Source organism: Pseudarthrobacter sp. NPDC092424, from assembly GCF_044754925.1.
Taxonomy (GTDB): domain Bacteria; phylum Actinomycetota; class Actinomycetes; order Actinomycetales; family Micrococcaceae; genus Arthrobacter.
Genome location: NZ_JBIVQC010000001.1, coordinates 280,741 through 338,411, shown reverse-complemented (window position 1 = coordinate 338,411; position 57,671 = coordinate 280,741). Strand labels below are relative to the sequence as shown.

At 64.7% G+C, this 57,671-nt stretch carries 45 protein-coding genes (2 of these 45 only partly in view); 12 read left to right on the top strand and 33 right to left on the bottom strand.

Features of this window, described 5'->3' with window-relative positions; all coding sequences use genetic code 11:
- Nucleotides 1-2,536, top strand: partial view of a GH25 family lysozyme gene (locus tag ACIQCN_RS01590; RefSeq protein ID WP_400609070.1) — the 3' portion only. 806 nt of this gene lie to the left of the window's left edge; the window shows 2,536 of its 3,342 coding nt (coding positions 807-3,342); its start codon lies off the left edge, out of view; its stop codon occupies nucleotides 2,534-2,536.
- Here ACIQCN_RS01590 and ACIQCN_RS01585 read toward each other — a convergent pair.
- The gene (locus ACIQCN_RS01585; RefSeq protein WP_400609068.1) at nucleotides 2,533-3,354 is read right to left on the bottom strand and encodes a glycosyltransferase; all 822 of its coding nucleotides are present in this window, start codon (nucleotides 3,352-3,354) and stop codon (nucleotides 2,533-2,535) included. The genes ACIQCN_RS01590 and ACIQCN_RS01585 overlap by 4 nt on opposite strands.
- A 263-nt stretch (nucleotides 3,355-3,617) precedes the next feature.
- Here ACIQCN_RS01585 and ACIQCN_RS01580 point away from each other — a divergent pair, with 263 nt between their 5' ends.
- Entirely contained in the window at nucleotides 3,618-5,399 is a 1,782-nt protein-coding gene (locus tag ACIQCN_RS01580) for an ABC transporter ATP-binding protein (protein WP_400609065.1), read from the top strand.
- Here ACIQCN_RS01580 and ACIQCN_RS01575 read toward each other — a convergent pair.
- Complete coding sequence (locus ACIQCN_RS01575) at nucleotides 5,396-6,391, bottom strand: glycosyltransferase (RefSeq protein WP_400609063.1); 996 nt, start codon at nucleotides 6,389-6,391, stop codon at nucleotides 5,396-5,398. The genes ACIQCN_RS01580 and ACIQCN_RS01575 overlap by 4 nt on opposite strands.
- 255 nt (nucleotides 6,392-6,646) lie before the next feature.
- Between ACIQCN_RS01575 and ACIQCN_RS01570 the strand changes: the two genes are divergently transcribed.
- Both ACIQCN_RS01570 and ACIQCN_RS01565 read left to right on the top strand, forming a co-directional pair.
- The gene (locus ACIQCN_RS01570) at nucleotides 6,647-7,867 is read left to right on the top strand and encodes a glycosyl transferase (protein WP_400609061.1); all 1,221 of its coding nucleotides are present in this window, start codon (nucleotides 6,647-6,649) and stop codon (nucleotides 7,865-7,867) included.
- Entirely contained in the window at nucleotides 7,860-8,387 is a 528-nt protein-coding gene (locus ACIQCN_RS01565) for a hypothetical protein (protein WP_400609060.1), read from the top strand. Before ACIQCN_RS01570 ends, ACIQCN_RS01565 begins: the two co-directional genes overlap by 8 nt.
- An 8-nt stretch (nucleotides 8,388-8,395) precedes the next feature.
- Here ACIQCN_RS01565 and ACIQCN_RS01560 read toward each other — a convergent pair whose 3' ends face one another.
- The 3 genes from ACIQCN_RS01560 to ACIQCN_RS01550 are packed head-to-tail and all read right to left on the bottom strand — an operon-like array spanning nucleotide 8,396 to nucleotide 10,490.
- Nucleotides 8,396-9,409 (bottom strand): hypothetical protein, encoded by a 1,014-nt coding sequence (locus tag ACIQCN_RS01560; RefSeq protein ID WP_400609058.1) that lies wholly within the window; start codon nucleotides 9,407-9,409, stop codon nucleotides 8,396-8,398.
- Nucleotides 9,406-9,819, bottom strand: coding sequence for a DUF2304 domain-containing protein (locus ACIQCN_RS01555; RefSeq protein ID WP_400609056.1), 414 nt, complete (start codon nucleotides 9,817-9,819; stop codon nucleotides 9,406-9,408). Before ACIQCN_RS01555 ends, ACIQCN_RS01560 begins: the two co-directional genes overlap by 4 nt.
- Nucleotides 9,820-9,824: 5 nt before the next feature.
- Nucleotides 9,825-10,490 carry a glycosyltransferase family 2 protein gene (locus ACIQCN_RS01550; RefSeq protein ID WP_400609054.1) on the bottom strand — a complete coding sequence of 222 codons (666 nt, stop codon included), beginning with the start codon at nucleotides 10,488-10,490 and terminating at the stop codon, nucleotides 9,825-9,827.
- A 126-nt stretch (nucleotides 10,491-10,616) separates the two neighbouring features.
- On the opposite strand from ACIQCN_RS01550, the gene ACIQCN_RS01545 reads away from it, so the two are divergent.
- Nucleotides 10,617-11,759: a hypothetical protein gene (locus ACIQCN_RS01545; protein ID WP_400609051.1), complete on the top strand. Its 1,143-nt coding sequence runs from the start codon at nucleotides 10,617-10,619 to the stop codon at nucleotides 11,757-11,759.
- A gap of 49 nt (nucleotides 11,760-11,808) precedes the next feature.
- Complete coding sequence (wecB, locus tag ACIQCN_RS01540) at nucleotides 11,809-12,870, top strand: non-hydrolyzing UDP-N-acetylglucosamine 2-epimerase (RefSeq protein ID WP_400609050.1); 1,062 nt, start codon at nucleotides 11,809-11,811, stop codon at nucleotides 12,868-12,870.
- 85 nt (nucleotides 12,871-12,955) lie between these two features.
- Here wecB and ACIQCN_RS01535 read toward each other — a convergent pair whose 3' ends face one another.
- From ACIQCN_RS01535 to ACIQCN_RS01490, 10 genes are all read right to left on the bottom strand, one after another.
- Entirely contained in the window at nucleotides 12,956-14,947 is a 1,992-nt protein-coding gene (locus ACIQCN_RS01535) for a DUF6541 family protein (protein WP_400609047.1), read from the bottom strand.
- Nucleotides 14,948-15,048: 101 nt separating this feature from the next.
- Nucleotides 15,049-15,777 carry an ABC transporter ATP-binding protein gene (locus ACIQCN_RS01530; protein WP_400609046.1) on the bottom strand — a complete coding sequence of 243 codons (729 nt, stop codon included), beginning with the start codon at nucleotides 15,775-15,777 and terminating at the stop codon, nucleotides 15,049-15,051.
- Between the two features lie 3 nt (nucleotides 15,778-15,780).
- The gene (locus ACIQCN_RS01525; RefSeq protein ID WP_400609044.1) at nucleotides 15,781-16,683 is read right to left on the bottom strand and encodes an ABC transporter permease; all 903 of its coding nucleotides are present in this window, start codon (nucleotides 16,681-16,683) and stop codon (nucleotides 15,781-15,783) included.
- A complete protein-coding gene (locus tag ACIQCN_RS01520) occupies nucleotides 16,680-18,710 on the bottom strand; it encodes a glycosyltransferase (protein WP_400609041.1) in 2,031 nt (676 codons plus the stop codon). The genes ACIQCN_RS01525 and ACIQCN_RS01520 overlap by 4 nt, the downstream gene beginning before the upstream one ends.
- A complete protein-coding gene (gene glf / locus ACIQCN_RS01515; RefSeq protein WP_400609038.1) occupies nucleotides 18,707-19,891 on the bottom strand; it encodes a UDP-galactopyranose mutase in 1,185 nt (394 codons plus the stop codon). The genes ACIQCN_RS01520 and glf overlap by 4 nt, the downstream gene beginning before the upstream one ends.
- 92 nt (nucleotides 19,892-19,983) lie before the next feature.
- Nucleotides 19,984-21,153 (bottom strand): glycosyltransferase family 4 protein, encoded by a 1,170-nt coding sequence (locus ACIQCN_RS01510; RefSeq protein ID WP_400609036.1) that lies wholly within the window; start codon nucleotides 21,151-21,153, stop codon nucleotides 19,984-19,986.
- Nucleotides 21,150-22,145, bottom strand: a complete 996-nt coding sequence (locus tag ACIQCN_RS01505; protein WP_400609033.1) for a Gfo/Idh/MocA family oxidoreductase — start codon at nucleotides 22,143-22,145, stop codon at nucleotides 21,150-21,152. The genes ACIQCN_RS01510 and ACIQCN_RS01505 overlap by 4 nt, the downstream gene beginning before the upstream one ends.
- Complete coding sequence (locus tag ACIQCN_RS01500; RefSeq protein ID WP_400609032.1) at nucleotides 22,145-23,236, bottom strand: DegT/DnrJ/EryC1/StrS family aminotransferase; 1,092 nt, start codon at nucleotides 23,234-23,236, stop codon at nucleotides 22,145-22,147. The genes ACIQCN_RS01505 and ACIQCN_RS01500 overlap by 1 nt, the downstream gene beginning before the upstream one ends.
- On the bottom strand, nucleotides 23,233-23,832 hold the full coding sequence (locus tag ACIQCN_RS01495) for an acyltransferase (protein ID WP_400609030.1): 600 nt from the start codon (nucleotides 23,830-23,832) through the stop codon (nucleotides 23,233-23,235). Before ACIQCN_RS01495 ends, ACIQCN_RS01500 begins: the two co-directional genes overlap by 4 nt.
- Before the next feature lie 52 nt (nucleotides 23,833-23,884).
- On the bottom strand, nucleotides 23,885-25,174 hold the full coding sequence (locus ACIQCN_RS01490; protein ID WP_400609028.1) for a nucleotide sugar dehydrogenase: 1,290 nt from the start codon (nucleotides 25,172-25,174) through the stop codon (nucleotides 23,885-23,887).
- A 235-nt stretch (nucleotides 25,175-25,409) separates the two neighbouring features.
- Between ACIQCN_RS01490 and ACIQCN_RS01485 the strand changes: the two genes are divergently transcribed.
- Nucleotides 25,410-29,462: an FtsK/SpoIIIE domain-containing protein gene (locus ACIQCN_RS01485; protein ID WP_400609026.1), complete on the top strand. Its 4,053-nt coding sequence runs from the start codon at nucleotides 25,410-25,412 to the stop codon at nucleotides 29,460-29,462.
- Here the strand turns inward: ACIQCN_RS01485 and ACIQCN_RS01480 are convergent.
- Nucleotides 29,423-29,902 (bottom strand): hypothetical protein, encoded by a 480-nt coding sequence (locus ACIQCN_RS01480; protein WP_400609024.1) that lies wholly within the window; start codon nucleotides 29,900-29,902, stop codon nucleotides 29,423-29,425. The two genes, ACIQCN_RS01485 and ACIQCN_RS01480, sit on opposite strands and share 40 nt — an antisense overlap.
- 231 nt (nucleotides 29,903-30,133) lie before the next feature.
- On the opposite strand from ACIQCN_RS01480, the gene ACIQCN_RS01475 reads away from it, so the two are divergent.
- On the top strand, nucleotides 30,134-30,382 hold the full coding sequence (locus ACIQCN_RS01475) for a WhiB family transcriptional regulator (RefSeq protein ID WP_003804966.1): 249 nt from the start codon (nucleotides 30,134-30,136) through the stop codon (nucleotides 30,380-30,382).
- A 114-nt stretch (nucleotides 30,383-30,496) separates the two neighbouring features.
- Here ACIQCN_RS01475 and ACIQCN_RS01470 read toward each other — a convergent pair whose 3' ends face one another.
- From ACIQCN_RS01470 to ACIQCN_RS01455, 4 genes are read right to left on the bottom strand one after another with little or no spacing between them, the layout of a single operon-like run.
- Complete coding sequence (locus tag ACIQCN_RS01470) at nucleotides 30,497-31,963, bottom strand: sensor histidine kinase (protein ID WP_400603225.1); 1,467 nt, start codon at nucleotides 31,961-31,963, stop codon at nucleotides 30,497-30,499.
- A 28-nt stretch (nucleotides 31,964-31,991) separates the two neighbouring features.
- Nucleotides 31,992-36,845, bottom strand: coding sequence for an NAD-glutamate dehydrogenase (locus tag ACIQCN_RS01465; protein ID WP_400609022.1), 4,854 nt, complete (start codon nucleotides 36,843-36,845; stop codon nucleotides 31,992-31,994).
- Nucleotides 36,846-36,901: 56 nt separating this feature from the next.
- On the bottom strand, nucleotides 36,902-38,200 hold the full coding sequence (locus tag ACIQCN_RS01460; protein WP_400609020.1) for a CpaE family protein: 1,299 nt from the start codon (nucleotides 38,198-38,200) through the stop codon (nucleotides 36,902-36,904).
- Nucleotides 38,197-38,841 carry a hypothetical protein gene (locus ACIQCN_RS01455; RefSeq protein ID WP_400604249.1) on the bottom strand — a complete coding sequence of 215 codons (645 nt, stop codon included), beginning with the start codon at nucleotides 38,839-38,841 and terminating at the stop codon, nucleotides 38,197-38,199. Before ACIQCN_RS01455 ends, ACIQCN_RS01460 begins: the two co-directional genes overlap by 4 nt.
- Nucleotides 38,842-38,994: 153 nt before the next feature.
- Between ACIQCN_RS01455 and ACIQCN_RS01450 the strand changes: the two genes are divergently transcribed.
- Nucleotides 38,995-39,210, top strand: a complete 216-nt coding sequence (locus ACIQCN_RS01450; protein ID WP_400603222.1) for a helix-turn-helix domain-containing protein — start codon at nucleotides 38,995-38,997, stop codon at nucleotides 39,208-39,210.
- 25 nt (nucleotides 39,211-39,235) lie between these two features.
- Here the strand turns inward: ACIQCN_RS01450 and ACIQCN_RS01445 are convergent, their stop codons facing one another.
- Nucleotides 39,236-39,766 carry a hypothetical protein gene (locus ACIQCN_RS01445; protein ID WP_400609018.1) on the bottom strand — a complete coding sequence of 177 codons (531 nt, stop codon included), beginning with the start codon at nucleotides 39,764-39,766 and terminating at the stop codon, nucleotides 39,236-39,238.
- Nucleotides 39,767-39,944: 178 nt separating this feature from the next.
- Here ACIQCN_RS01445 and ACIQCN_RS01440 point away from each other — a divergent pair, with 178 nt between their 5' ends.
- Together ACIQCN_RS01440 and ACIQCN_RS01435 are read left to right on the top strand one after the other, a co-directional pair.
- Nucleotides 39,945-40,718, top strand: a complete 774-nt coding sequence (locus ACIQCN_RS01440) for a LysM peptidoglycan-binding domain-containing protein (protein WP_400609016.1) — start codon at nucleotides 39,945-39,947, stop codon at nucleotides 40,716-40,718.
- Nucleotides 40,719-40,789: 71 nt separating this feature from the next.
- A complete protein-coding gene (locus ACIQCN_RS01435; protein ID WP_400603219.1) occupies nucleotides 40,790-41,242 on the top strand; it encodes an Rv3235 family protein in 453 nt (150 codons plus the stop codon).
- A 5-nt stretch (nucleotides 41,243-41,247) separates the two neighbouring features.
- Here ACIQCN_RS01435 and secA read toward each other — a convergent pair whose 3' ends face one another.
- The 7 genes from secA to mtrA form a co-directional block, all read right to left on the bottom strand.
- A complete protein-coding gene (gene secA / locus ACIQCN_RS01430) occupies nucleotides 41,248-43,989 on the bottom strand; it encodes a preprotein translocase subunit SecA (RefSeq protein ID WP_400609014.1) in 2,742 nt (913 codons plus the stop codon).
- Nucleotides 43,990-44,103: 114 nt separating this feature from the next.
- Nucleotides 44,104-45,327, bottom strand: a complete 1,224-nt coding sequence (locus tag ACIQCN_RS01425; RefSeq protein ID WP_400609012.1) for a winged helix-turn-helix domain-containing protein — start codon at nucleotides 45,325-45,327, stop codon at nucleotides 44,104-44,106.
- Nucleotides 45,328-45,358: 31 nt separating this feature from the next.
- Nucleotides 45,359-46,084, bottom strand: a complete 726-nt coding sequence (gene hpf / locus ACIQCN_RS01420; RefSeq protein ID WP_400603215.1) for a ribosome hibernation-promoting factor, HPF/YfiA family — start codon at nucleotides 46,082-46,084, stop codon at nucleotides 45,359-45,361.
- A gap of 200 nt (nucleotides 46,085-46,284) precedes the next feature.
- Nucleotides 46,285-47,061, bottom strand: a complete 777-nt coding sequence (locus ACIQCN_RS01415; RefSeq protein WP_400609010.1) for a ComF family protein — start codon at nucleotides 47,059-47,061, stop codon at nucleotides 46,285-46,287.
- 183 nt (nucleotides 47,062-47,244) lie between these two features.
- Nucleotides 47,245-48,963 (bottom strand): LpqB family beta-propeller domain-containing protein, encoded by a 1,719-nt coding sequence (locus tag ACIQCN_RS01410; protein ID WP_400609008.1) that lies wholly within the window; start codon nucleotides 48,961-48,963, stop codon nucleotides 47,245-47,247.
- Nucleotides 48,960-50,633: an MtrAB system histidine kinase MtrB gene (mtrB, locus tag ACIQCN_RS01405; protein ID WP_400609333.1), complete on the bottom strand. Its 1,674-nt coding sequence runs from the start codon at nucleotides 50,631-50,633 to the stop codon at nucleotides 48,960-48,962. Before mtrB ends, ACIQCN_RS01410 begins: the two co-directional genes overlap by 4 nt.
- 124 nt (nucleotides 50,634-50,757) lie before the next feature.
- Nucleotides 50,758-51,432, bottom strand: a complete 675-nt coding sequence (mtrA, locus tag ACIQCN_RS01400) for an MtrAB system response regulator MtrA (RefSeq protein WP_400603211.1) — start codon at nucleotides 51,430-51,432, stop codon at nucleotides 50,758-50,760.
- A gap of 193 nt (nucleotides 51,433-51,625) precedes the next feature.
- Between mtrA and ACIQCN_RS01395 the strand changes: the two genes are divergently transcribed.
- The gene (locus ACIQCN_RS01395; RefSeq protein ID WP_400609006.1) at nucleotides 51,626-52,348 is read left to right on the top strand and encodes a DUF4166 domain-containing protein; all 723 of its coding nucleotides are present in this window, start codon (nucleotides 51,626-51,628) and stop codon (nucleotides 52,346-52,348) included.
- Nucleotides 52,349-52,420: 72 nt separating this feature from the next.
- Here ACIQCN_RS01395 and ACIQCN_RS01390 read toward each other — a convergent pair whose 3' ends face one another.
- The 5 genes from ACIQCN_RS01390 to ACIQCN_RS01370 form a co-directional block, all read right to left on the bottom strand.
- Nucleotides 52,421-53,476, bottom strand: a complete 1,056-nt coding sequence (locus tag ACIQCN_RS01390) for a hypothetical protein (protein WP_400604247.1) — start codon at nucleotides 53,474-53,476, stop codon at nucleotides 52,421-52,423.
- A 2-nt stretch (nucleotides 53,477-53,478) separates the two neighbouring features.
- Nucleotides 53,479-53,886: a chorismate mutase gene (locus ACIQCN_RS01385; RefSeq protein WP_400603209.1), complete on the bottom strand. Its 408-nt coding sequence runs from the start codon at nucleotides 53,884-53,886 to the stop codon at nucleotides 53,479-53,481.
- 90 nt (nucleotides 53,887-53,976) lie between these two features.
- Nucleotides 53,977-55,689 (bottom strand): ABC transporter ATP-binding protein, encoded by a 1,713-nt coding sequence (locus ACIQCN_RS01380; RefSeq protein WP_400603208.1) that lies wholly within the window; start codon nucleotides 55,687-55,689, stop codon nucleotides 53,977-53,979.
- The gene (locus tag ACIQCN_RS01375; RefSeq protein WP_400603207.1) at nucleotides 55,686-56,711 is read right to left on the bottom strand and encodes an ABC transporter permease; all 1,026 of its coding nucleotides are present in this window, start codon (nucleotides 56,709-56,711) and stop codon (nucleotides 55,686-55,688) included. The genes ACIQCN_RS01380 and ACIQCN_RS01375 overlap by 4 nt, the downstream gene beginning before the upstream one ends.
- Before the next feature lies 1 nt (nucleotide 56,712).
- Nucleotides 56,713-57,671 carry the 3' portion of an ABC transporter permease gene (locus ACIQCN_RS01370; protein WP_400603206.1) on the bottom strand. 133 nt of this gene lie beyond the right edge of the window, so 959 of the gene's 1,092 nt are visible here — the last part of the coding sequence; its start codon lies beyond the right edge, outside the window; its stop codon occupies nucleotides 56,713-56,715.

The window sequence follows — 57,671 nt, the reverse complement described above, 5'->3', positions numbered from 1 at the left end:
CATGATCTACACCACCACCGACTGGTGGAAGCAATGCACCGGCAACTCGGGGGCTTTCGGAAACCACCCGTTGCATCTCGCTTCCTACGGAAAATATGTAGGAAGCATGCCGAACGGCTGGGGCACCTACAGCGTCTGGCAATACAGCAGCACCGGCCCCTTCGCCGGGGACTCGAACGCCTGGAACGGAAGCTACGCCAACCTGCAGAAGTTCGCGGCCGCCGCGGACGGGGCGATTCCCAAGCCGTCCATCATGTCCACAGGAGATGTTGTAGCGGCGGACGCCAGTGGCGCACTCTGGGACTACCCGGCAACGGGGACAGGGACTTTTGGCGCACGGCAGCAGATCGGGCAGGGATGGACCGGTCTCCGGTCAATCAACGTCATCGACTGGAACGCGGATGGGGTCCTCGACCTGGTAGCCCAGTGGACGGCCGGGCGGGTCGCGGTCTACATCGGGCTTGCCGCCGGAGGCTTTTCAACCGGCCCAGTCCTCGCTTCCTCGGGATGGGGTGGTTACCAGCTGACAGTGGGCTATTGGCTCAGCGGCAGCTACTACCCCCAGATCCTCACGCGCGATGAAGCGGGCAATCTGACTTTTTGGCGAAACAGCAGCGGTGCGGGCCTTGGAACTGCTGCCAGGATCGGCCAGGGCTGGGGTGACCTTAACCTGACGATGATCGACTTCGATGGTGACGGCAACGAAGACATTCTTGCCCAGGATCCAGAAGGTACGCTGCGGCAGTACCGGTCGAACGGCTCCGGGTCCTTCATCCCCGAGTCCCGTCCCGCGGTGGGATCGGGCTGGCACCAGATGACGAGCGTCTCCGTTACCTTTGCCTTCAAGGGCAACACCAGCTCCGGGATTATGGCACGCTCTACGGATGGCAGCCTCAAGTACTTCCCGGTGCCCGGCAACTCCACCTGGGGCTCCAGTTCGGTGATCGGCACGGGCTGGGACGGCTTCCTGATCGCAGGCGGCGAGACGATTAACACTGGCTCCACCGCGCCCCCTCCCCCAGCCGAGACCGTGAACCCCTCCATCAAGGCCGCTTCAGACCTTGTGACCATCGACTCCGATGGCCGGCTGTTTCGGCGCTCCGCATCTGCGGGCGCGTTGGGCTCACCGGTCCAGATCGGCACGGGATTCACCGGTATCGCGTCTGTGCACGTCACGGACTGGAATGCGGACGGCGTGCAGGACCTGGCCACCGTGTCCGAAGCCGGCGACCTTGGCCTGCGCCTGGGCCAGAAAGCCGGTGGGTTCGCAGCTCCGACCACACTGCTCGCCGGGCTGGCGGACGCTGACGTCACCTTTGGCCCGTGGATCAAGGGAGCGGCCTACCCTGGGCTGATCGTCCGAAGGCCGGATTCAACCGTTGCGTTCTACGGCAATGCAGCAGGAGCGGCGGTCAGTGCACCGTCCGTAATCGGCAGGGGATTTGTCCGCATGGATGTGACCATGCTCGACGCCGACAGCGACGGCCGGCAGGATCTCGTCGCTGTCGACAACGTCGGGCAGATGACCCTCTTCCGCTCAAACGGCACCGGAACATTCACCGCCGAATCCCGTCCCCAGATCGGGAAGGGATGGAATGCCATGAACAGCATCAGCCCGGCCCTTGGCTTCACCGGGGACGGATCCACCGGCCTGATGGCGCGGGACTCCAAGGGAACTCTCAGCTACTACCCCCTGTCCAACCGTCTCTTTGGGCCCCGCACGGCGTTCGGCCCGGGATGGACCGGGACCCTCATCGCAGGCAGCCGCCTCATATCGCCGCAGCAACCTATCGAGGGCCAGGCCGATGTGCTGCGGGTGGACTCCGCCGGAAAGCTGTGGACCTACCCCGCAAACGGCAACGGAAGCCTCACGGCCCCCTACCAGATCGGCACGGGCTGGTCATCCGCCAAATCCCTGCATGTGGTCGACTGGAACAAGGACGGCATTCCTGACGTACTTGCCCAGTGGTCGTCCGGTGCTCTGACCGTGTACTTCGGTTCCAGGGCCGGCAGCTTCAGCGGACCGGTGACCTTGGCGGCCTCCGGATTTAGCGAAACGACCTTCGTGACCGGACGGTGGACCACGGCCGGCAGCTATCCTGGCCTCGTCGGTTACCATTCGGATGGTGTCCTGCGCTACTGGGCCAACACGTCGGGAGGGGCGCTCGGTGCGCCTAAGACAATAGGCAAGGGCTGGAACACCCTGAAGCTTGCCATGACTGACTTCGATGGCGACGCCCGGCAGGACCTGCTCGCGGTGGATCCTTCCGGCGCTATGAGGCTCTTCCGATCCAACGGCTCCGGCACATTCGTGGCCGAATCGCGCAGGACGGTCGGAGTGGGCTGGCAGTCCTTCCGGGCATTCTTCAGCACCGGCGGCTTTGCCGGTACCGGCTCCAAGGGCATCATGGCCCTCCAGACTGATGGAAGCCTGGCTTACTACCCGCTCTTGGGCAGTAGCCGCTGGGGTACCCGGAGCACAGCTGGTTCCGTCGGCTCCAGCCCAGTGGTTTCTTCGAATACCTCAGCCTACTAAGGCTGGGTGCGGGCAATTCCCCGATATATGGCGGCAAGTTTCGCTATGACGACGTCGGGACCATGGTTTTGCTCCACCCAGCGTCGCGCTTGTGCCGCGGCGGATTCGGCCAGCGGATCCTCCAACGCGATCAAGGCGCGCGCTGCGAGCCCTTCCGGTCCATCACCTTGGAGGACCGGTGGATTTACGTAAAGGCCGGCTCCGGGGTTCATGACAAGGGGGATGCCCATTGCCAGCGCCTGGAGTTCGCTCATGCCCATGGCCCCTGATCCCTGGCCCACCACGCAGTGGGCTCCTGCCATCCACCGGAGGTAGTCTGGCTTGGGCATCTTGGGTACGAGGCGTATGCCCAGTGCGCGGGCTTCTTGGACGCGTTGTCCCCAATCCAGGCCTTCGACTATGACGCGGCCCTGCGTTGCATTAAGAATTGCTTCCGCCACGGCCAGCTGCCCGGACGCATTCTTGGAGTCATCCCAGCGGGACGCGAAGAGAACACGGGGCGGGCCGTCCGGGGTCCACACGGGCAGCTCGTCGAGATCGACCGGTGCCGGCAGATAAATGGCGTCCGGACGCACCGGCTCGGCATGCTCGCGGAGGTCCGGGGTTGAGTAAACGACGGCAGCGGCGTGGTCGGCGCCCCATTGGACGTTTGGACGTCCTTGGGGGCTGTAGTACGTGGTCCGGATGTCAGTGCCGTGCCAGTGCATGACAAACGGCAACACAGGTCTGCTGTTGGCCACTCCGCCGCGCGTGCCAAAGTGCACATGCATGACGTCTGCCCGGAGAGCCTCTACCGTCCGGCGGACCCTCCAGGACATCTGCTGAACCTTGGCCTGCAAGGGGCCGGACGGGGTGGCACCGCCCATACCGGGAGCCAGGGCGGGGCGATGCCACCAGCGATAGCCGGCGCGCCTGCCATAGGCTACAAGTGTCTTCCCAACATCCGCACAGTCGAAGAAATGGACGACGGCGGGATCCCCGGTTGTATTTCGCACACCGGTTACCCTAGCACCGGGCACTTCCGCCTGCCGGGCTCTCCGGTAAAGGCCCCTCAGGCTTTCTCCAGTAACCTTGCTTTGGTATGAAAAATCTATTTGCGGTTCTGCGGCCTCTGCTTGCCACCCTTCCGGCCGGAAGCCGGCGCTTCCTCCTGAGCTACGGCATCGCAAGTGCCTGCCTTGCAATCCTGGACATGCTGGCGCTGGGCATGATCGCGCTCCTGCTGCCCTCTTTGGTTTCAAACCGGCCCGTTGTGCTTCCCGTCCTCGGCGACGTCACCGGGAACGTCGTGCCGATCCTCGTGGGTGTCTGCGCACTGATCGTTCTTAAGGGCGCCCTCGCGGTGCTCCTGCTGCGGATCGCGACCCGGCGCTTCGCCAGCCACGAGGTCGCCATCGGCGACAGGCTCTTCGCTTCCTACCTCGCCTCCCCGTGGGAAGACCGGTTGAAGAAGAACTCCAGCGAACTGATCCGCATGGTCGATGTCGGCGTCGGAATCACCGTCTCCGGGATTCTCATACCGGCAATGACGCTCTTCGGCGAGTTCGGCACCTTGCTGGCCGTCATCGTCGTCCTCTTCGTCGCAGAGCCGCTCATCGCCGTCGTCACCCTGACCTACCTTGGCCTGGTTGCCTTCCTGCTCGCCCAGGTTATCTCGCCCCGGTCAGTGAATGCCGGACGTGAAAACCGGCACTGGTCCGGGCGGACCGTGGTGATGCTGACCGAGGCCATGAACGCTTTGAAGGAACTGACTCTGGCCGGACGCGCGGGCGACGTGCAGGCCGGCGTGCACGCGACACGCACGCGCAGCTCCGCGGCCAGGGCGAAGTCCATCTTCCTCGCCCAGATCCCCCGTTACGTTTTGGAAGCCGCTTTGATCCTCGGGTTCGCCCTTGTCGGCGGTGTCGGCCTGGCCACGGGAGGGACCACCGGAGCTGTCAGCGCCATCGGCCTCTTCGCTGTGGCGGGGTTCCGCCTGGTGCCCTCGCTGACACGGTTGCAGGCAGTCCAGTCCCAGGCCAATTCGAGTGCGTCGTTCGCCAAACAGGTGATGCACGACATCGCGGCCGGCGACGAACTCCTGGCCGCCAACGCCAAGGACCGGCCGCAACGCCAGCTTGGGCCGGGGAAGACAGACATCGTCCTGCACGACGTTTCCTTCCGATACCCGAACGCTGAGGCCCCTGCGCTGGTCAACGTCAACATGCGGATCCCCGCGGGCGCCCATGTCGCCCTCGTAGGCTCCTCCGGAGCAGGAAAATCGACCCTTGTGGACATTCTGCTGGGCCTGCTCACGCCGAGCAGCGGCTACGTCGAAGTGGCCGGACAGAACATGGACTTCGTCTTGGATGACTGGCGCAAGCGCATCGGCTACGTTCCCCAGGAGGTTTCACTGTTCGACGCGACAGTAGGCCAAAACGTAGCCCTGACATGGAATCCGGAAAACGTTGTCCCGGAAAAGGTGAAGGCTGCGCTGCGGAGGGCCCAGCTCCTGGACACAGTGATGGGAAGGGAAGGCGGGATCGACGCCGTCGTTGCCGAGCGTGGCCTTGCCCTCTCCGGCGGACAGCGGCAGCGGCTCGGTATCGCCCGGGCGCTTTACAACGAACCCAATGTGCTGGTGATGGATGAGGCGACCAGCGCCCTGGATACCAGCACGGAGGCGGCCGTCACCAAAGCCATCAGGGAGCTGCACGGTGAGGTTACCGTCATTACGGTGGCCCACCGACTGGCAACCATCCGCGACGCAGACATCGTCTTCTTCATGCGCGATGGCCAGGTAGTGGCACACGGCTCGTTCGACGAAGTGGTGGACAGAGTTCCTGACTTCGCGGCGCAGGCCGCTTTGGCCGGGCTCAGCTAAGCGTCGAGCGCCGCATAGACTGCCGCAAGCTGCCGGACAATGGTCAGCGGGTCATGGTGCACTGCGAGCCAGGCTCTCGCATCGAGGCCGGCAGCCGCAGTGTGCGGGTCCTTAGCGGCAGCGACAATGGCATCAGCCTGCTGGTCCATATCGGCGGAGCCGATGACGGGCACAGTTCCTGGATACAGGCCCGGCCGGAGGTGCATGGCCGTGGGAACGCCTATGCCCATCGCCTGCAATTCGCTCATCCCGAGAAGACCTGTCGATTGTCCGACGACGAGATGGGCGCCAGCCAGCCACCGCAGGTATTGCTGCTTTCCCATGGTCGGAACCAGCTTCACCCCCAACGCAGCGGCCTGGGCAGCATTTTCGCCCCAGTCCAACCCCTCCAGGCGGATTCCGGTTCCCTTCAGTGCACGGGCAAGTGTTCCGGCGAGTTCAAGTTGTTCGGGGCCGCCTTTGGCTGCGCCCCAGCGGGAAGCGAAGAGTATCCGTGCTTCAGCGGCAGGCTCCCACCGCGGCAGTTCGGTGAGGTCCACTGGATTGGGCAGGTATTGGGCGTCCGGCCGGGCTTCGCGAGCATATTCTGCCAAGTCCGGCGTCGCATACAGAACAGCCTTTGCGGTGTCAGCAGCCCACTGGACATTCGCGCGCTGCAGGGGATCCCGGTAGAACTCACGTATGTCAGTACCGTGAAAATGAAGGACGAACGGCCGCCGCGGCCAGCGTGCAGCAATCCTTGCCCTCGTGCCGAAGTGGATGTGGAGAAGGTCCGCCGGCACTGACAGTGACCATCTGCGGGCTGTCCAGGAGGATACTCCGACGAATCTGCGGATCCGGGCGCCGCTGCCAGTCCCGTCCATAGTGGTATCCCGTGCCGGCAGGTAGAACCACGGCAGCCCTTCACTGCGGGCACCACGAACCAAAGTGGCACCGACATCAGCACAGTCGAAGAGGTGCAGCGTGCGCGGAGTGCCGCCTGATTTAGCCATATTTAGAAACTAGCAGACCTTTGAGGCTGCCCAACCGGGCCGGGTGCGGCCGGGCTCGCGCTCCTCTTACTGGCATAATCCTGCGCCGGTGGCGGGACGGTAGAGTTGTACCGTCCCAACTCCGGAAGGATGTCCTTGAGTTCACCGAACCGCCCGCACCTGCTCTACGTCGCCTGGGGCTTTCCGCCCTCGCGGGGGGCTGGTGTTTACCGCGCTTTGGCAACCGCGAATGCCTTTGTTGACGCTGGCTGGGAAGTGACCGTACTTACCGCCAGCCGCGAGGTGTTCGAGTACCAGACCGGCACGGACCTGGACCTAGAACTCAAAGTCGATCCCCGGATCCGGATCGTCCGCGCACCGTTCAGTTGGGTCCGTGGCGAGCCAGACCTGGCAAAGTGGTCACGCGCCCGGATCGCGTCCAACCTGCTGTGGTCTTTCCTCCGCAGCAAGTACGACCGCTTCTCCTTTCCGGAGCCGGTGTACGGCGGCTGGAAGAGCGCGCTTCTGAAAGAAACCGACCGCATCCACGGCGCCTGCCCGGTAGACCTCGTCATTGGCACAGCCAACCCAAACGTCGATTTCGTGCCAGGGTGGCACCTCCACAAGACCGCAGGCGTCCCTTACGTGATGGACTACCGCGACACCTGGCACTTGAATGTTTACTCTGACACGTTCGTGGGGTCACGGCTCAGCCGCTCCGCACGGCTGGAAAAGAAACTGCTCGAGTCCGCGGCAGAGGCATGGTTTGTCAATGCGCCCATCAGGGACTGGCATGCGCACACCTATCCTGCCAATGCGGGCCGGTTCAGGGTGGTCGCTAACGCGTTCGATCCGGAATTCGCCGAAGCGTTCGCGGGAATTTCGAAACCGGAACGAACCTCCGCCGAAGGCCTGGTCTTCGGATACCTTGGCACCATCTATGGCCCCATGCCGCTCCGGGAGTCGCTGGAAGGGTGGCGGATCGCCCGTACCCGGTCGGACCTCCTGCGCAACTCGAGGTTCGAGATCCACGGCCGCCTCGGCCACTACGCTGAGCCGGACCCAGCAATCCTGGAACTCCTCAAGGAGTACGCCGGCGACGGCGTAAGCTACGAAGGCCCGGTGAGCAAGACCGCCGTGGCAGACCGCTACAAGGAATTTGATGCCCTGATGCTGATACTGGGCCGGAGTAAGTACGTAACCAGCGGGAAAGTCTTTGAGTACGCCGCCAGCGGATTGCCCATTGCATCCCTCCACCACCCTGAAACGGCCTGCTCGGACATTCTCGAGGGACATCAGGACTGGTTCCCGGTCCAGGACCTGAGGCCGGAAACCATAGCCCAAACGATCCTCCACACCGCGGAACGTGCAGCAAAGATGTCGTCGGACGACTATGCACGCAACCAGGAGTGGGCAGACCACCTCTCGAGGGACAAGCAATTGAGTCCCCGCATTGAACACCTCACCGAACTAGTTACGAAGGCCACCCTTGGATAAGCCCCTGAACGTCGTCCTCCTCGTTGGCTCACCCACACCGCCTGATGAGTTGATCCGCTCCGCGCTCGGCGGCTCCGCACCGAAGGCCGCCCTGTCCCGTGCTGCCGGCAGGGACGTTTCCGTTTCCCTGCTGTCTTTGGCTGCTCCGACCACTCTGGACGGTTTCGCGTCTTCCCACGTCGTATCACCAGCGAATATCCCTGTCATGGACCGCGTAGCAGGCAAGCTGTCCTTGGACCGCGCCGCCACAGCGCTCAAGGCATCACCGCTTGGCCGGCTCCTGCTTTCGTTGGGGCCGACCGATCCCTCCCGGGTTTTCTGGCGGGCTGTCCGCGCCGATCCGAAGGCCTTGGCCCTGCTGCGTACAGCAGACGTACTGCTGGCGGGAGACCTGCCGGCGGTGCGCACGGCCTGGCATCTCCTGCATTCCAAACAAGTGCCCGCAGCATTTTTCGGACTGCAGGCAGCAGAGAAAGTCTTCGCTGCCCGTTACGCAACAAGCGGTCGGGCGAAGGCATAACCGCTTGCTTATTTGTCCGTGTTGGCCGCCAGGTCGTAAATCTTCAAAAGGCTGTCAACCGTGGCAGCAGTGGAATGGTGCCTCACGACCCAGCGCACGCCGTCGTCGGACCGGCGCTCCTGCGCGGAGGAATCCGCAAGATCGGTAAGAAGGCGGTCCACCATGGTCTCAGGGTCTACGGTCGATCCCCAGCCGACAGGTGGTTTGTCCGGGTAGAGCCCTTCCATGAGCGGCATGTAAAGCGGTACACCGATTCCCAGGGCTTCAAGTTCGCTCGACCCCAGCAGCCCTGACGATTGGCCGATCGCCACACTGCAGCCGCTCAGGTACTCGAGGAATGCCTGATGGCTCATCCGCGGCACCAAGGTGACGCCAACCGCAGCCGCTTCCCGCGACTGAGGGCCCCAGTCGAGTCCCACCAGCTCGTAGTCTGCGGGCAGCTGGTCAGCCAGGAGCCCCGCAGTAGCCAGCTGTGCCTCAGCGCCTTTCGAATCGTCCCACCGGGAGACAAAAAAGACCCGCCGCCTTTGTGCAGCATCTTCAGTTCTGTGCGGCAGGGCACTCAGCGTTATGGGTACCGGCAGGTAAATGGCGTCGGGACGCAACCCGATCACATGTTCGCGCAGGTCCGGAGTGGTGTACATGACCGCAGCTGCGCGGCGAACACCGTCCCGTATCGGTTTCTGCCACCGCGGATCGTATTGAAGCGTCCTGATGTCGGTACCGTGCAGGGTCAGAACATACTTCTTCGGCACGAACCGGGTGTGGTGAAGCATGCTGCCCGAATGGATGTGCAGCAGGTCTACCCGCAGTGAACGCAGGGCCAGGCCCGCCAACCACGACGCACCCCGGCCGGCATAAGAAAGCACGCCCAGGATGCCGGAACGGCCGGGATCAGCCTCGGCGCGGGGATAATATCCCCACTCGTAGCCACGCCCAACTGCTTCTGCCAGGACGCGGTGGGCGTAGTTGGCACAGTCGTTAACGTGGAGAACCTTGAGCCCGGAGGCTGGCTTCGTCACTGGGCAGGGCCGGGCCGGGACGTTTCAGGCACGATAGCCGGGACCACTGCGGCTGCACGCACGCTGGCGGTTTCCCAGGGCCTCTCCGCCTCGTCCAAAGCGATCCGCCGCGAAAGCTTCGTTAAAGTCGTCTCCATCTGCCGGAACCGCTGGTGTGTGGTCGACATGTAGACCAGGAACGAGACGATGAAGGCGTACAGCATCAGGTCCGTTCCCCGGCCAACCCCCACAAAGCGTGCCAACTGGCTCAGCATTGTAGGGAAGAAGATGGAGAGAACTGCCGAAACAGCAAAGAGAAGCACCATAATGCGGCGGACGGCCATGTGTTTCGCGTTGGATCCTCCGCGGATGAGCATCAGCGAGAAGAAAATGACAACGACGACCAGAACGATTTGAACAATGATGATCATGTGGACTACCTAAAGAGCAGGTCCGCCAGGATATTGACGGAGTTGAGCAGTGACTGGCCCTTTGACTTGGAGTACTGCGTGTAGATGATTTCCACCGGATGTTCGGTCCACGCCGGCTTGAGGCCCGCGATGATCTGGACCAATTCGGAAGCGTGTGCCATACGGTTCTGGGTGAGATGAATATTTTCGACGATGTTCCGCCTAAAGGCCCGCAGGCCGTTGTGGGCGTCGGTCAGCGGCATGCCTGTACTCCAGCGTGACTGGATAGCCGCTGTCCGGAGCACGAGGCGCTTGACCGGCCCGATCCGTGTCCTGGCGTCCAGGAACCTGGAGCCAAGCACAACGTCGGCTTCACCGCTCATAATCCGGGCCACCATGGCCGCGGCATCCGACACGCGGTGCTGGCCATCGGCGTCGAAGGTGACCACGCAGGCCATCTCAGGATCCTGCAGCACGTACTCAAAGCCCGTCTGCAGGGCAGCACCCTGGCCCAGGTTCACGGGATGCTGCACGACCACCGCACCTGCTGCCCTTGCGGCCTGCGCGGAACTGTCGGTGCTTCCGTCATCAACGCACACGATATGCGGGAACTCTGGCAGGAGGTCTCTGATGACGGAGCCGATAACGGGGGCCTCGTTGAACAGAGGGATCACAATCCAGGTACGACTCACCACGCAAGTATCGCATAAGGAGGCGTCGTGGCCCGAAGGCGCCCGCCGTTCCGCGGACGCTCAAAGCCCGGCACGAGCCGCATCTCCGGCCGCAAGGGCGTGGCCCCAATCCCCTAGACTAGGACAATGCGCCCAAAAATCCTCTGCATTTCCTTCTCTGACATCCGGGCCGACGCTCGGGTACTGCGGCAGTTGGATATCCTGGCAGAGTTCGGCGACGTGACCACCTTGGGGTACGGGGACAAGCCGGACGGTGCAGCCGACCATCTCCGGATCGATTCCGCCCTTCCTTCTCTTCCTCAGACGCTCACCGGCGTGGCCCTCCTGGCCGTTCGTTCCTTTGGGCGGCTGGAACTCGCGGCACCCGCCGTCCGTTCCGCGGCCGACCTCGCAGCCGGGCGCACGTTCGACCTTGTAGTGGCCAACGAAGCCCGCGCACTGCCGCTTGCCCACCATCTGGCAGCGGGCGCCCCGGTCTGGGGTGACATGCATGAGTGGGCTCCCGAAGAGCGGGTGCACGTACTGTCTTGGCGGCTTCTGATCAAACCGTTCATGAGGTACATCTGTGCAAAGTACCTGCCCAGGACCCAGGCCGTGACCGTGGTCAACGACTCTATTGCCCGCCTCTACGAGCACGAATTTGGTTGCGCAACCGCGACCGTCCGGAATGCCCGGCCATTTGAGCAGCTGTCCCCCAGCCTCGGTTCACCGGACACGATCCGGCTGGTGCACAGCGGAGCAGCTGTACCCGGCAGGAACCTGGAAGGAATGATCCAGGCCGTCAATCTGCTGGGCCCCGGGTACAGCCTTGATTTCTATCTGGTGCCGGCACGGGACGGTGGCAAGTACCTGCGGTCCCTTGAATCACTTGCCTCGGGCCCCAACAAGGTCACGTTCCACCCGCCGGTGAGTCCAGCGGCCCTGCCCGGCGTGTTGAACGGCTATGACATCGGAATCTTCAGCCTTCCGCCCAGGACACGGAACCATGCCCTGATGCTGCCCAACAAGTTTTTCGATTTCGTCCAAGCCCGTCTTGCCATCGTGTTCAGCCCATCGGTGGAGACCACCCGGCTCATTGAACAATTCGACCTGGGTGCTGTCACTGAAGACTTCTCAGCGGAGTCCCTTGCCAGAACACTGCAGCAGTTCGACAGCTCGAGGATTGCCGCCTGTAAGGCAAACGCCCATAGTGCAGCTTTGGAACTTAGCTCCAAGATTGATGAAGAAGCAGAGCGGGAGATCCTCCGGCGGCTCCTCCCCCAAGCCTGAAGTTGATACAAGCCGACCATCCCCGCAGTGACAGAACGGTAACCGATCCATGCGTATTCTCAGCGTCGTTGGCGCACGTCCCCAGTTCGTAAAGCTTGCGCCTATTGCCGCTGCCATGAAAGGCCGCGCCGATCACGTCATCGCCCACACGGGCCAGCACTATGACGAACTCATGAGCGACGTGTTCTTCCGGGATCTCGGGATCCCGGCTCCTGACTTCAACCTCGGAGTTGGCTCAGGTAAGCACGGCGCCCAGACCGGGGCCATGCTCCACGGGCTTGAGCAGATTCTTGAAGAGTCCGCTCCGGACTGTGTCCTTGTCTATGGCGATACAAATTCCACCCTGGCCGCAGCGATTGCCGCAGTTAAGATGCACATCCCCGTGGCGCACCTCGAAGCGGGCCTCCGGTCCTTCAACCGGCGCATGCCCGAAGAACACAACCGTGTCCTGACGGACCACAGCTCCGACCTTCTTCTTGCCCCCACCGAAGTCGCGGTGCAACATCTGGCGAATGAAGGGTTGGGAAGCAGGACGGTGCTGGTTGGTGACGTCATGACTGACGTCCTGTTCAAGGTCCGGGACATGCTGGACCGCACCAATGAGCCATTGGCTGTAAATGCTGAGCCAGGCGGTTACTACGTTTGCACCATCCACCGTCCGGATAACACGGACTCCCCTGACCGGCTCGCAGCCATCCTGGGTACCCTGGGCAGCCTCGACAAACCGGTCATACTGCTGGCCCACCCCCGCCTTGTGCACCTCGCGGAAAAGCATGGCTTCTCCCTGGAACAAGGCTCGTTGCGGGTCGCGTCACCGCTGGCTTATCCGCAGCTGGTGAACGCGGTCCGTAACAGCGCAGGCGTCATCACCGATTCGGGCGGCCTTCAGAAGGAAGCTTTCCTCCTCCGCACGCCATGCACCACCATCCGGCCTGAGACCGAATGGGTCGAGACCGTGGAGCTGGGGTGGAACGTGTTGGTCAGCGAAGACCTGGGCATTTTGGCAGACACTGTGAAGCGTCCCGCACCCGAGGCGACCGATGCGGCCCCGTATGGTGACGGGAAGGCGTCTGAGCGCACCGTCGAAGCACTGCTGGATGCGTTTGCCTGACCTGGAGCCCCGCATGCATACAGCGCACCCCCGCTCGAATGAACGGGGGTGCGCTGCATTTGGACGGCGGGCCCGTGCCGGCGGGTTATTTGCAGGCTGTCACGCGGTATAGCTTGGCGTCACCCTCCTGGTCCACAAGCTTCACTGACGTGGATTTCTCCAGGTCCTGCAGGCCCGGATAGAGGAGGCTGGACGGGTGGTTCAGCAGGTACTGCTCCCCCAGGTCCAACGCATAACCTACTTTCTGCCTGCGAACGGCATCGCATACCCCGGGCTTCGTGGCAGCATCCGCCAGCCCTTCGGCGATGGCTCGTGTATCAGCATTCTTTCGATGCGTTTGGTGGTATTCCAAAACCCTTCGGCCGGAAAACGCGTAGGCCAAAGACCCGCCGTTCCATGGGTTTACGGCGATGACGGAACCGTCAGGGACATCCTCCGCCAGCCGTTCGAACAGCTTGTACTCCTCGGAGGAGACGATGGACTCACTCGTGTCCCGCTCATAAAAGACTTTGTTGTGCACGATATAGTCCCGGGCCGGCCCCAATTGAATGAGGACACCGACAACGGCGCAGGCGACCACTCCTGAGGCCACCTTCCACACAGTCGGCGCCCCCACTCTCGCAGCCAGGTGACGCAGGGACTGTACCTGGCGGCGCTCTTCGGCGATGGTGCAGAGCCACTTCCATGCGGCACGCCCCAACTCGGACATTCCAAGTGCCGCAAGAACGGTGGCGAAGATGGGCAGGTAAGCGGCCAGGCGGTTCGTGTCCTGATACCAGGTGCCGGTGAAGAAGTCCCGTGCCCATCCCTTGGCATAGCCGGCATCCACGATGTAAAGGTAGGCGGCAGCGGCGTAGCTGCCGAGGAACCACCAAAACGCCCGACGGCGGACGAAGGCTCCCGCTCCCAGCGCCGCCAGCAGTGAGCTAACCACGAGGACATCGGTCCCCATCGGTGCGTTAGTCGCCACTTCCCCGATCGCGCCGGCGACAGTTTGATGCGGGGTCCAACCGCCGTAAAATCCCGGGCGAAGGAACTTCCAGGCCGCCGCCGCAATGACCACTCCAATGAGCGAGGCGAGGCCGGTGATCACATACGCCCGCATCGGCGCCTTCGACGAGACGAGTTTTCGGACCCTGCCGGCAAGCGTCCAGAGCAGCAGAGGCGCGCTGAAGGCAATGAGGGCGTTGATCGCGCTCATGTGGGTCAGTGCGAGGCCTGCCAGGGCAACTGCCAGCGCGAACCACGCCTGGAGCGCCGTGAATGGCATGGCTGCTGCCCGGCGGCAGACCATGACCACCACAGCGAGTCCCGCCGGCAGGACGCTCACTGACATCAGGTTCGGGAACAATGGTCCCCAGACCATCAGCAGATAAGGGAACGCTACGAACCCGCTGGAGATGACGCCCGCGGCGGCAAGCCCCAGCGGGCGCGGGCCAAGGACCACCCTGGTCAAAAACACAACGGAAACCGGCCAGAGAACGGCGCAGGCCAGCACGTTCACGACGTTCACGGAGACAGGCACTTCCACTCCGGTCACTTGTGTCACCAGGGCGGCAAAGGAATGCCAGACGGCCGGGTAAACAGCGGAGCGGCCCCCGCCGCCTCCCCCCATGCGCCCCAGGTCCATGGTCGAGGCGTTGGCGGTGTCCAGGACATACCTGACCGCATTCAGGTGGAATACGTTGTCGTACCGTTGCGAGATGTTGTCCGGGGCGCCGATCAGCTGGGTCACGCGGCGGCCGATGAAGAGAGTCCCGGCGATGGTCCCTGCGGCTGCACTGAGCAAGACGGTCCGGGAATCGGAAAGGCTGCCCGGCGCCTGATTGCGCCTGCACAGGAGCCAGGCCCCGGCGGATACTGCCAAGGTCGCTGCCAGCAGGACACCAACGCTCCAGCCAACTCTCACCCAGGCCGCTGCAATGGCTGCGGTTCCCGCCAGCCCCAAGGAGAACAGCGGTGCAAGCCCAACGATGGCGGGCAGGCCCAGCCGGAGCGCCCACGCCAACAGCGCGCCGGGAAGAAACAGCAACCCCAGCGCTGCCACGAAGGCAGGCACCGCCTCAAACCACGACACATTTCCTCCAAAACCTCAAGCTAGCAGTCCACATCATGGCCGCGGTTTAGCGGCTGCCCCTGACATTCGGCGGGACATACCTTTCCCGGGGGGGAATGAAACTACTGGCCACGCAGGCGACTAATGACTTCTTTGACCGGACCGTCCATCAGCACAGTCCCGTGTTCCAGCAGGACCCCGCGCTCGCAAACCTGGCCCACGAGTTCCAGGTCGTGGCTTACAACAACCAGCGTTTTCCCTGCGGACGCTAGTTCTTTGATCTTGGCGAGGCACTTCCTTTGGAAGGGTTCGTCGCCCACCGCAAGAATTTCGTCCACGAGGAAGACATCGGGATCAGTATGGACGGCGACGGAAAATGCGAGCCGCAGGTACATGCCCGAGGAATAGAACTTCACCTCGGTGTCGATGAACTCGCCAATTTCCGCAAACTCAACGATGGAGTCGAACTTTTCCTTGATCTCCGCTTCGCTCATGCCGAGGATCGCACCATTGAGGTAGACGTTGTCGCGACCGGAGAGGTCCGGATGGAATCCGGCCCCCACTTCGATGAGGCCGGCTACGCGCCCCCGGGTGCGGACCGTGCCGGAATCCGGCTGCATGACTCCGGAGATGTGCTTCAAAAGTGTCGACTTGCCGGAACCGTTGAATCCCAGCAAGGCAACGGTCTCGCCTTCTCCCACCTGGAGCGACACGTTTCTGAGGGCATGAAACTTCCCGGTGAGATCGCCCTTGCGCCCTCTCAGCAGCCAGACCAGCGCCTCTTTTAGGGACCGGGTGTGCCGGAGTACGAACTGCTTGTCGATGTTTTGTATGTCGATTGCGGTAGTCATCGTTTACAACTCCTGCGCAAATCGGCCTTCGAGCCTGCGGAAGGTCCACTGGCCCAGGATCAAAATAAGCATCGACACCCCAAGGCCGACCGGGACCCACAGCCCCAGGAGATTCGGCGGACTCGCCTGTCCCGTCACCGTCGTCGGAAGCCAGAAGGCGTGGTGGAAGCACTCCACAGCAATGGTGATGGGGTTGAGCTGATAAAGGGCGAAGCCGGCCGCGCCCGCCTTTTCCTGGACCATCTGCCACGAATACAGGACGGGCGAAACCCATGCGGCCACCATCAGCAGCATGTCCACGAAGTTCTCTGAGTCCCGGAAGTAGACATTCACCGCACTGAAGAAAAGTCCCAGTCCCGTCGCCAACAGGGCGATAATCACAAACCCCGCAACGGCTGTCACAGCTTCAAGCGGGCCCGGACGCCATCCCGTGAAGAGGCACGCTACGGCGAGGACTACGACTTGGGGGAAAAAATGCACGGCCGAGACCCAGACTGATGCCGCCGGAAAGAGTTCCCGCGGCAAGTAGATCTTGTTGATCAGGCCACTGTTGATCACGATCGAGCGCGTAGCTGTACTCAGTGCTTCCGTAAAAAAGTTCACGAGCACGATCCCCGAAAACAGGTACACGGCATAGTTTGGTAAGCCGTTCCTGTTCGTGGGGCTCTGTTCGAGTCCGAGGAACACACCCAGCGCGATGTAGAAGGCGACGAACTGCACCCCTGGCTTCACGTACGTCCACAACAGTCCCAATACGGACCCGCGGTAGCGGATCCGCAGTTCCTTCCGGACCAGCAGCTTAAGCAGGAAGCGTGAACGGAACACATCGGCGAGCCCGTTCCCCTTGCCGGGCGAAACCAACAGGCCGGGGTTCCGGCCCGGAGGGAATGAGTCTCGACCGGTCATTTACCCGGCTTCTGTTCATCCACTGCCGACGCCGCTTCGAAGGTGGGGGTCCATGCCTCCGGAGACGTGAAAACCGGCAGTTCCTGCCGGTAACTGCCCGACAGCTCATCCCAACGGCTCAACGCCCGCGCGTGCAGCTTCAGGCTGGTCAGCAACTGCTGGCGGAAACGCACGTTGTCCCGCTTGTACCAGGAGGCGCCCGTCCCGTCCGATGCAGACACAATGGCTGAATCCAGGTGCGACAACCGCCACCAGCGCGCATCAGCGGCCGGCACGACTGCCTCGGGGTTTTCCAGGGCAGCCGGGTTCACCGGACGCAGCTGGCGCAACGCCCCGGACAGTGCGCTTGAGATCGTTTGGGCGAAGTTTTTTGGACGGGACGGGAACATTCCGAATTTGGGCAGGTGCACGCGCCTGACCGGCGGGAACTCCGTGAGGTCCTTCGTGACCTGGGCATCCGCAAACTTCGAGCGTTCCTTGCGGATCTCGGGGAGCTTGCTGCCGATCGTCCTGTGCAGGTGGGAAGGACCGTCAAGAATGTCTGCAAGGGCGCGGTTGCGCAGCTCGACGGCGGAATACTGCAATGACAGCAGGTGTCGCACGTCCTGGAGGAAGCTCTCGAGGGGCAGCCGGCCGCCCTTGTCGTACTGCGAGTACAGTAGGGCCGCAACCCAACGGTTCCGCTGGTGGAAGTAGGCCTGCCAGTCGATGGTGTCGTCCTTCTCCGTCCAAGGCATATGCCAGACCGCGGCTCCTGGAAGGCTGACCGTGGAGTAGCCACGTGACCCTGCGCGAATGCCGTACTCGACGTCGTCCCACTTGATGAACACCGGTAGCGCGAGACCGATTTCGCGGACGATCTCCGTAGGAATCAGGCACATCCACCAGCCGTTGTAGTCAACGTCTACACGACGGTGCATCCAGGGCGTCGTCCGAAGGTTGCTGGCCGAAAAATCATGTGAAGAACGCTCGCCGCGCCCAACGGGCTCGTACTGGAAACGGTACTGGTTGATGCCTTCGCCAAAGTTGTGGATGACTGAGCGCTCAAAAAGATTGAACATGTGCCCGCCCACGATCGTCGGCTTGCGGGTGAAGTCCGCGAAGTTTACGGCGCGCAGCACTCCCTCGGTTTCCACCACGACGTCGTCGTCCAGGAGCATCACGTACCGGCTCTCGCCATCCCGTGCCGCTTCATGCATCCCACGGGCAAATCCGCCTGAACCGCCGAGGTTGCCCTGCTCGATCAGCGTGAATTTGTCTCCGAGGGCCGCCGCGGCCTCTTCGAATCCGCTCTCGTCCCGAACGCGCTGGTTTCCCTGGTCGGTCACGATAAGCCGGTCCATGACTGCGACCAGATCCTCGGAGCCGGCAAACGTCCTGAGGTGTTTGACGCAGTAATCCGGGCGGTTGAAGGTGGTGACCGCAATGGAAAGGGAACCCGGCACAAAGCCTTCCGGTTCCGGGACGGACCACTCAGCCTGCTTCAGCGTAACTTCGGTTCCATGGGCAACCAGGTCGAACCAGTACCAGCCACCGTCGGCGAAGCTCGTCAAAGAGAGCTCGCACGTCGCGGTAGCTCCGTCGGATGTAACGTGCATGCTCTGGACCCGGTTGGAGCTCCCGCGCGGGCTGGACTTGTACACGATGACCGTGGCTTCGGCGTCCAGTTCGATGCTGAGGCGAACCTTCTGGACGTCGGTGTGGGCACGCCAGTAGCTTGCGGGGAAGGCATTGAAATAGGTTCCGAAGGAAACCCGGCGGTGCGCCGGTAGGCGCAGTTGGCGCCGCCCCTGCACAAAGTCGGCCCGTACATCGCTGCGCTGCGAGGCGAACGCCATAGCCAGCAGGCTGCGCTTGGTGCCGGACGCTTCGGATTCCACGACCCGCCGGGCAGGATCGAAGTCCACGTACAGCGGAAGTGTGTCCGTATCGCCGTCTACGGGAAACACCACCCGGTGAACAGTCTTCCACGCCGTTTCCTCGGCGCTCGGCCCGCCGTCCTGCCGGAACTCTGTGGCTACGCTCATGCGTCTACTCCTCCGCTTACCAGCTTCGCGCCGCCGCTGAAGTGCGGCTTGATCTTGTTGTCGAACATGGTCAGGGCGGAACCTATGGCCATGTGCATGTCGAGATACTTATAAGTGCCGAGACGGCCGCCGAACAGGACGGAGTCCTCGCCGCGTGAAAGGTCGCGGTAGGCCAGGAGCTTGGAGCGGTCCGCGGCGGTGTTGACGGGGTAGTACGGCTCGTCGCCCTTTTCGGCGAAACGCGAGAATTCGCGCATGATGACGGTGGCATCCTTGGTGTAGTCGCGTTCGGGGTGGAAATGCCGGAACTCGTGGATGCGGGTATACGGGACGTCTTCGTCCGGGTAGTTCATCACCGCGCAGCCCTGGAAATCTTCAACCGGAAGAACCTCTTCTTCAAGGTCGATGGTCCGCCAGGACAGGTCGCCCTCGGCGTAATCGAAGTACCTGTCCACGGCTCCGGTGTAGACCACGGGCACCTGCCCGGCCACCGCACTGCGGCCGAACTCCCCGTCATCAAAGAAGTCAGTATTGAGGCGGACTTCAATATTCGGGTGATTGGCCATCCGCTCGATCCAGGCCGTGTACCCGTCTACCGGGAGACCTTCGTAGGTGTCGTTGAAGTAACGGTTGTCGTAGTTATAACGCACCGGAAGCCGGGAAATGATCTCCGCCGGAAGGTCCTTGGGGTCCGTCTGCCACTGCTTACCGGTGTAGTGCTTGATGAACGCCTCATAGAGGGGCCGGCCAATCAGCTGGATGCCCTTGTCGTTAAGGTTTTGCGGGTCCGTCCCGGCCAGCTCGCCGGCCTGCTCCAGGATCAGGGCCTTCGCTTCTGCCGGTCCCATGGCGGCGCGGAAGAACTGGTTGATGGTCCCGAGGTTGATGGGCATGGAGTACACCTCGCCCTTGTGGCTGGTGTAGACCTTGTGCTGGTAGCTGGTGAACGCAGTAAATCGGTTAACGTACTCCCACACGCGCTCGTTGGATGTGTGGAAGAGGTGGGCACCGTAGCGGTGAACCTCGATCCCGGTCTTGGCCTCATTCTCACTGTAGGCGTTGCCGCCGATGTGATGGCGGCGGTCCAGGACAACGACCTTGAGGCCGAGCTCCTTGGCGGCACGTTCCGCGATTGTCAGGCCAAAAAAACCCGAACCGACTACGACGAGATCAGCGTTCACAACTCTCCTGTGTGTTTTTGTGGCCGGTATAGACACCCGTATATGCCGGGACTAGACTACCCGAACTCAGATTTTTCCTGCATGTCCGCGGGTCAGGACTGGAGCACCGACAGGACCGCCGCAGCCGCGCGACGGCCACAGGTAGCCAAAGAAGCGTTTTCCTCCACCCACCGCGACCGTGCTTCACGGCCCTGGTCCTCACCGGCAGCACTGCGCCCCAAAACCTTCGACATGGCTGCCGCGACACTGGAGGGATCATATTCCGCCGTCTCGCCCAGGCCGTTGTCCGCAACCACGGCGGCGCCTTCGCCGGACCCGGCGAATATCACAGGCGTCCCGCATCCTGCGGCGGCATAGATCTTCGTCGGCTTGGCAAAGTCATAGCCCTGCCCGGGTTTGATGCTGACCAGGGCGCCGACGGCGCCCCGGATCCGCGATGCTGCCTCAGCAGGAGGGACAACTCCGCCAAAATGAACCCGGCCCGGCGCAACCTTTGCGGCCAGTTCCTTGAGGCGGGATTCGTCCGAACCCTGCCCGAAGAAGTGGATGGCCGCCGTCGGATGTTCTTCCAGCACCTTCGGCAGCGCCCTGATGAAGATGTCGGCGCCCTGCCATTCAGACATGGTGCCGGTATAGACGAAGTAGGGTTCGTCCGTCCGCCAGACAGGGCCTGCAGGACCAAAAACGCCCGTATCTATGCCGTTTCCGATTAAGGCAACCCGCTCCGGCGGAACGCCGAACGCGGTCACTTTATCCGCCACCGCGTCAGAGATGGCCAGAACCTTGGCGGCCTTCCGCAGCGCAAGCCCCTCGGTCACCTTCATGACCTTCACGATCACCGGCGACACGTCCGTGGCGGCCAAAGCCTCCGTCCAGATGTCAGCGGCGTAGTAGACGAAGGGCCTGCGTCGAAGAACGGACGTCAGGGCGGCCACCACACCAGTGGTGGGCGGCGGTTCGGCCACCACCACGTCTGCACGCGAAAACAGCAGCCGGAAGAACACCGGTCCGTCGAAGCTGAGGTACTGCAGGTAACCTCGCACGTTTCCACCGGCGTCCCGGAGCACGGGCCAGCGTGACAGCCGGTAAGGGGCTGTGAACGCCGGTGATCCCTTCGGAGGCCTGGTGGTGAGAACGCAGACCTCCGACGAGCCTTCCGCAAGACCATCCACCAGCGCTTTGAGTCGGAATGAAGCAGCCCCGACTTCAGGGGTGAACAGCCGTGAGGCGACGATGACCGTGGCTGGCCGATTATTCGTCACGGGGTATTGAGGTCGACCATCTGGCGGCTCGTGGCCGACTGGAGCACAGCCTCCGCCACCCGGAGCGTGTCGAGGCCTTCCTGCATGGTGACGACGTCGTTCCGCAGTCCCAGGACCGCGTCCCGGAACGCTTCGTGCTCAGTCCGAAGAGGCTCGGGCTTCGCGATGGCAAGGCGGGTTACGTTACCTTCCGAAACTCCGCGGAAAGCCGCCATCGATTCCCATTCGGTGGCAACCGTGCCGTTCTCGAAGAACGTCAGGTCTGCAGTGATGGTATCGGCGACGAAGGCGCCCTTCTCACCGGTAGCAATCGTCAGGCGCTCCTTCATGGGCGACAGCCAGTTCACGAGGTGATTGGTGATAACGCCGTTTTCCAGGTGACCCGTCGCCGCGACCATGTCCTCGTGCGGGCGGCCGCTTCGGGTAGTGGTGTGGGCAAAGATCGACTGGAAGCGGCTTTGGGCAAGCCAGGCCGTGAGGTCGATATCGTGGGTGCCGAGATCCTTGACTACGCCCACGTCAGCGATGCGGGCCGGGAAAGGTCCCTGGCGCCGCGTTGCGATCTGGTACACCTCTCCCAGTTCTCCGGCCTCGATGCGCTTGCGCAGCGACTGCAGGGCAGGGTTGAAGCGTTCGATGTGGCCGACTGCTCCCACGAGGCCCTTGGCGGCGAAAGCGTCGACCATCCGCTGCCCGGCTTCGGCGGAGGAAGCAATGGGCTTCTCGACCAGAGTGTGCACCCCGGCCTCGGCAAGTGCCAGGCCCACTTCTTCGTGCAGGCCGGTGGGCACTGCCACCACGGCCATGTCGATGCCTGCGGCGATGAGTTCCTCCACGGAAGACAAGACGCCAAGCTGGCCGGCAACGCCGTGCGGATCACCGTAGGAGTCGGCAACGGCTACCAGGTCCACGCCATCAAGTTCCCGGATCACCCGGGCGTGGTGACGCCCCATCATGCCGAGTCCGATCAGGCCAACACGCAGATTTGCCATTAGGAGCCTGCCTTGGCGAGCTTGTTGACCGCCGTAACGATCCGTTCCAGGTCCGCTTGGCTCAGCGACGGGTGGACCGGCAGTGAAAGCACCTCTTTGGCAGCAGTTTCCGTATTGGGAAGGTCTTCGGTCCTGTTGAACGAAGGGAGGCGGTGGTTGGGTACCGGATAGTAGACACCCGTTCCGATATTGAATTCCTCCCGCAGGGCCTTAGCCAGCCCGTCACGGTCTTCAGTGACCCGGATCGTGTACTGGTGGTAGACGTGGGCGACGCCCTCCGCAACCTTCGGCGTGCCGACACCCTCGAGGTTTTCAGTCAGGAAGGCCGCGTTCTGTTGCCGCGTGCTGGTCCAGCCCATGACTTTCTTGAGCTGCACGCGTCCGATGGAGGCATGCAGGTCGGTCATGCGGGCATTGAAGCCGACGAGTTCATTTTCGTACTGCTTTTCCATGCCCTGGTTACGCAGGAGCCGAAGATTGCGCTCCACGGCGGAATCCGCCGTCGACACCATGCCGCCCTCACCTGAGGTCATGTTCTTGGTGGGGTAAAGGCTGAACATGGCAAACTTGCCGAACGTCCCGACCTTCCTGCCGTTCACGCTGGCACCGTGAGCCTGCGCGGCGTCCTCGTAAAGGTCGATCCCGCGTTCTTCGGCAAGCCGGGAAAAGCCCTCGACGTCGAACGGGTGACCGTAGAGGTGGACGGGCATGATGCCCTTGGTCTTGTCCGTGATGAGCTTGGCGACGTGGTCCACGTCCAGCGTGTAGTGGTCCAGCTCAATGTCGGCAAACACAGGCGTCGCCCCGGCGAGTGCCACCGAGTTGCCTGTTGCTGCGAAGGTGAACGAAGGAACGATGACTTCGTCTCCCGGGCCCACTCCGGCTGCGATCAGTCCGAGGTGGAGTCCCGAGGTGCCGGAGTTTACGGCGACGGAAGCGCGGCCGTCCAGGAGTACGTCGGAGAATTCCTTTTCGAACTCTGCCACCTGCTGGCCCTGGGCCAGCATGCCGGTGGCCAGGACGGCGTCGACTGCGGCCCGCTCGTCGTCGCCGATGATCGGCTTCGCGGCCGGGATAAAGTCGTAGCTCATGCGTTCTCCTCAGATTCTTTCAGGGAATTTCCGTCTTCAATGTATTTGGCGCCGGTAGCCGGGCATACCCAGAATGCGCCTTCCTGCCGCAGCGGCTCCCCTGCCTTACCGACCCATCCGAGCCGGCGGGCGGGAACGCCTGCCACCAGTGCGAAGGCGGGGACATCCTTCGTGACCACTGCGCCGGCGGCCACAGTTGCCCAGCGTCCCACCGTCAGCGGTGCCACACACACAGCCCGTGCCCCAATGGAGGCGCCGTCCTCGATGGTCACACCGACAGGAGTCCAGTCATGGGCGCTCTTCAACTCACCGTCGGGGCTGACCGACCGGGGGTAGGTGTCGTTGGTCAGAACCACCGCGGGACCGATGAAGACTCCCTTGCCGAGGCTCGCTGGCTCGTACACCAGTGCGTAGTTCTGGATCTTGGTGTTCTCGCCAATCTGCACCCCGGTTCCAACATAGGCGCCACGGCCTACGATGCAGTTGGCGCCAAGGGTGGCTCCTTCACGTACCTGGGCAAGGTGCCAGACTTTAGTGCCCTCGCCCAGTTCCGCCTGGTCTGAGACGTCAGCACTGGGTGCGATGGTGGTGGTCATAGTGGGTAATCCTCTCAAAGATTTCCAGCGCGGGCAGCGCAGCAGCGCGGGGCTAAGCCTTGCCGATGACGCGGTAAGTTACGCCGTCCCAGCGGTCCGGCGAGCTTACCCGCCGGCCATCGATGAAGGCCTTGACACCCGGCAGGTCAGCCGGCGCCAGCTCCCGGTACTCGGCGTGGTCAGCCTGGACGACGGCAGCGTCCACAGGCTCACCGAGGTGGTACGCAGCGAAGCCGAGCTTGTCGAGCTCTGCGTCCGAGTACAGCGGGTCGTGCACGGAGACCTGCGCACCGCGCTTTTCGAGCGCCGCCACGGCGTCGAACACGCCAGAGAATGCGGTTTCCTTGACTCCGCCGCGGTAGGCGGCGCCGAGCACCACGACGCGGGCGCCGGAAAGGTCACCGTAGGCGCCTTCGAGCAGCCCGATGGAGTAGTCCGGCATGTCAGCGTTGGCTGCGCGCGCGGCCCGCACCACGGTGGCCTCCGGATCATTCCAGAGGTAAAGCCGCGGATACACCGGAATGCAGTGGCCGCCCACGGCAATGCCGGGCTGGTGGATGTGGCTGTAGGGCTGGGAGTTGGAGGCCTCGATCACCTGGTAGATGTCGATGCCGGCAGTGGCGGCGAACCGCGCAAACTGGTTGGCCAGGCCGATGTTGACGTCGCGGTAGGTGGTCTCGGCCAGCTTGGCCAGCTCCGAAGCTTCGGCGGAACCCAGGTCCCAGACACCATTGGCGCGCTTGAGGTCCGGGCGGTCGTCAAAGTCCAAAACCGACTCATAGAACTCGACGGCGCGTGCGGCACCCTCTTCGGACAGACCGCCTACCAGCTTGGGGTACTTGCGCAGGTCCTCGAACACCCGTCCGGTAAGGACGCGTTCCGGTGAGAAGACCAGGTGGAAATCTTTCCCTTCCGTCAGGCCGGAGCCCGCTTCCAGCGCAGGCTTCCAACGTGTGCGGGTGGTTCCGACGGGGAGGGTCGTCTCATAGGACACGAGGGTCCCGGGCGTGAGGTGCCTGGCAAGTTCGGCGGTGGCGCCGTCCATCCAGCCGAAGTCCGGCCTGGCTTCGGAGTCAACGAACAGGGGAACCACGAGGACCACTGCATCCGCACCGGGGACGGCCTCTGCATAGTCAGTCGTGGCGCGCAGCTTTCCGGCCGGGACCAGTTCCGACAGCCTTTCCTGCAGGAAGGCTTCTCCGGGGAACGGCTCGGTTCCGGCGTTGATAAGGTCGACGACCTGTTGGTTCACGTCGACACCCACGACGTCGTGTCCCTTGGAAGCGAACTGAACGGCCAGCGGCAATCCGATTTTCCCCAGCGCAATTACAGCGATCTTCACGGTTCTGATGCCTTTTCTCTCATGACAGGCAGGGAACAGCCATAAGGCCGCCCCACACGGTTTCGCTTAACACTATCCGCTGTCTGGAGTAAACACCGATTCGAAAGCCGCATTCCGTCCACGTCCCTCCGCAGCCGTACGCCGCCCGGCAGTTTTCCACATAGCCAACTTCGCTGTGGCCCGCGTCTGCCGCCCTGAATAGCGTGGGCACCACAGCATGAAAGGAGGCCTGTCCATGACGTTGCACTGCACTCTGGCACGCGGGCCGCATTCCCGCTTCACCGGACCGCCCTGCGAGTTGGTGCTGAACGCGCCTGAAGGCACCCCGGGGCGGGCGATTCAGGTGGAAATGACGGCCGGCTTAGGAACCGGCATCATCACGGTCGCAGGCCGGGAGCTGGACAGCCTGGTTCTTGGGGAACCTCCCCTGGTAAACGGCGCGGTAATGATCGACGGCGGCGAGCGCCTCCGGAAGCATTCCCCGCCCCGCGCATCAACGGGGGATGCCCCTGCCGGGCTGGCATTGGCGGTGCACACCGGACCCGCGGCCGGCACCATCGTGGCTCTGGAACGGGGGAGCTACACGCTCGGGCGGAACGGGGCGAGGATCCTTGTCCAGGATCCCGAGCTGTCCAGGCTGCATGCCCGCCTGGATGTGCGCGATTCGCACATATCGATTACGGACCTGGACAGCGCCAACGGCACATATGTCGACGGACAAAGAGTCAGAAGAGCCATCGTCTCCACGAGTTCCTCCATCCGCTGCGGCAACACGGGCCTCGCACTGGTCTTCGAGGACGTCCCCGGGAAGGCGCTGGACTTGGCGGGCTCATCCGTCCGGATACCCATCGTTGTCCGCGGCCACTCCGAACCCGCCAACCGTCTGGTGCTTCTCCTTACGGCAACACTTCCACTGGTCCTTGGGATCGTCCTGGCGCTGGCTACCGGCATGTGGATGTTCCTTGCCTTCGCAGCAGCCTCTGCCGGGTCTCTTTTGGTCCCTCTGTTCACGGGCCGCAGGGAGCGAAGAAAGGCGGACGGCGCAATCAGGTCATCAGTAGCCCGGGACCGGGAACGGCGGCAGAGCGCTGGGCCCTCCCTCGCTTTACTGATGCTCACGGCGGGCCAGGCCGCGCAGGCTCCGGACCGCCCGGAAGCGCCGGAAGGGCCTGATGAGGGGGATCACGAGGGCCTCTGGCTTCGGCTTGGCGAGGCTTGCCAGCCCGCCAACGTGCAACTGGAGCCCCCGGGGGCTGCCGTGCCTTCCGTCGGCACTGTCCCCGTCCTCCTTGATCCCCGGCTGCGGCGCACGGTGTTTCATGGACCGCGCGCTGTCAGGGACGGAATGCTCAGAGCACTGCTCATGCAGGCGACCGGCTACCCGCTGGGCCGCGGGACGCCTGTCGTCATCCATGGCGCAGCAGCCCGGCTTCCGCTCCCTGCCAGGTACCTGCCGCTGACCACCCTTACCGCCTCTGCATCCTCATGCCGGGCTGCACTTGCCCAGTGTTCAGGGCGAACAGCACCAACGCCCGGGATCCTGGTCCTGACGGGAAGTTCGCAGGTTCCGGGCATCGAGAACGTCCTCGCCGAGGCGGCCGTGGAACGTGGATGGCGGGTGCTGCAATTCGTGCCGGCCGAGGTGCCTGTTACTAAATGCGATGTGGTGCTGGCCGAGCAGGAATCCATCCTGCGGGAGCGGCACGCCTCCGTACCGTTCGTCCCGGACCTCGCACCAGCCGCAGTCTTCGACACCTTCTGCCGCCGGCTGGCAGCCCGGGAGAGGGCACCCAGAGGCAGCGTGCCGGGCATTCCGGCGTCCTGCCGCCTCCACGAACTCCTACCGCTGGACCCGGACCGGACCGCCTTCCGCTGGCAGGCCGCTTCCACATCACCGGGCCTGCCCATACCGCTGGGCATGGGACCATCGGCGCCCCAGCTCCTGGACCTCCAGTCCGACGGCCCCCACCTCCTCGTCGCGGGTACCACCGGTTCCGGCAAGTCCGAACTCCTCCGCAGCCTCGTTGCCGCACTGGCGCTCTGCTATCCACCGGACCGGGTCAATTTCCTTTTCATCGATTTCAAGGGCGGATCCGGGCTCGGTCCATTGGCCGGGCTGGTCCACTGCACCGGCATGCTGACCGACCTGTCCAGCCACGGGCTGGACCGGACCCTCGTTTCGCTCCGTGCAGAAGTCAGCTTCCGCGAGCGGGTGCTTTCGGCTGCCGGGGTCCCGGATTTGGCCTCGCTGAGGACTTCCCCGCCGCCGGACGGAACCCCGCTCCCCCATCTGGTGATCGTTATCGACGAATTCCGCATGCTGGTGGACGACCATCCCGAAGTCCTGCGTGAACTGATGCGGATAGCCTCGATCGGCCGGTCCCTGGGGATCCATCTGGTCATGGCCACACAACGGCCCCAAGGCGCATTGACCGCGGATATCCGCGCCAACGTCACCTCCAGCATCGCACTGCGCGTTCAGTCGGAGATGGAGTCGATGGACATCATCAACCACCGGGCAGCAGCCGCCATCAGCATAGAGCGCCCGGGCCGGGCCTTCCTGGCGCGTGGCACCGAGGGCCCACGGGAGTTTCAGGCAGCATCGGTTCAACCGGAGCGTGCGACGGCGGCGGGGGCGGTCCGCGTCCAGCTTGCCGTGGAGTACCTCTCGTGCCAGCCCACGGGCGCTGGAGCCTCGGGCGCGCCCGCGCAAACCCCTGCGCAGGCTGCGGAACCCCTCCTCGCCATGGTCCATGACCTGTGGGACGCGGCGGGTGGTCCGGCCCCCAGACGGCCGGTGGCGGAGCCCTTGCCGCACCACCTGCCCGAATTGGCGCCGGAAGATGAGGCCAACGCGTCTGGCTGGCGCATGGCGCTGGGCCTGATCGATCTTCCCATGCAGCAAAGTGTCGAGGTGTTCCGATGGGATCCCGGACGGGACGGCCATCTTGCCCTGATCGGTGCCCCGGCATCGGGAGCGGGCGAGGTTTTGGAGTCCATGTCGCGGAGGCTGCTGTGCCACGCGGTGGAATCACACGCCTATGTGCTTGATGCAGGCTGCGGACTGCTGCCTCTCGCCGGGTGCACGAGGACTGGCGCGTACGCAGGACTGCATGAACTAAGGCGTGCGGTCCGCGTCCTTGAACGGCTCGCCGAAGAACTCACGGTCCGGCTCAGCAGAAGCGATACAGCCCGGACACCGATTCTCGTGGTGATCGCAGGGTGGGGCTCTTGGGCTTCCGCCTTCCGCGCGGGACCGTATTCCTGGGCGGAAGACCTGGTGCATGATCTGGTCCGCGACGGGCATGCCGCCGGCATCTTCCTTCTCCTCGCGGGTGACCGTGAACTGGTCACCGCCAGGTTCACGGCTGCTGTACCCAACCGGATGTATTTCCCCGCCGGTTCCACGGAAGAGAGCCGGCTCGCCTGGCCTCGACTGCCCGCCACTGAAGCGGTCAAGGGACGTGCGGTGGCGGTGGGCCCGATCGTCGGTGCGGCGCCGTCCGTCTGCCAGCTCTACTCCGGTGAACGGACGGAAGACTCTGCCGGAAGCAGGATCCCGCGCCCTTCGGGGCTGGCCAGCGTGCCCGCGCCTGCCTGTCCTCCTTTCCGCGTCGAGCCGCTGCCGGTCGTCGTCGCAGCGGAAGATTTACGGGCGGTGCACCAGGCCAGGAATCACCGCCCGGCTGAAGCACCGGGAATACTTCTCGGTGTCGGCGGCGATGAGCTGTCCCCCGTATCGATCCGGCTGACGGCTGGCAGTGTTTTCGCGGTCCTCGGCGGACCGTCAGCCGGAAAGAGCAATCTCCTCCGCGCCGTCGAGGAGCTCAACCCGGGCCCAGGACGGTGGTTGCTCCCGGACCCGGGGCCGGGCGGGTCAGAAGACCCGGCCGCGTACTGGAAGCGGTGCCTCGAAGCAGCCCGTGCCGGAGAGCTGAGCAAGCAGGCGGTTCTCCTGGTTGACGATGCCGACCGGCTGGCACCCCGTGCGATACGGGATGTGGCAGACCTTCATGGGCTGGGCCATGGGGTCGTGTTCACTGCCTCAGCAGGGCCGCTGCTCAGCCAGCGGATGCCGCTGGCCATGGAGGCGCGGTCCTCGGGGGCAGGACTCCTGCTGTGCCCGAGGTCGCAGTCGGACGGTGACCTTTACGGCATTCGCTTCGACATCGAACCCCACCCTCCCCCGGGGCGTGCAGTCCTTATTGACTCCGGCCGCAGCCGCGCCCTTCAGGTGGCTTTGGCGAGTTACAGCGCCGGCGTGCCGCCGCCGGTCCGCGACGCGTAGCCGATCACCCGTGGGTGGAAGAGAAGCACCAGCGCCAGGACGGCGGGCACCACCATGGCCGCTCCTGCGGGGATAAGTCCTCCGGTCAGCGTTGGGAAACCTATCGTCAGAACAAACAGCTGGGCCACCAGCGCCGCCGCGCGCGTCCATCGGTAGCCCCGGAAATGGAAAATGGCTACGGCAAACAGCCAGGCGGCAGAGGCCAGCAGGAGGCCCAACGTGAACACCGCACCCCAGAAAGACAACACGGGGCTTCCGCTGAGCAGGTTGTAGCCATACCAGGCTGCCGCCCCAAGGAGCGCCGTTGCTTCGGCGCCCACGATGGCCGCAATAATGGTGACGCCCCCGGGCCTGCCGCGCGCCGGAACCTCGTCATCCGGACTGTGGCCGGGGACGCGGTCTGGGGAAGGATCGGCAGGCTCTGCGGGGGGTCTTGACACACTGGCACCCTACCGGACATAGTCGGGTACTGGTGAGGGCCAGCGCCGGCGGTGTGATGTATCGCTCAGAATTACGGGGATTTCGAGGGTTATTACCCCTTGTTTACACAGCGTTAACATGACAGGCTTGATTCAGATGACCAAGGGGGCCCCGCAGGGCCCTTTTCCTTTGTAGCCACTAGTGAATAATTTCACAAAGAGCACTTCCCAGAAATGGAGCAACTGATCAGCATGGATTGGCGTAATCGCGCGGCGTGCCTCGATAAGGACCCGGAACTGTTTTTCCCTGTGGGAAATACGGGCCCAGCCCTCCTGCAGATCGAAGAGGCCAAGAGCGTGTGCCGGCGTTGCCCCGTGGTGGACACCTGCCTCCAGTGGGCCCTTGAGTCCGGCCAGGATGCCGGCGTCTGGGGCGGGATGAGCGAGGACGAGCGCCGAGCCCTTAAGCGACGCGCGGCCCGTGCCCGCCGCGCGTCCTAGCACCGGTAAATGCGCCAAACCCGCCCGGCGCACACGACTTAAATAGCGAAAGCCTCGCACTCCCCGAAGGGATTGCGAGGCTTTCTGTATCCGACCTTAAACGTGATTCGTGGATTACTTTCCGGCCAGGCTCAGCCTGATCTGCACGGCCGTTCCGCCACCCTCGCGGGGCCGCCACTGAATCGTGCCGCCCAGCTCACTGGTCACCAGAGTGCGCACAATCTGCAGGCCCAGTCCCTCAACGTGCGGGGTGTCAGGGAGTCCGACGCCGTCGTCGGCGATAGTCACGGTCAATTCCTCGCCTTCCTCGCCCTCGGAGCGGTCCGCAAGCAGCCATACGGTTCCAGCCCGGCCCTCCAGTCCATGCTCCACTGCATTGGTGACCAGCTCGTTGATGACCAATGCCAGCGGGGTGGCGAAGTCGCTGGGCAGCTCGCCGAACTTGCCTGAACGTTCGGTCCGTACTTGCTGTGACGGTGACGCCACCTCGGCAGACAGCCGGAACTGCCGGCCGATCAGCTCATCGAAGTCAACACTTTGGGCCAGCCCTTGCGACAGGGTTTCGTGGACCAGGGCGATAGTGGCCACGCGGCGCATGGCCTGCTCCAGGCCTTGCTTGGCTTCTTCGCTGACCATGCGGCGGGACTGCATGCGCAGCAACGCCGCGACCGTCTGGAGGTTGTTCTTGACCCGGTGGTGGATCTCCCGGATCGTTGCGTCCTTGGTGACCAGCTCCATCTCGCGGCGCCGCAGCTCGGACACGTCGCGGCACAGCACCAGGGCGCCGAAGCGCTGCTGCTCATCCCGCAACGGAATGGCACGCAGTGAAAGGCTGACCCCCCGTGACTCGATTTCGCTGCGCCACGGCATCCGGCCCGTCACCACGAGGGGAAGCGTTTCATCCACCATGCGCCGGTCCTTCAAAAGACCTGCGGTGACCTCCGCCAGGGAGCGGCCCTCGAGCGACTCTCCGTCGCCCAACCGACGGAACGCGGAGACGCCGTTCGGGCTTGCGTACTGGACGATGCCTTCGGCATCCAGCCGAATCAGCCCATCACCCACCCGGGGAGCACCACGGCGTGAACCGGTGGGAGAGGCAAAGTCCGGCCAAAGCCCCAGCGTGCCCATGCGAAGCAGGTCATAGGCACACTGCCGGTAGGTCAGCTCCAGCCGCGAGGGCATGCGCGAACTGGAGAGATCCATGTGGGTGGTCACCACCGCCAGGGTCCGCCCGTTCCGGACCATCGGCACGGCTTCAACGCGGAGCGCCATGTCGCTGCTCCAGTTGGTTTCGCTGGAGCGCTCAATGACCTTGCTCTCCCACGCCTTGTCCACGAGCGGCTTCAGGTCCGACCTGATCCCTTCACCAACGAAGTCCCCGTGGAACACGGTATGCGTGGTCGAGGGCCGGACGTGTGCCAGGGCCACGTAGCCGAAGTCCGGATGCGGAAACCACAGCGCGAGGTCGGCAAACGCCAGGTCCGCAACCATCTGCCAGTCCCCCACCAGCAGGTGCAGCCACTCGGCATCGCCGGGCCCGAAATCAGCGTGTTCCCTGATGGGGTCCGTAAAGATTGCCACTGCACCTCCAGTTGCGACGCCGGACTGGCTAGCGTCGGACGATTGACCTCAAGAGCCTCAATGCTACCGACAGCGACGCCATATCGTCCGCTTCAAGCGAGTTGACCTCGTCAAACATCGTCTTGGCACGGCCCAGCTGCTCTGCATTTTGGGCTTCCCAGTCCTGGAGCCGCACGTCCGGCGGGTCGGCCGGCCCGGTGGCGTCCAGCACCGCCGTCGTCATGTCCGAGATGGTGGAGTACAGGTCATCACGCAGCGCGGCCCGGGCAAGCGCCTGCCAACGGTCCTGCCGCGGCAGGCTGCTGATCCGCTCCAGCAGCGAATCAACGTGGAACCGGTTGAAGACGGTGTAGTAGACGGCGGCGATTTCCTCCACCGGCTCCTTACGGGCACGGGCGATCTTGGCGATGTCCAGAAGCACGTAGCTTTCAAACAATTCCGCCCAGCGGTAAGCGAGGTCTTCGGGAAGCTCCCACTCGCGTGCTTTCTCCAGCCAGCCGGCAACACGCTCACGGTCATCGCCCTTGAGGTAGTCCAGCAGCCGGGCGCGCATCGGATCCATGAGCGGCTTGAACTCGTCCACCACCTCGGCGATGGGACGTGAGGCGCCCCCCTGGCCCAGGAGCCAGCGGACTGCGCGGTCCAGGAGCCGCCTGATGTCAAGGTGGACGGCACTCCAGTGTTCCGTGGGGAAGGACGCCGGAAGGCCGTTGAGCTCCGCCACCATGATGTCCAGCTCGTAGACCTCGCGGAGTGCCACGAACGCCTTGGCCACAGCCACCTCGCTGGCGGACGTTTCCTCCATGACCCGGAAGGCAAAGGTGATGCCGCCGAGGTTGATCATGTCGTTGGCCACGACGGTGGCGATGATCTCGCGGCGCAGCGGATGGGTATCCAGTTCGGCATCGAACCGTTCGCGCAGCTGGTGCGGGAAGTAGCCGCGCAGCGTCTGCCGGAACCAGGGATCATCCGCCAGGTCGCTGTTCCGCAGTGCGGTGGCGAGCTCGATCTTCGCATAGGCGGCCAGCACCGAGAGCTCAGGCGAGGTCAGCCCCTGCCCCTGATGCAGTCTTTCCCGCAGCTCTTCGGTGCTCGGCAGAGCTTCCAGGTCACGCTTTAGCCCGGCCGTCTTGTCCAGCCAGTCCATGAGCCGCTCGTAGCTGGGGCTCCACTCTGCAACGCGGGTCCGGTCATTGAGCAGCAGGATGTTCTGGTCGATGTTGTCCTCGAGCACCAGGCGGGCCACTTCATCGGTCATGGACGCCAGGAACCCAGGGCGCTCATCGGCGGAAAGCCTGCCCGCGGCGACCATCCGGTCAACGAAAATCTTGATGTTGACCTCGTGGTCAGAGCAGTCCACTCCGGCCGAGTTATCGATGGCGTCCGTGTTGAGGATGACTCCCTGGAGGGCAGCCTCGATGCGCCCGCGCTGGGTGAGGCCCAGGTTTCCGCCTTCGCCGACCACTTTGACCCGCAGGTCCTTGCCGTCCACGCGAATGGCGTCGTTGGCCTTGTCGCCTACGGACGCGTGGCTTTCGGTGCTGGCCTTGATGTAGGTGCCGATGCCGCCGTTGTAAAGCAGGTCCGCCGGTGCCAGCAGGATGGCACGGAGGAGTTCCGGCGGGCTCATCTCCTTTGTCCCCGCGGGCAGCCCCAACGCGGCGCACACCTCCGGCGAAACCGGAACGGATTTGGACTGGCGGGAGAAGACTCCCCCTCCCTCGCTGATCAGGGTCTTGTTGTAATCGTCCCAGGAAGAGCGCGGCAGCTCGAAAAGCCGTTGCCGCTCGGCGAATGAGGCTTCCTCGTCCGGCGACGGGTCCAGGAAGATATGGCGGTGGTCGAATGCCGCGAGCAGGCGGATGTGGCGGGACAGCAGCATGCCGTTGCCAAAAACGTCACCGGACATATCCCCCACGCCCACCACCGTGAACGGTTGGGTCTGCGTGTCCAGGTCCAGTTCGCTGAAGTGCCGCTTGACCGATTCCCAGGCGCCGCGTGCGGTGATGCCCATTGCTTTGTGGTCGTAACCCACCGACCCGCCCGATGCAAAGGCGTCGCCGAGCCAGAAGCCGTATTCGGCGGCGAGCCCGTTGGCGATGTCGGAGAAGGTTGCCGTCCCCTTGTCCGCGGCCACCACCAGGTAGGAATCGTCGTCGTCATGGCGCACAACGTTCGACGGCGGCACGAGCCTTTCGCTGCCGCCTTCCGTGAGCAGGTTGTCGGTGATGTCCAGCAGCCCGCGGATGAACGTCTTGTAGCTTTCCACGCCCTCCGCCATCCAGGCGGCACGGTCAACGGTGGGGTCCGGCAGCCGCTTGGCGAAGAATCCGCCCTTGGCGCCGGTGGGAACGATTACGGCGTTCTTTACGGTCTGCGCCTTGACCAGGCCCAGGACCTCGGTGCGGAAATCCTCACGCCGGTCGGACCAGCGCAGGCCGCCGCGGGCCACCTTGCCGAAGCGGAGGTGCGCACCCTCCACGCGCGGGGAGTAGACCCAGATCTCAAACATCGGCCGCGGGAAGGGCAGGCCCTCGATCCGGGCCGGATCGAGCTTGAAGCTCAGGTGCGGCTTGTCCTGGTAGAAGTTGGTCCGCAGGGTGGATTCGATGAGGTTGACGAAGGTGCGGAGGACCCGGTCTGCGTCGAGCGTGGGAACCTTCTCGATGGCGGCTGTGAGGCCGGCGCGTACCTCATCTTGTGCGTGCGCCCGTTGTTCGGCATCAAGAGCCGGGTCGAACCGGGCTGCGAACAGCGCGGTCAGACCCTTGGTCACCTCGGGGTTGGCCAGAAGGGTGTCGGCCATGAACCCGAACGAGTTGGTGTTGCCCATCTGCCGCATGTACCGGGCATATGCGCGCAGCATGGTGATCTGCCGCCACTGCAGCCCTTCCCGCAGCGCCAGCCGGTCGAAGCTGTCCGATTCCGCAGCGCCGGTGACCGCGGCGCCGAACGAATCGGCAAGCAGCGGCCCGGTGGTCACCGGATCCACCCCGGCCGGATACTTCAGACCGAGGTCGTAGAGGAAGAAGTCCCGGCCGTCCGCCGTCTCAATTTCGAATGGACGCTCATCCAGCACCTCGAGGCCGAGGTTGTGGAAGAAAGGAAGGATCTGGCTCAGGCTCTTGGGTTCGAGCATGTACAGCTTGACGCGCGCATCCTCTTCCAGGGTGGCGCCGGCACCTTCGGGCAGGTAAACATGCAGGCCGGGCCGGTCCTGCCGTGCGCCCTCGATCCGTTCGGCCGCCGCGCCGTGTTCTTCGAACCGCGCGATGTCCTCCAGGGCGTCTTCCACTTCGTAGTCCACCCGGTAGCTTGCCGGGAATGCCTCGGACCAGATGGCGGCGAGTTCCTTGGCGTTGGGAATGTCCGTACGCTGACGCAGGACTTCGGCGATGCCTTCGCTCCACGACCGTGCCGCCAGGACCAGCCGCGCTTCCAGTTCATCCGTATTAACGTGGCTGAAGTCCGCGTTCTTGGGCAGGCGGATGCGGAAGAACAGGCGGGCCAGCGCCGACTCTGTCATCCGTGCTTCATAGTCGATGGATACCGCCTGGAACGTCTCGCGCAGTTCCTGCTCGATCCGGAGCCGGACGTTGGTGGTGTACCGGTCGCGCGGCAGGTACACCAGCGCGGACATGAAGCGGCCGTAGATGTCCGGCCGGAGGAACAGCCGGGTGCGGCGGCGTTCCTGGAGCTTCTGGATGCCCAGGGCCGTGGCGGCCAGATCCGGAATCTCGATCTGGAACAGCTCATCGCGCGGGTAGGTCTCCAGGATGCCCAGGAGGTCCTTTCCGGAGTGGGAGTCCGGCGGGAAGCCCGCGCTGCGGAGGACGGCGTCAACCTTATCCCGGACAATGGGGATTTCCCGGACGGACCCGGTGTAGGCGCTGGTGGCGAACAGGCCGATGAACCGGCGCTCGCCGTTGACGTTTCCGGCCTGGTCGAAGCTTTTCACCCCGATGTAGTCAAGGTAGGCAGAGCGGTGCACCGTGGAGCGGGAGTTCGCCTTGGTGATGACCAGGGCGCGCTTTTCGCGCGCCTTCTTCCGGCCGGTGTCGGTGAGGTGCTGGATATGCGGCGACTCGGTAGAGGGCCGCAGCAGCCCCAGGCCGCTTTCCTCCCGCAACTCCAGGACGTCTTCGCCGTCCACGTTGACCAGATCGTATTCGCGGTAGCCGAGGAAAGTGAAGTTTCCGTCGTCCAGCCAGCGCAGCAGGTCCTGGGCCTGGCGCAGTTCGGCAATCTGCGCGGGGTGGGCAACCTTCTCCAGGCTCTCGGCGATGGAGAGAGCCTTGTGGCGCATCTTGGGCCAGTCCTCCACGGCGGCGCGGACGTCCTCGAGCACGCTCTTGAGGCCTTCCCGGAGGGATTCCTTGGCTTCGTCGGACACCCGGCTGATTTCGACGGCGATCCACGACTCCATGTGCGACGCATCCTCGCCCTGGGCAATGAGGTGCGAGATATTCGGCATGGCGGCAGTGTCGCCACTGGAGGTACCAAGGTGGGCCGGGACACGGCTCACCTCGACCAGCGCACCTGTGGCCCGGTTGCGGCTGGCGACAATGAGGGGGTGGACCACCAGACGGATCGCTGCATGCTGGCGGACGAGTTCGGCGTTGACGGAGTCAACCAGGAAGGGCATGTCGTCCGTCACGACGTAGACGATGCTGCTGTCTTCCTCGTCCACGATGGAGATTTTTTCCTGGCCGGGCATGCGCTCCGCGGCGACGGCCCGGTGATTCTCGGCCCGGTTGACCAGCACTTCCCGCGGGTAGCTTCGTGCGTCTTCTTCAGCGAGATGCTGGTAGTAGTCTCCGATAAACCCTCCCTGGTCTGCCGGGGACAAGGGCTGATCCTCCACGCTGGATCCAGACGACATCGACAAACGCCTCCATATGAGATACCCGCTGCACCGTCGCAGCTCATAGGTCGAGCCTAGTCCTTTGCCCTCCGGCCTGCTGTGGAAGAAAATACAGAGGATTTGCGGTTCTGCTGGGCAGGTGCACAAACCAAATTCCGGATGGCGTGGCGCAGGTCTGATTCCGGGGCGCACTCCAGCAAAAGCGATCCCCCGAGCAGGGCGGCATCGGCCGCCTGGCCGTCGAAAGGGAGGAACGCGTGAATGGCGGATTCCGGCCCGTAGCGCTGCCAGGCATCCCGCAGCTGCCGTTCCGGCCCCCGGCCCACGGCAGACGCACGCACTTTGTTCAAGACCACCACCGGAGAGGCCTGCGGGACGGCCGCTTCCAGCTCTGCCAGTCCGCGGACCAGACGCGGAACACCCACCGGGTCGGCAGCACCCACAGCGAACACGGTGTCAGCGAGTTCCAGCGAGCGGAGGGTGGCAGCATTCCTGCGCGGAGCCATGGTATCGAAACTGAGTTCCTCATCCGCTTCAAGGCAGAACCCGGCGTCCACCACCACGACGTCGGCCAGTTGGCGGGCGCGCTCCAGAACCTTGGCCAGCGCAGGTGCCCGCAGCTCGGTCCACCGGTCTGCCCGGGTGATGCCCGTCAGGACCCGGAACGTGCCCTGCGCTGTGGCGACGGATGCTGCAACCCTGGCGAGCGCTGCCGCGTCGAGAACCCCTTGGTCCGCCAGGCGGCAGGCCTGGGCCAGCCCGGCGGATTCGTCCAGCAGGCCAAGCACCGCAGCAACGCTGGCACCGTAACTGTCGGCGTCGACCAGGATGACGTCTTTGCCATCGGCAGCCAGCTCCCCGGCAACGTTAACCGCCAGCGTGGTGCGGCCCGGGCTTCCGGCGGGACCCCACAGGGCAATGATCCGTCCCGGACCAGGATCGTCCGGCCCCTCCCCCGGACCAGCAGGGACTGCCGTCAATAATGCCGCGGTATCCGCCATCGAACTGCGGGAAGCATGCCCCTGGCCGGTCAGGTGCTCCACGGCCTCCGCGATGCGGTCTGACAGTTCTGCCGGTTCCACGCCGGTCAGGGCCGATGCTACGCCGATGCCCAGGAGCCGCGCGGCTTCGTCCGGGCTGTCCGTCAGGGCGATGACCGCGACTCCAACGGCTCCCAGCCGGTCAACGAGCGACGCCGTCAGCCCCGCCGTCCCCTCGGCCACCACCGCCGCCCTGGCCAGGCCGCTCTGGCATGCGGCCAGAAGCTCGGGAAGTTCTGAACAGCGCCGGACCACCGTCACAGGGCCATGGAGGCGTTCCAATCCGCCCACCAGGTCCCGGTCCTGGCCCACGGTGACGACCGGAATGCTCACCGTGCACCACCGCCAGGATTCCACACCACGGAGATCCTGGCATCGTTGGCCTGCGCGCCGAGGAGCGCAGGCATCCTACTGTCCTCTACCAGGACCATAATCACGGTGGTCTTTGATGAACCGAGGGCCGTCGCACCCTCCGCCACCTCTGCGATTTCGGCGCCTGGGAGCAGAAGCGTAGGTTCGCTGAAGCCGTTCCGGGCATCGGGCTGCGCCACCCATACATCGACGCGGGCTCCCGCCACGGCCTGGGCGGGCAGTGCCTCGGAAACAGTCAGCGCCACAGGCTTCCGGTCCAGTGCATCGACAGTGCCAAGGCTTGTCCGCGGCACCAACTGCTCCTTGCCGATGCGCTGGATAGCCACGGCATCTTCCGGCAGGCCGGATGCCGCCGTGATGTAGTGCTGTTCAACATCCCCCAGCCGCACTTTGGTGCGGACCACGTTCTCCGGGGTCAACCGCTCCCCCACGGCGATGCCGTTCCTGGCGGCGAACACCTCAGTGGTGCGGTCCGCTGCGGCTAGCAGGGAAATCACGCCGGCCACGCTGGCGAGAACCAGCAGAATGCCTACGACCAGACGCGGATCCTTCCACGACGGCCGTTTCAGCCTGGACACAGTGACGGACGAATCAAGACCCATGACGTTCTTCCCCCTCCAATGCGCCGGCATGCCATCCTTCGCCGGCACCCTTATTGTTGCGGCAAGGACGAGAGAACAAAAGTCACGATGGAAAATATTGCCAATCTGTGGATAACACCAGCATCCAGGGTCTATTGATGGCAAAATGGGTCTATGCCCAGGTTCCTAACACTCGCGGATGTAGCCGAGCAGCTCCAGATCAACGCGCCGGCGGCTTACGCCCTGGTCCGCAGCGGCGAGCTGAAGGCTATCCAGGTTGGCGGAAGGGGCCAATGGCGGGTCGAGGAAAAAATGTTGGAACAGTACATCGAAGAGCGTTACGCGGAAGCCAGCCGCATGATCCAGGAGTCAAAGGCGAAGTCAGTCTGACGGCCCCGGCCCGTGACGCCGTTTCCTAGAGCGCCCCGGTTCCGCTCGATCTCACCAGGGAGATAGCCGTAAACGGAACGGTGGAGACCTGCCGCACCTGGGCGTTCCGGCGCACTTCGCCGGGTGCCACCAGTGCCAGATCGAGGAAGTCCGCGCCCACCCTGTCGATGACACCGGCCAGCCGGACTGACGTCGCACCCGCGCCCACAGTCATCGACAGCTGGGCCCGGTCCCGGGCCAGACCCCTCAGGGCGTGTGCCAGGCCAAGCCGCCGTTTCACGCTGGACACCTCTCCAGGAGCCAGCCGGCCCAGCCCCGTGTAGCGCGCCACCGACGCATACGGGACGAGCGCCTGGTGCTGCTCTTCGTCAAGAACCAGGGCATCCGCACCTACGTGGCACAGTACCCCGTGCACCGTTTCTCCGCAGAGCAGGTGCACCGAGAGCCTGCAGTCCATGGAGCCGCGCAGCCGATCCGCCATACCGATCCCCACCAGTTCGGCACGTACGCGGTCGCTGATGTCCGCGTCCAGAACCAGCCGGTCCTGTTCGCTCATTTGGCTTTCCAAGTCGTCAAAAAGGGCATCCCAGCGCATCCGGACAGCGTAGGTTCCGGCAGGCCGGAGGTCAATGGACCGAATTATTTGAGCAAATCTATAGACAAAGTTGCTTTGCCACATTCAAACTGAGCCTAACAGCATCAAACTACATCAAATCGCATCAAAGGGGCTTGTAATGAACGACTCCGCTCCACGGACCTCCGTAGTGACTGACACGGCCATGACCTCCGGCATCCTTCTTCTTGGCGCTGCCCTGCTGCTCTCGGGCAAGTCGGCCGTGGACAGGTTGGTGCGCGGTGCAGCGGCGGACGCGAAGGACGTGCTGCAAGGCCTCGCTGCAGCAGACCTTCTGGGCGCCCTCGCCTCAGCCGCTGGCTCTGCCGTGGTGGCCTGGTGGTTGTTGTCGCTGGCATGCTCCGCAGCCGCGGTCGCCCTGGACCGTCGCGGCAACCGCCGGGCGGCGGCAACCGCCCGCCGATTCTCACCGGCATTCATGCGCAGGCTCATCCTTGCCGTACTTTCGCTCCAGCTTTTTTCCGGCCCGGCGGCGCATGCCGTCATGGCGCCGGGACCGGAGTGGATGCCCACACAAACTGAAGCCTCCGCGCCGGCCGGCCCCGCAGCTTCCCATCCGGAAGGCATCCCTTCAGGAGTCGAACCCCGGTGGCGACCACCGGCACCGGTAACGGGCCCCGGCCTGCTGGCGCGCCCGAGCGTCCGCGCCGGCGTTCAGGCGGACACGGCGCCACAGGGGCGGACCGTAGAAGTGACCGTGCTGGCCGGGGACACCTTATGGGACATAGCGAAAAAAGACCTGGGCCCGGGAGCTTCCGACGTGGAGGTGGCCCTTCACTGGCCACGCTGGTACCAGGCAAACCGGAACCTCATCGGCCTGAGTCCGGATGTGCTTCTACCGGGGCAGGTCCTTCAGGCTCCGCCCGGACGCTGACCCAACCACACGCCGCAGCAATAGCACAGACAGATATTCCTGAACTACCACGATCGACAAAGGGGAACCCCATGACCGCAGCAACACCGATCCAGACCGCGCAGGAACTGCGGAAGGAACCCCGACAGCACCCAGGGGCGGGGCCGCACCGGCAAACGGGAACTCCCAGGGACGACTCCTCGGACATCCGCGCCATCACGCGTGGCACCGTCCAGGCCGCCATGGAAGTGCTGGCCGGCATCCGCCCCGTTCACCAGCTGGCACGGCGGCTTGACCCAAGGTGCCTGGCCACGCTGCAGCACAGAGCGGCCCTGATCCGCCGGGAGGCAACGCGCACGGCCAACCCGGTCCTTGCCCGGCTTCACCGGAACTCAAGCGTCGGGTCGGTCCGGGTCTGTGAAGTGTCAGAGGGAATCTACGAAGCCAGCGCCGTGGTGGTTGACGACGTCCGGGCCCGCGCCGTCGCTGTCCGCCTGGAGCGGAGCAAGCAGGTTTGGCGGGTCACCGAACTCGTCATCGGATAGTCAGGTCAGTTCCGTTTTTTCTTCGCCCGCCTTGCGGCATCCTGGGCCGCAGCCTTCGCAGGGTTGCCGGAGCGGCCAGGGCCAGAGGAGCGGGTCTCCACCCTGGTCTGCGCTCCACCGCTTTCGCTGGGCGCTGTGTACTGCAACTGGGCAGGTCTCTCAGGGGCTTCCAGCCCGGCCGCTCGAACCTGCGGTTCGACATGCTCTGTGTGTGCCCCCGCGGCGTCCTGCACCACAACATCGCGGGCCGGGGTCACTTCGACCTCCAGATTGAACAGGAACCCGACGCTCTCCTCGCGGATGGCCTCCATCATGCTCTGGAACATCACGAAGCCCTCGCGCTGGTACTCCACCAGGGGATCGCGCTGAGCCATGGCCCGCAGCCCGATTCCTTCCTTCAGGTAATCCATCTCGTAAAGGTGTTCCTGCCACTTTCGGCCGATGACCGAGAGCACAACCCGGCGCTCCAGTTCGCGCATGCTTTCCGAACCGAGGGCCTCTTCGCGGGCCTGGTACACCAGACGGGCGTCAGACAGGATTTCCTCCTTGAGGAACTCCGCCGTCAGCCTGGATTTGCCGCCGGCTTCCTCGATCAGGTCCTCGGGCGTGATGCTGACCGGGTAGAGCGTCTTGAGGTTGGTCCAAAGCTGCTGGAAGTCCCAGTCGTCACCGTTGCCCTCTGCCGTGGCGGAGTCGATGAGCGCCGTGATGGTGTCCTCTACGAAGAACTGCACCTTCTCGTGCAGGTCGTCGCCTTCCAGGATCCGCCGGCGGTCGCTGTAGATGGCCTCGCGCTGCCGGTTCAGGACGTCGTCGTACTTCAGGACGTTCTTGCGCTGCTCGGCATTGCGTCCTTCGACCTGGCCCTGCGCGGAAGCGATGGCGCGTGACACCAGCTTGGATTCCAGTGCCACGTCGTCGGGAACGGAGCTGTTCATTAGGCGTTCGGCGGCGCCGGAGTTGAAGAGCCGCATCAGGTCGTCGGTCAGTGACAGGTAGAACCGGGACTCACCGGGGTCGCCCTGGCGTCCGGACCGGCCGCGGAGCTGATTGTCGATGCGCCGGGACTCGTGGCGCTCGGTGCCCAGAACATAGAGTCCACCCAGGTTCAGGACTTCCTCATGCTCGTCCTTGACCGACTGCTTCGCAGCCTCCAGGGCCGCCGGCCAGGCGGCCTCGTATTCTTCGGAGTTCTCTTCCGGGTCCAGCCCGCGCTTGGCAAGCTCAGCAACGGCGGTGAATTCAGCGTTGCCCCCCAGCATGATGTCCGTTCCGCGGCCGGCCATGTTGGTGGCCACGGTCACGGCGCCCTTGCGGCCGGCCTGGGCCACGATTGCTGCTTCCCGGGCGTGGTTCTTCGCGTTCAGGACCTCGTGGCGGACGCCTTCCTTGGCAAGCAGCCGGGAGAGGTATTCGCTCTTTTCGACGCTGGTGGTGCCCACCAGGACCGGCTGGCCCTTTGCATGCCGTTCGGCGATGTCGCGCACGACGGCGTCGAACTTCACGGTCTCATTCTTGAACACCAGGTCCGGCTGGTCGATCCGCTGCATGTCACGGTTGGTCGGGATCGCCACCACGCCGAGCTTGTAGGTGCTCATGAACTCGGCGGCCTCGGTCTCGGCCGTACCGGTCATGCCTGAAAGCTTGTTGTACATGCGGAAGTAGTTCTGGAGCGTAACGGTGGCCAGCGTCTGGTTCTCCGCCTTGATCTCCACGCCTTCCTTGGCCTCGATGGCCTGGTGCATGCCCTCGTTGTAGCGACGGCCGGCCAGGATGCGGCCGGTGTGCTCGTCGACGATCAGGACCTCGCCGTCCAGGATGACGTAGTCCTTGTCCCGCTTGAAGAGCTCCTTGGCCTTGATGGCGTTGTTAAGGAACCCGATGAGCGGGGTGTTGGCGGACTCGTAAAGGTTGTGAATGCCCAGGTAGTCCTCGACCTTTTCGATGCCGCTTTCCAGCACACCCACGGTGCGCTTCTTCTCGTCCACCTCGTAGTCGGTTCCGGGCTGGAGGCGAAGCACCACCTTGGCGAACTCGCTGTACCAGCGGTTGGTGTCGCCCGGTGCCGGTCCGGAGATGATCAGCGGCGTCCGTGCTTCGTCGATCAGGATCGAGTCCACCTCGTCGACGATTGCGAAGTTGTGGCCGCGCTGGACCAGTTCGTTCTTGTCCCACGCCATGTTGTCGCGCAGGTAGTCAAAGCCGAACTCGTTATTGGTGCCATAGGTGATGTCCGCGGCGTACTGCTGGCGGCGGACGGACGGGTCCTGGTTGGAAAGGATGCAACCGCTGGTGAGGCCCAGGAAGCGGTAAACGCGGCCCATGAGGTCCGACTGGTATTCAGCGAGATAGTCGTTCACCGTGACCACGTGCACGCCCTTGCCGGTGAGTGCATTCAGGTAGGCGGGGGCAGTTGCCACCAGGGTCTTGCCTTCACCGGTCTTCATTTCCGCGATGTTGCCGAGGTGGAGGGCGGCGCCACCCATCAGCTGGACGTCGAAGTGGCGCATGCCCAGTGTTCTTGACGAGGCCTCGCGGACAGCGGCAAAAGCTTCGGGAAGCAGGTCGTCCAGCTTCTCACCGTCCTGGTGCCGCGCGCGCAGCCGGTCGGTCTCGGCACGGAGTTCGGCATCCGTGAAGGTCTTAAAGGAATCTTCAAGGGCATTAATGGAGTCGGCATAGTTCCGCAGCTGCCGGAGTGTTTTCTTGTCACCCGTGCGGAGAAGTTTTTCGATAAGTGATGCCACGTGAAGATGCTCCCAGTCTCATGCCGCCGAATTCTGGCGTTTTTAGTCTACGGGAGAGATACGCCGCACATACCACCGGTCCGGGGCCGGTTTCCCTGAGAGCGAATACCGGGCTCAGGCCTTCCCCACAGCCCCGGACAGGGCACCGGCAAGGTCCCCCACCGGGTAGACCTCCACCCCGTCAAGTCCCAGCCAGCCTGCCATCAGCGCCAGTTCGGCAGCGAGTTCGACGGCGGTGTCGGCCGGTGCTTCCGGCTCGGCGAACGCTGACCTCACCAGCAGCCGTCCGCCCTGCCGGTCCGCTTTGAGGTCCACCCGGGCCACCATGGCGTCCCGCAGCAGGAACGGCAGCACGTAGTAGCCGAAGCGCCTTTTGGGCCGGGGCGTGTAGATCTCGATGCGGTAGTGGAACCCAAACAGTTCCTCGAGCCGGCGCCGTTCGAACACTGCGGAATCGAACGGACTCAGGAGCGCACGCCCGTCCGCGCGGCGGGGCAGCCGTGCTTCGCCGTGACGGAAAACGGTACGGTTCCACCCGTCCACCGTCACGGGTTCCAGGACCCCGGCGCCCACCAGGTGGTCCACGGAATCCGCGGTGGCCTTCAACGGAGTGCGGAAATAGTCGGCGAAGCAACGGACCGTTCCTATGCCATGGGCCCGGGCGGCGGCCTCCACGAGCCGATGGAGGGCCTCGGCGCGGACATCCTGGGCGGCAGGGTCACTGGGCCCGCCGTCGGGTACCGGCAGGATCCGTTCCGCCAGCGTATATCTGCGCTCAAACTGTTCCGTCCGGGATGCGGCGCCCACCACGCCTGCTTCGAACAGGTGCTCCAGGACCCTTTTGACCGTATTCCAATTCCACCCCCATCCGCCCGCCTGTTCCGGCTCAACATGCCCCATCCGGACTGTCAGTTCCGAGGCCGTCAGGGGCCGCGACCGCTCCAGGATGTCCAGGACGCGGCGGGCGACGGCATCCCGCACGTCCGGATCAAGCCGCCCGGCCCCCACCCACTCCCGCTTCTGCCACAAGAGCAGATCCCGGTAGTGTCCCGGCCGGATGAAGCTGGCTTCGTGCGCCCAGTACTCCATCATCCGGCGGGGATGGCTGCTGGCCATCCGCTGCAGGATGGACCGGTCGTACGGTCCCAGCCTGGAGAAAAACGGCAGGAAGTGGCTGCGCGCCAGGACGTTGACAGAGTCAATCTGGACCAACTGAAGCCGGGCAAAGGTGCGGCCCACCGCCCGTGCTGTCACCGGGCCGGCGGGCCGTACCTTGTCGAGTCCCTGAGCTGCCAACGCGATCCGCCGTGCCTGGTGCAGGCTCAGCTTTGCGGGCACATCAGTCCTCTCTGGAGATCGTTACGCCATCCTAGGCGTTCGCGGCGGCATCGTCCGAGCGGTACGCGAGGATCTTTTCCTCCACCACGGTATCCCCCGGCTCGCATTCGTGGTCCAGCGTGATCACGCCGTAGGTCCAGCCGCGGCGGCGGTAAACCACTGAAGGAGTGTTCGTGGCCTTGTCCACAAACAGGTAGAAGTCGTGACCGACCAGTTCCATGTTGTCCACGGCGTCATCCAGGGACAGTGAGGCGGCCGGAAAGACCTTCCGCCGGATCAGGACAGGCGAGTCACCGGCGGGGATGTCGTTGTCCACGTCATAGGGCGACTTCTCCGCCGTAGCCGCAGCTGCGTCGTTGCGGTGGCTCGCTTCAAGGTAGAGCGGCTCCTGCGTGCTGGCCGGCTCAAGGGAAGCAGTTGCCTCGCGGACGGCCTTGGGCGTGTGGCGTCCATGGTGGACCTTCTTGCGGTCCTTCGCGCGGCGAAGGCGCTCCAGCAACTTGTTATAGGCCAGGTCGAATGCTGCGAACTTGTCAGCGGCGCTCGCTTCGGCGCGGATCACGGGCCCCCTGCCCAGCACCGTCACTTCGACAGTCAGCTGGTCGCCGGTCTGCCGGGCATTGGTCTCCTTGGACACTTTCGCGTCGACCCGCTGGACCTTATCCCCCAGCGATTCGATCTTTGAAATCTTTTCCCCGGCGTATTCACGGAACCGGTCTGAAACCGTCAGATTTCGTCCGCTGATCATAAACTCCATGGTGCCCTCCAAATGACTTCGGTGACACGACGGCGGAACATCCCTGGGCCGATCTGACTGACAGTCGAGCCCCTCTCCGAGCCGCCATCGAAAGGTACATTCTGTTCTTTGTACCCACCACCGACGTTAGTTCATCGCCACGCGTTATTCATCTTTTCTTGGTTTATTTTTTTCCAGGCCGGGGCCCCTGACGGGAGGGGCTACAGCGGTACCGCAGCTCCACCTGCGAAGGCGGCATCCGGCGGGCGCGCAGCGGCCAGGACCACGGCGCCGGCCACTTTCGCCTCTCCGGCGCGCAGTGCCCGGGCGGCCTCGGACAGGGTAGCCCCCGTGGTCAGGACATCGTCGACAATGATGCACCTGCGCCCGGCAACGTCCGGCCGGCGCACGCGCATGGAACCCCGGACGCGGCTGGCCCGGGCTCCCCGCCCGAGCCCCTTCTGGCCCCCGCCGGAGGACCCGTGCGGCCGCCCGGACAGCCAGCCCTCCCTGCCCCCGCCGGCCAGCACATCGGCCACCACCGCGCCCGGAAGGTGCCGTACCGCACCGGAAAGGAGGAGATGGACGGGACTGAATCCACGGCTGAGGTACGCGGCCGTGCCGGTGGGGACAGGCACGAGAACCACGCCCCCGCCGTCGTCCGGCATTGCTGCCCGCACCGCCCCCGCCAGAGCGCCGGCGAGGCATTGCCGCAGGTGCTGCTGGCCGTGGCGCTTAAAGGAAAGGAGCGACTGTGCCAGCTCCTCCCGGTAGACGCCTGCGGCAACCACGGGCAGCAGCACGGAACCATCGACGTCCATGAGGGCGGGTGCGCCGCTCTCCGCCCGGAACGGTTCCCTGGTCAGGAACCTGAGGCGCCGTTGGCACTGAACACACAGCGCCCGGTCCTCCGCCCCGCAGCACACGCAGTCAACGGGGACGGCCAGGGCCATCAGGTCCTCCCAGGCACCGGCGACCTGGTCTGCAAACCGCAGCACGCCGGAAGGCTGCGCCGACCGATGGCGGCCTGCATGTTCGGGCGGGGGTTGAAGGTCCGGGTCACGGCCGGGCGGCCGGCTGTGCCGCGCTGCCCGGAACCTCAAGGTGCTCATAGTCCCAGCCTGCCCGGCCTGTCCGGCCTAGGCACTGCCAAGGATCCCTATGTGGATAACGCCGGGTCCTCAGCCGGGGAATGCCGGGTCCAATGGCCCTGAGATCTGCGGCGACCAGCCATTGCCCAGGCGCTGGAAGATGCCCTCGGCCGACTGTCCATATATGTCGTCCGCCCCGTTGCCCGCGCTGAGGGCAACGAGTCCCGGCCAGGGTGCCAACGGCTGGGGCTCGCCGGACGTCAGTGACAGCAGCTCCGCAGTCACGTTCGCTGCCTTGGAACCCTTCATCACGGCCACCGTAGTGTCCGTAACCCAGACTCCCTGATCCGGCTGGCCGGAGGCCGCAAGCGTCACTGGCGTGGTCAGCTCCCGCGGAGTGCCGTCCCTGCCGCGGATGACGCCTGTAATCTGGACCCGGGTCTGGCCGTTCTGCTCGGAAATCACCAGGGCCCGCACGCCCTCGCGCGACATCCGGAACTCCTTGACGGCCCGTCCGGCCAGCCACGCTGGTTTGAGCGACACGGTTGGCACGGTCACGCCGGCCGCCGTTCCGGCAGGCCGGAAGGCTGCCACCTCGCTTGCCCCGGAGGCGCCTGGCCCGGCGGTCCACACCCAGTCGTGGAGGTCGAAAGAGGGCCTGGTCAGCGTGCTGCGCGTGGTGAGAGCGCGGGCGGGCTGTCCGGGAAGGATGCTGTAGAGCGTGGTCCGGCCGGCGTTGAGGAAGGCGGCGGCCTGGGATACCGGCGACTCCGCCGGATAGCGCGGATTGAGCGACGAGACGGGCTGCATGTCCGGCAGCGGCGAGATCCGGTTGTTCTCGTAGCGGACCAACTCCCTGTCACTGATGGCAATCTGGCGGGATGGAACGCTCTTGTTCTGGACCGGCGGCAGGACCGTCCCGTCGTCCTCCACCCGGACCAGGTCCTGGTTGGCCCGCAGCTCCACGTTGACCACGTCCGGCTGGCTGCGGAAGGTGAGCGTCAGCTGCATCTGCATCCGCAGGCGGTCCTCCGCGGAAGTGGCCATGAGTTCCTTGGCGGTGAGGTCCACCTGGGCTGCTCCGGACACCACCGGGACGGATTCGCGGGCCAACTTGATCCCCGACGGGAACGCGCTGGCCACGGCGCCGCGCAGGTAGGGCGCGGGCCCGGCCAGCAGGGCACTGGTCATTGCCTTGACCGTCTTGTTCTTTATGAACCACCGGACGTCCGGAACCGCGTAGGTGAAGGTGGGGTCGTAGAAGTAGATGGGGTAGGCGCCGTAAATGACCTTGAAGGTCTCCTCCGGGATGGCCGTTCCATCCGGAATGTCGGAGATCCGCCATTCGCCGTCCACCTGAGCCACCGTGACCGGAATCCTTTCGACGGTTCCTTCGGGTGACTGCGTGGCGATGCCATCCGCATCAACCATGTAGGCCACGTCCAGCTCATAGTTGTAGACGTTTTCAGTCCTTGTCGGCACCACCCGCGCGTCCCTGTAGACGAGGGCCCGCTGGTCGGGCCGCCAGGACACGGAAGAGGCCTGCGTCAGGTACTGGCGCGCCACGGCGTAGTCGTCTTCGTAGCCGCTGCCGGCCCGGTAGAAGTAGTCGATGATGGCTTCCGGCGCTGCCCCCTGCTGGGGTGCGGCAGGCAGGAAGACGGGTGCGCTGACGTTTCCGGCGCTGCCCTCGCTGCTCTTGCCCACGGGCCCGGAGGTTGGGATACGGGCGCAACCGGGCAGGACCAGGACCAGCAGTACGAGCATGAAGGCCACCAGCGGCGCCTGCCTCGGTGCGGGGCCGTTCATTCCTTCTCCTTCGTCGTGGCGGCGGGAGCCAGCGATCCTGGCTCCAGCAGCACCATGGTGCGTGATTCAGGTCCCCCGGGAAACACAATGTCCCCCGGTTCCAGCTGGACCGGCGAGGCCTCGATTTCCTCGCCCTGGCGCAAGGGCAGGGTCAGCCGGAAGTTCGCGCCGCTGCCCTTCCTGCCCCACGCCTGCAGCCAGCCATTGTGCAGCTTGGTGTCCTCCATGGCGATTGAAAGGCCCAGGCCGCTGCCGCCGGTAGTGCGGGCCCGGGCAGGATCAGCACGCCAGAACCGGTCAAACACCCGGGCCGCCTCGGCCGGTTCCATGCCGATGCCATGGTCCCGTACAGCCACCCCGACTGCGTTGCCGTTGGCCGCCACAGTGACCGTCACGGATTTGCGTTCCCCGTGCTCCACCGCGTTTAGGATGAGGTTGCGCAGGATCCGGTCGATGCGGCGGGCGTCCATGTCCACAATGATGGGCTCCGCGGGCGCGCGGAGGATGATCTCGGAACCGTATTGGGCGGCCACCGGCGCGGCACCGTCAATCACGTGCGAAATGACCTGCACGATGTCCTCCGGCTCGGCATCGAGGACCGCCACGCCGGCGTCGAACCGGGAAATCTCCAGGAGGTCGGAGAGCAGGGACTGGAAACGCTCCACTTGGTTGTACAGCAGCTCCGCCGAGCGCTTGTTGATGGGGTCGAAGTCTTCCCGGGCGTCGTACAGGACCTCGGCGGCCATCCGCACGGTAGTCAGCGGCGTCCGCAGCTCGTGCGAGACGTCCGAGACGAACCGCTGCTGCATCTGCGACAGCGTGGCCAGCTGCGTGATCTGTTCCTGCAGGCTCGCGGCCATGTGGTTGAAGGAGGCGCCGAGGCGGGCCACCTCATCCTCGCCGCGGACCACCATGCGTTCCTGCAGCTGGCCGGCGGCGAGTTTCTCCGAGACGGTGGCCGCGTGGCTGACAGGGCTGACCACATTGCGTGTGACGTACCAGGCAACTGCGCCGATCAGCAGGACCAGGACCGCTCCGCCGGCCCACAGCACGCCCTGGATCTCGTCCAGGGTCTGCTGTGCGGTGTTCAGGTCATAGATCAGGTAGAGCTCGTAGACGGTGCCGTTGAAGGTCACCTTGTTGCCCACGGCGATCCCAGGGCGGTCCTCGGTACCCACGGGGATGACGGTGGATGCCCAGTACTGGTCCTTGCCGGACTGCTGCACGGCCTTGCGCAGTTCGGGCGGAATGACGCTGACGGTCAGCTGGTCCGAGGCCCGGGACTCAACCCACCGGTTGCGCGGCTTGGTTTGCTCCGGAACCGCTTCGAACACGTACCGGCGCTGGATCACCGAGCCGCGGCCCTCCACCGCGTTCAGCGTGTCGTAAACCAGGGTGATGACGCTGGACTGGTCGGTGACCTGTGCGCCGTCGAAAGTTTCCTGAACCTGTTTGACGTGGTAGCGGGTTTCGGATTCGGCCTGGGTGAGCCGTTCCTGGAACAGGTTGTGGGCGATCTGGTTGGACAGGTACGCGCCCACCACAGCGAAGGAGGTGACGGCGAGCAGGAGGGTTGTGAGCACCGTGCGGAACTGGAGGGACCGCCGCCACCGGCGGTGCAGCATGCGCCCCACAGAACGGACCGCGGGCAGTAGGCGGCGGAAGCCCATCCGCACCAGGCGCCATACGCGCAGGCCCACGATGAGCGCACGCCGCTGCCAGATCCGCGATCGGAAGGAGAGGCGGTGAAGGCGGTTCGTCACCGAGTCGGGGTGGTCCGGCACGGGCCGGGGATCAGGCCCCTGCTTTGTAGCCGACACCACGCACCGTCAAAACGACCTCGGGAGCTTCGGGGTCCTGTTCGATCTTGGACCGCAGCCGCTGCACATGGACATTGACCAGGCGCGTGTCCGCGGCGTGCCGGTAGCCCCACACCTGCTCAAGCAGCAGCTCCCGCGTGAACACCTGCCACGGCTTGCGTGCCAGCGCCACCAGGAGGTCGAATTCCAGCGGGGTCAACGAGATCCGCTCGTTGCCCCGGCTGACGGTGTGGCCGGCGACGTCGATGGTGATGTCTGCGATCCGCAGGGTCTCGGGCGCCTTCTGGTCCCCGGGCCGGAGCCGGGCACGCACGCGGGCCACAAGCTCGGCCGGCTTAAACGGTTTGGGCACGTAGTCGTCTGCACCGGACTCCAGTCCACGGACGACGTCCGACGTGTCCGACTTGGCGGTGAGCATCACGATCGGCACATCCGATTCAGCCCGGATTTGCCGGCAGACCTCGATGCCGTCCGCGCCGGGAAGCATGAGGTCCAACAGGACCAGGTCCGGCCGGGATGAGCGGAATACGTCAAGGGCCTGTGCGCCGTCCGCGCAAAAGACCGGTTCAAATCCGTCGTTACGGAGGACAATCCCAATCATTTCGGCCAGCGCTTCGTCATCGTCAACAACCAGAATGCGTGCCTTCATAGTTATATATTCCCTTATGAACCAGGCTTTGTCGTGCTGAGCGCCGCCCGGCATGGCGCGGGCGGGAACGTACGACGCCGGAACTATAGGCTGGGGGCACGCGCATTTCCGTGCCGCGCCGGCCAGTCCGTACCCGGCACGTGCGGGCAGCCCCGGCCCCAACCGGCAGCGCTTCACCAGCAGGAGGTCAACGATGAACATTCCCATCTACCGGCAGGCGCTGGGCGCGGACTTTGCCCGCCTCCAGCCCGAACTCCAGGAATACTTTTCCCTGGTTCCCGGCTCCGGCAAGTACGGCGTGGGCGAAGGAACCTTCGATGTGGTGGGGTGCCGGCAGGAGTGGCTGCGTCCCTTGCTCCGGCTGGCTTCCGGGGAGGAGGCGTTCTTCCCGGAGTACGGCGAAAACATCCCGTTCCGGATCGAGAACCATGCACACCAGGATCCGTTCGGCCGGTCCAGCCTGACGGCCCGCCGTGAGATCCGGTTTCCCGGCAGGACCCGCATCTTCCAGGACACCACCAGCGCGGTCAGGGACCATGGCAGCGGGGTCCCCCGGCCGGAGACGCGGCTGGTGGACTATGTGGGCCGGCACCGGAACATGGTCACCGACCTGAACCTGAGCGTCACCCGGGAAGGCCGGCTCCGCGGCGTATCGGAGGCTGCCAGGCTCTTCGCCGGTCCGCTCAGGATCGCGCTCCCGGCGGCCCTGGACGCCAAGGCCTACGCGGAACAGTGGTGGGACGATGCGGAGGGCAGGCACCGGATCCAGGTCAAGGTCATCCAGCCCCAGGCCGGCCTGGTGCTGGTCTACGCCGGAAGCTTCGACTACCGTCTCCGCTTCTACACCGGGGCAAGCAAGGCCCGCAGCTTCCTGCCGCGCTACGCGCAGCCGGACCGCTGGGAGAACCGGGTCTGACGCCGCGCAGGCCGACCCGGACGCGCCAGGCCGATCCGGACGCGGCGGGGCGGCGCACGAACGCCGGGGCTATTAGTGCGCCAGCTGGTTGAGCCCGTCCGCCACCTGCGTGACCCTGCCCAACACGGCCGTGGCCTGTGCCGGCGTATGGCCGGCAAGACCGGCCGAAGGGGTGACCCGCAGCGAAGCCAGGCCGGACGCGCGAAGGCCGAGCTCCCGCCACGGGCGCCATACTGAGTCCACCGCAGCCGCCGTGGACTGAAGCTGCGGGCCGGAGACGTCCAGGGCACCCAGCCACAGCCGGTGCCCGGCCTCCACGGCCCCGGCCAGCTGTTCCCACTGCCGGAACGTCAGGGCTCTGACCGGAACCGCTATCCCGTCTGCCCCGGCGGAAAGGATCTGCTCGAAGGGTGCTTCGATTTCGGGCACTGCAACCACCACTTCGTCGGCTCCGGCCGCACGCAGGGCTGCGGTGACCACCCGCCAGGCTTCGCGGGCTTCCGAGCCCGGGACGGCCCGCAGGGTCCGGTAACCGCTGGAGGTGGGTATGGCGCCGGCCAGGATGGCGGCAATATCCGGTTCATCCAACTGCACCACCAGGCGCGCACCGGGCACTGCCGCCCCCACCCGCGCAAGGTAGCGGCCTACGCCTGCGGCCAAGGATTCAGCCAGGTCGCGCCGCGCCCCGTAATCGAGCAGTGCCCGCTCGCCGTTGTGGAGGTGCAGTCCGGCGGCAAGGCTCAGCGGGCCGACCAGCTGGATCTTGATCTCGGCGGCGGGCACGTCCTCGGCCCCCGCCACGTCCGCCAGGATATTAATGTCCGTGGAGAGTGCCGACGCCGCCCGCCGGAGGTCCTTGCCCGGCCGGTCCACGAGCCGCCAACCGTACGGCTGCACATCGACGGCCAGCTCTTCAAGGAGGCAGGCCGTCCGCCCCAGCGCATCGGAGCCCACGCCGCGCGCGGGAAGTTCGGCGAGGAAGGGCAGGTGCGGCCTGCCCAGCTCCCCGCGGATGATGCGTGCCGCCTCGAGCGGGTCCTCCCCCGGCCACGACCCGAGCCCGGTGGCTGTCACCTCAGCCGGCGGTGCCTGCCTGCCCGGTCCGCCGCCGTCGTGCCGTTCTTCCACACTCACGCGCGGGCCGGCGCCTGCGGCTGCTGCCCGGCTGCCGCCTGGTGGTCCTCGGCGATGGCCTCATGATGGCGGATGACTTCGCCGATGATGAAGTTCAGGAATTTCTCGGCGAACGCCGGGTCAAGATGCGCGTCCTCGGCGAGCCTGCGGAGCCGGGCAATCTGGGCAGTCTCCCGTCCCGGGTCCCCCGCGGGCAGCTGGTGGGCGGCCTTCAGGAAGCCAACCTTCTGCGTCGCCTTGAACCGCTCCGCCAGGAGGTACACCAGCGTGGCGTCGATGTTGTCGATGCTGGAACGGATGGACAGCAGTTCAGCCATCACCGAGTTGTCCACATGGCCTGCCAGCGAACTGGCGGAGGGGTCGTACTCGTCCGGCGCGGGAGAGAGGGGATTGTGCTGCGTCATACTCCCAGTCTATGGGCAGCCGAAGAACCGCCGCCGGTGTTAAGCGCCGGCCCGCAGACGGGTCCGGCGCCGGCGCTTAACACCGGTCGGTCACCGCGCCAACAGCGCCCGGTGCGCTTCCCGCCGCCGTGCCTGCTCGTCAGGATCGGGGACCGGCAGGGACGCGATCAGGCGGCGCGTGTAGTCATGCTGCGGATTTCCCATGACCTGGCTGCCTATCCCCTGCTCCACCATCCGCCCCTTGTACAGGACGCCAACCCACGTGGACAGGATGTCCACCACAGCCAGGTCATGGCTGATGAAGAGACAGGCGAAGCCGAATTCCTGCTGGATCTCCCGGAACAACTCCAGTACTTTCGCTTGAACCGAAACGTCCAGGGCCGACGTCGGCTCATCCGCGATCAGCAGGCGCGGGCTGAGGCTCAGTGCCCGCGCCAGGGATGCCCGCTGCCGCTGCCCGCCGGAGAGTTCGTGCGGGTAGCGCGCAGCGTACGACGCCGGCAGCTGGACTGATTCCAACAGCCCGCCGACGCGTTTACGCGCCTCCGGCGGGGATGGCCGCGTGTGGATCAGCATGGGTTCGGCGATGCACTCGCCGATGGTCAGCTGCGGGTTGAAGGACGCCGCGGGATCCTGGAAGACGAACCCGATGTCTTTGCGGAGCGGCTTGAACGTGCGTTCCTTCAGATTGAGCATCTCGTACCCGAGTACGTTGAGGCTTCCCCCCGTGGTGCGGGTCAGCCCGGCAATCGCCCGGCCGATGGTGGTTTTACCGGAACCCGACTCCCCTACCAGGCCGAAGACTTCTCCGTGTGACAGCGTAAAGCTGACGCCATCAACGGCCCGGAAGGCCGGCGTTCCCAGCCTGCCGGGGTACTCGATTACCAGGTCCTTGGCCGAGACCACTACCTCCGCGTCCTGGTGTGCGCGTTCCGTCAGGCCCTGGGATGCCGAGTTCCGGCCCAGATGGGGTACGGCCGCGAGGAGTTGCCGGGTGTAATCCTGCCGCGGCTCGGCGAACAGCGTGCGCGCCGCCGCTTCTTCCACGACGTCTCCCTGGTACATCACCACCACGCGGTCGGCAAGGTCCGCCACCACCCCCATGTTGTGGGTGATAAGCACAATGGAGGTGCCGTATTTGTCCCGCAGGTCCCGGAGGAGCTCCAGGATTTCGGCCTGGACGGTGACGTCCAGCGCGGTAGTGGGTTCGTCGGCCACGATGAGCCCCGGGTTCAAGGCCAGCGCGGCCGCGATGACCACGCGCTGCTTCTGTCCCCCGGAGAACTGGTGCGGGTAGTAGTCCACCCGGTGTTCAGGGTCAGGGATACCCACCTTGCGGAGTGCTTCAACCGCCCTGCCCCTGGCTTCCCTTGCGGTGACGCGCTTCCCGCCGTCCTGGCCCGAATGCGCCCTGATGCCCTCGGCGATCTGCCACCCAACGGTGAACACGGGGTTCAGTGCCGTGGACGGCTCCTGGAACACCATCGCCACATCCCGCCCGCGGATCTGCCGGAGGCGGGCCGCGCTGACGCTGATGACGTCCGCGCCGTTGATCAGCACGGCACCGGTACTGGTGGCGGTTTCCGGCAGGAGCCCCAGGATCGTTTTGGCCGTGACTGTCTTGCCTGATCCGGACTCTCCGACGATGGCCACCACTTCACCGGCCCCCACTTCCAGACTGACGTCCTTGACGGCCCGGACCGGGCCGCCGTCAGTGGCGAATGTGACCTGGAGGTGGTCGATGTCCAGTACGGGACGGACGTCCTTCGACGGTTGCTGTGCTGGTACGGCCTGGGTGCTCATGATGTTTCTCCTTCTGCCGCGGAGCGCTGCGGAGACCGGGCCGCCGGGCCGGCTCCGCCTGGCGCGCTGCGGGCGCGTCTGCGTCCCCGCAGCCGCGGATCGTTCAGGTCATTGATGCTCTCGCCAACCAGGGTCAGTCCCAGCACGGTCCATACGATGGCCAGACCCGGAAACAGCCCGGTCCACCAGATGCCCGAGGTGGTGTCCGCGAGCGCCTTGTTCAGGTCGAAACCCCATTCGGCGGCGGAGCTGGGCTCGATGCCGAAGCCCAGGAAGCCAAGGCCGGCCAGGGTAAGGATGGCCTCTGATGCGTTCAGGGTGAAGATCAGCGGAAGCGTCCTGGTGGCGTTGCGGTAGATGTGGCGGCCCATGATCCTGATGTTGGAAGCGCCCACCACCTTGGCCGACTCGACGAACGGTTCGGATTTGAGCCTGATGGTTTCGGCACGGATCACCCGGAAGTACTGGGGGATGAAGACCACGGTGATCGAAATGGCCGCGGCAAGGATGCCGCCGGCAAGGCTGGACTGGCCGCCGCTGATGACAATTGCCATCACGATCGCGACCAGCAGCGACGGGAAGGCGTAGATGGCGTCAGCCGCCACCACCAGGATGCGGTCCAGCCAGCCGCCGAGGTAACCACTGACCAGGCCCAGGACCACACCGGCGAAGATGGACAGGATCACTGCCACCACGATCACCATCAGTGCCGTCTGGGTACCCCAGATCACGCGGGACAGGACGTCGTAGCCGCCCACCGTGGTGCCCAGAAGGTGCTTGCCGCCCGGCGCCTGCTGCGTGGGGAAGCTGCCTTCGGCGTCGGATAACTGGGCGAAGCCGTAGGGTGCGAGAAGGGGCGCCGCCAGGGCCGTCACCAGGAAGATGCCTGTCAGCGTCAGACCGGCCACGAGCATGGCCCGCTGGAGCCCCATGCTCTTGTTGAAGTGGGACACGACCGGCAGTCGCCGGATAAAGGGGGCCCTCGGGTTGGCGACAGGTTCGATTGCGGAGTCTGTGCTCACGTCAGTACCTCACTCGGGGGTCGATCAGGGCGGCAACGATGTCCACCACGAAGTTGGTTACTGCAACGATGACCGCGAGCAGGACCACGATGCCCTGGACGGCCACAAAGTCCCGCGCGGTCAGGTAGTTGGCCAGCTGGAAGCCCAGGCCCTTCCATTCGAAGGTCGTTTCGGTCAGTACTGCACCGCCCAGCATGACGGCGATCTGCAGTCCCATCACCGTGATGATGGGAATGAGCGCGGGCTTGTAGGCATGCTTGGTCACCAGCCGGAATTCACTCACTCCGCGGGACCGCCCCGCTTCCACATAGTCCTTGCCGAGGGTTCCGATGACGTTGGTGCGCACCAAACGCAGGAAGATCCCGGCGGTCAACAGGCCCAGGGCGAGCGCGGGCAGCACAGCATGGGCCAGCACGTCGGCCAGGGCAGCCATGTTGCCGCTGCGCAGGGAATCCAGCCAGTAGATTCCCGTCGGCGCCTGGAGCGCCGTAAGGGCGAGTTCACTGGACGTGTTGGCCCGGCCTGCTACCGGCAGCCAACCCAGCCAGACTGAAAACACCAGCTTTAGCAGAAGACCGGCAAAGAACACCGGCGTGGCGTAACAGAGGATCGCAAAGATCCGCAGGGCCGCGTCCGACAGATGGTCACGGCGGTGGGCGGCCAGCATGCCGAGGGGAATGCCCACCGCCAGGGCGACGACCAGGGCGTTGATGCTCAGCTCCAGCGTGGCAGCACCATAGGTGGTCAGCATCTCGGTGACTTTGCGGTTGTCCGACAGCGTGGTGCCGAAGTTGCCGGTGGCGAGTTGGCCAAGGTACTCGAAGTACTGCAGCAGCAGCGGCCGGTCATAGCCGGCCGCATGGATCCGCTCCTGCAACTGGTCTGGAGGGAGCCGTCCGCCCATGGCGGCAGTAATGGGATCGCCGGTGATGCGCATGAGGAAGAACACCATGGTGACGA

Bases quoted from the DNA above. Each gene is read 5' to 3' on its own strand.
- ACIQCN_RS01585 (WP_400609068.1), bottom strand. From the start codon at position 3,354: ATGTCCTGGAGGGTCCGCCGGACGGTAGAGGCTCTCCGGGCAGACGTC.
- ACIQCN_RS01580 (WP_400609065.1), top strand. From the start codon at position 3,618: ATGAAAAATCTATTTGCGGTTCTGCGGCCTCTGCTTGCCACCCTTCCG.
- ACIQCN_RS01575 (WP_400609063.1), bottom strand. From the start codon at position 6,391: ATGGCTAAATCAGGCGGCACTCCGCGCACGCTGCACCTCTTCGACTGT.
- ACIQCN_RS01555 (WP_400609056.1), bottom strand. From the start codon at position 9,819: ATGATCATCATTGTTCAAATCGTTCTGGTCGTCGTTGTCATTTTCTTC.
- ACIQCN_RS01545 (WP_400609051.1), top strand. From the start codon at position 10,617: ATGCGCCCAAAAATCCTCTGCATTTCCTTCTCTGACATCCGGGCCGAC.
- wecB (WP_400609050.1), top strand. From the start codon at position 11,809: ATGCGTATTCTCAGCGTCGTTGGCGCACGTCCCCAGTTCGTAAAGCTT.
- ACIQCN_RS01530 (WP_400609046.1), bottom strand. From the start codon at position 15,777: ATGACTACCGCAATCGACATACAAAACATCGACAAGCAGTTCGTACTC.
- ACIQCN_RS01525 (WP_400609044.1), bottom strand. From the start codon at position 16,683: ATGACCGGTCGAGACTCATTCCCTCCGGGCCGGAACCCCGGCCTGTTG.
- ACIQCN_RS01520 (WP_400609041.1), bottom strand. From the start codon at position 18,710: ATGAGCGTAGCCACAGAGTTCCGGCAGGACGGCGGGCCGAGCGCCGAG.
- ACIQCN_RS01505 (WP_400609033.1), bottom strand. From the start codon at position 22,145: ATGGCAAATCTGCGTGTTGGCCTGATCGGACTCGGCATGATGGGGCGT.
- ACIQCN_RS01500 (WP_400609032.1), bottom strand. From the start codon at position 23,236: ATGAGCTACGACTTTATCCCGGCCGCGAAGCCGATCATCGGCGACGAC.
- ACIQCN_RS01495 (WP_400609030.1), bottom strand. From the start codon at position 23,832: ATGACCACCACCATCGCACCCAGTGCTGACGTCTCAGACCAGGCGGAA.
- ACIQCN_RS01485 (WP_400609026.1), top strand. From the start codon at position 25,410: ATGACGTTGCACTGCACTCTGGCACGCGGGCCGCATTCCCGCTTCACC.
- ACIQCN_RS01475 (WP_003804966.1), top strand. From the start codon at position 30,134: ATGGATTGGCGTAATCGCGCGGCGTGCCTCGATAAGGACCCGGAACTG.
- ACIQCN_RS01465 (WP_400609022.1), bottom strand. From the start codon at position 36,845: ATGTCGTCTGGATCCAGCGTGGAGGATCAGCCCTTGTCCCCGGCAGAC.
- ACIQCN_RS01455 (WP_400604249.1), bottom strand. From the start codon at position 38,841: ATGGGTCTTGATTCGTCCGTCACTGTGTCCAGGCTGAAACGGCCGTCG.
- ACIQCN_RS01450 (WP_400603222.1), top strand. From the start codon at position 38,995: ATGCCCAGGTTCCTAACACTCGCGGATGTAGCCGAGCAGCTCCAGATC.
- ACIQCN_RS01445 (WP_400609018.1), bottom strand. From the start codon at position 39,766: ATGAGCGAACAGGACCGGCTGGTTCTGGACGCGGACATCAGCGACCGC.
- ACIQCN_RS01440 (WP_400609016.1), top strand. From the start codon at position 39,945: ATGAACGACTCCGCTCCACGGACCTCCGTAGTGACTGACACGGCCATG.
- ACIQCN_RS01435 (WP_400603219.1), top strand. From the start codon at position 40,790: ATGACCGCAGCAACACCGATCCAGACCGCGCAGGAACTGCGGAAGGAA.
- hpf (WP_400603215.1), bottom strand. From the start codon at position 46,084: ATGGAGTTTATGATCAGCGGACGAAATCTGACGGTTTCAGACCGGTTC.
- ACIQCN_RS01410 (WP_400609008.1), bottom strand. From the start codon at position 48,963: ATGAACGGCCCCGCACCGAGGCAGGCGCCGCTGGTGGCCTTCATGCTC.
- mtrB (WP_400609333.1), bottom strand. From the start codon at position 50,633: ATGGGCTTCCGCCGCCTACTGCCCGCGGTCCGTTCTGTGGGGCGCATG.
- mtrA (WP_400603211.1), bottom strand. From the start codon at position 51,432: ATGAAGGCACGCATTCTGGTTGTTGACGATGACGAAGCGCTGGCCGAA.
- ACIQCN_RS01395 (WP_400609006.1), top strand. From the start codon at position 51,626: ATGAACATTCCCATCTACCGGCAGGCGCTGGGCGCGGACTTTGCCCGC.
- ACIQCN_RS01385 (WP_400603209.1), bottom strand. From the start codon at position 53,886: ATGACGCAGCACAATCCCCTCTCTCCCGCGCCGGACGAGTACGACCCC.
- ACIQCN_RS01380 (WP_400603208.1), bottom strand. From the start codon at position 55,689: ATGAGCACCCAGGCCGTACCAGCACAGCAACCGTCGAAGGACGTCCGT.